Consider the following 54,419-nt stretch of genomic DNA (forward strand, 5'->3'; position numbering starts at 1 on the left):
GCCCGCGTACGCCTCCACCTCGGTGAGGCGGAGCTCGATGGGGCCGTCGTCCGTCATGCGTACGAGGGTGCGGCCCAGCAGATCCGGGGCGACCTCCAGTACGGGGCGGTCGAAGAAGTCCCGCGGCAGCGGCGTACGGTCGGAGCTCTCGATCATGTCGTACGAGCGTACTGGGAACCGCCCGCGGTCCTTGGGCGTATGCGCGTATGTAGGGGTCAGGATCCGAAAAGGAGTGAACATGGGGTTCAAGAAGCTGCTCGCGAGCCTGGGTGCCGGGGGTGCGTCCGTGGAGACGGTGCTCACCGAGGCGAACGTCGTGCCCGGTGGGGTGGTCCAGGGTGAGGTGCGCATCCAGGGCGGTTCGGTGGATCAGCGGATCGAGGGGCTCTCGGTCGGTCTCCAGGCGCGGGTCGAGGTCGAAGGTGGTGACCAGGAGGTCAAGCAGGACATCGAGTTCACCAAGGTGCGGCTCGGTGGGGCTTTCGAGGTGAAGGCCGGGGCGGTGCACGTGGTGCCGTTCGGGCTGGACATCCCGTGGGAGACGCCGGTCACGACCATCGCGGGGCAGCAGCTGCGCGGGATGGACATCGGTGTGTCGACGGAGCTGGAGATCGCGCGGGCCGTGGACTCCAGTGACCTGGACTCGATCAATGTGCATCCGCTGCCGGCTCAGCAGGCGATCCTGGACGCCTTCATCCAGCTGGGCTTCCGTTTCAAGAGCGCGGACATGGAGCGCGGGCACATCCGTGGGACGCGGCAGAAGCTGCCGTTCTACCAGGAGATCGAGTTCCTGCCGCCGCAGCAGTACCGGGGGCTGAACCAGGTGGAGCTGACGTTCGTCGCCGACGAGCGCGAGATGGACGTCGTCCTGGAGATGGACAAGAAGCCGGGGCTGTTCAGTGAGGGCAGCGACTCCTACCGGGCCTTCAAGGTGGGGCTGAACGACTTCCAGGGCACCGACTGGGTCGCCTACCTCAACCAGTGGCTCGCCGATGTCGGTGGTCGCCGCAACTGGCTCTAGGCTCGAGGGAGTCCATCGGAACAACAGCGATACGGAGGTTCTGACGTGACCGTGGCCGAGGAGAAGAGGGCGCCGCTCCCTCACGACTTCCACCCGCAGGTGCCGTCGTTCACGGTGGTGAGCGACGACGTCGCGCCGGGCGCCACCCTGGCGGACGCGCAGGTCTACGCGAAGGGGAACACCTCGCCGCAGCTGCGGTGGGAGGGCTTCCCGGCGGAGACCAAGAGCTTCGCCGTGACGTGCTTCGACCCGGACGCGCCCACCGGGAGCGGATTCTGGCACTGGGTGCTGTTCGACATCCCGGCGTCGGTCACCGAGCTGCCGGCGGGTGCGGGGAGCGGGAAGTTCGAGGGACTGCCCGAGGGGGCGGTGCACGTCCGCAACGACTACGGGTCGAAGGACTTCGGCGGTGCGGCGCCGCCGGCGGGTGAGGACCACCGTTACGTTTTCACCGTCTACGCGGTGGACACCGAGAAGCTCGGGCCGGACGCGGACGCGTCGCCCGCCGTGGTCGGCTTCAACCTCCGGTTCCACACGCTGGCACGTGCTCAGCTGATCGGACATTACGCGGAACCGACGGAAAGCTGATCGTTCGCTTTTTGTTTGCCCGCTCCTGGTCTTGGAGAGATCAGGAGCGGGCATCTTTCGTTGCGCACGGATATTGCGTTGTCCAACCCGGCGCGCCCGGCCAGAGTTGGTCCCGGCCCCAGGCCCGCCATGAGGGCAGGGCCGGCACACGGGAGGTGGCAGGATGCGGGACACGCTGGTTCTCAACGCGAGCTTCGAACCGCTGTCGACGGTGACGTTGAACCGTGCGGTGGTGCTGGTGCTTCAGGACAAGGCCGTTGTCGAGCAGGAGCATCCCCGGCTGCGTATGCGGGCGGCCGCCGTCGAACTCCCGGTGCCTCGGGTGATCAGGCTCTGCAGGTACGTCAGGGTGCCGTTCCGAAGACAGGCCCCGTGGTCGAGGCGGGGTGTGCTGGTACGGGACCAGCACCGGTGCGCGTACTGCGGAGGGCGCGCGACGACCGTGGACCACGTGGTGCCGCGGGCGCAGGGTGGTGGGGACAACTGGCTGAACACGGTGGCGTCCTGCGCGGAGGACAATCACCGCAAAGCGGACCGTACGCCGGAACAGGCGGGGATGCCGCTGCTGCACCAGCCGTTCATACCGTCGCCCGCGGACGCGATGCTGCTGGCGCTCGGGGCGCGGGACCGGTCCGAGCTGCCCGATTGGCTGGCATCGGCGGCTGCGTGAGCCGCTGTGCGGGACTCAATACCGTGACCCGAAGCCCGTCTCGCCGTCAGGCCGAGGCGGGCTTGTGGCGTGTGGGGCGCCGGACGAGGTTGCCGCCACAGTTGGGGCAGACGTGGTTCATCGTCGTCGTGCAGGCCTGGCAGAAGGTGCACTCGTAACTGCAGATGTACGCGGTGCCGGTGGCGCTCAGGGGCGCCTCGCAGCGTTCGCAGATGTCGCGCATTTCCAGTGCCATGAGGTCATCCCCTGGTGGTGAGTTGGATGATCGCGAGGATACCGACGGCGACGATCACGGCGCGCAGCACGGTCGGCGGGAGGCGGCGGCCGACCTTGGCGCCGAGTTGGCCGCCGATGGTCGAGCCGACGGCGATCAGCAGCACGGCCGTCCAGTCGAAGTGGGCGACGAAGAGGAAGAAGACCGCGGCGATGGTGTTGACGACGGCCGCGAGGATGTTCTTGGTCGCGTTGAGGCGCTGCATGGTGTCGTGGAGCAGCATGCCCATGAGGGAGAGGTAGATGATCCCCTGGGCGGCGGTGAAGTAGCCGCCGTAGACGCTGGCGAGGAGCAGGCCGGTGAAGAGGAGCGGGCCGCCGTCGGGGTTGCCGTGGGTGCCTTCGCGGTCGCGGCGGCGCTGGACGGCCTTGGCGATGCGGGGTTGCAGGAGGACCAGGACGAGGGCGAGGGCGACCAGGACCGGGACGATGGTCTCGAAGGCGGTGGAGGGCAGAAGGAGGAGCAGTATGGCTCCGCCGAGTCCTCCGGTGGCGGCGGCGATGCTGAGGCGCAGGATGCGGCGGCGCTGGCCGGTGAGTTCGGCGCGGTAGCCGATGGCACCGCTGATGGCGCCGGGGATCAGGCCGAGGGCGTTGGAGACGGTGGCGGTGACCGGTGGGAGGCCGGTGGCGACCAGGACCGGGAAGGTGATCAGCGTTCCCGATCCGACGATGGTGTTGATCGTGCCGGCGCCGATGCCTGCGGCGAAGACGGCGAGCATCTCCCAGATCGTCACGCGGGGCCCTTCGTACAAGATCGGTGCTGTGGGATCGGTGCCTGCTGCACCGATCATGCACGAAGGGGTGGGCGTGTCAGTCGACCGGGGGCTCTTCGCGGCGCTGTGCCGGGGGGCGTTCCTTGCCGGTGCCGCCGGTGTTGAAGCCGGGGGCGCCGCTGCCGAGGTTGCCGAAGGCGCCGGAGAGGCCCTTGAGGGCGTCGCCGATCTCGCTGGGGACGATCCAGAGCTTGTTGGCGTCGCCTTCGGCGATCTTCGGGAGCATCTGGAGGTACTGGTAGGAGAGGAGCTTCTGGTCGGGGTCGCCGGCGTGGATGGCCTCGAAGACCGTGCGGACCGCCTGTGCTTCGCCTTCGGCGCGGAGGGCGGCGGCCTTGGCCTCACCTTCGGCGCGGAGGATGGCGGACTGCTTCTCACCCTCGGCGGTCAGGATCTGCGATTGGCGGATGCCTTCGGCGGTGAGGATCGCGGCGCGCTTGTCGCGGTCGGCGCGCATCTGCTTCTCCATCGAGTCCTGGATGGAGGTGGGCGGTTCGATGGCCTTGAGTTCGACGCGGTTGACGCGGATGCCCCACTTGCCGGTGGCTTCGTCGAGGACGCCGCGGAGGGCCGCGTTGATCTCCTCCCGGGAGGTGAGGGTCCGCTCCAGGTCCATGCCACCGATGATGTTGCGCAGCGTGGTGACGGTGAGCTGCTCGATCGCCTGGATGTAGCTGGCGACTTCGTAGGTCGCCGCGCGGGCGTCGGTGACCTGGTAGTAGATGACGGTGTCGATGTTCACGACCAGGTTGTCCTGGGTGATCACCGGCTGGGGCGGGAAGGGGACGACCTGTTCACGCAGGTCGATCCGGTTGCGGATCGAGTCGATGAACGGGACGACGATGTTCAGTCCCGCGTTGAGGGTGCGGGTGTAGCGGCCGAAGCGCTCGACGATGGCGGCGCTGGCTTGCGGGATGACCTGGATCGTCTTGATCAGGGCGATGAAGACGAGCACCACCAGGATGACCAGGACGATGATGACTGATGGCATCGTGTGTTCCCCGTGCCCTTCGCTGCCGGTTGTCTGCCGGTTCGTTGCCGGTTGGTTCGATGATCGAGTTTCGCAGACGGCGGGGTCGCGCGTGCGCCGTTCGGCGGGAGTTGACCAGGTTGCCACACCTGGCGAACCGTCACATCACTACGGCCGTGGCCCCGTCGATCTCGACGACGTCGACCTGCCGGCCCGGTTCGAAGACCTGGTCGGCGTCGAGGGTGCGGGCGGACCAGACCTCGCCGGCCAGCTTGATGCGGCCGCCGCTGCCGTCGACGCGTTCCAGTACGACGGCTTGGCGGCCTCTCAAGGCGTCGATGTTGGTGGCGTGTTGCGGCCGTCCGTCGCGGTGGCGGGCCGCGATGGGGCGTACCACCGCGATGAGCGCGACGGAGACGACGGCGAAGACCACCACCTGGCCCACCACGCCGAAACCGAGGCCGGCGGTGACGGCCCCGGCGACCGCTCCGACGGAGAGCATTCCGAATTCCGGCATCGCGGTCAGGACGAGCGGGATGCCGAGTCCCACCGCGCCGATCAGCCACCAGACCCATGCGTCGATGTCCACGGGGCCATGGTAGGACCGGTGGTCGCGTCGCGGACAGGGCGCGGTGGGTGCGGGGGCGGCTTACGCCAGGGGGAGGCCCTGGGCGGTGTAGCGGTCGCCGACGCGCTCGACGACGAGCGGCAGGCCGAAGCAGTGCGAGAGGTTGCGGGAGGTCAGCTCCATCTCCACCGGTCCGGCGGCGAGCACCTTGCCCTGACGGATCATCAGAACGTGGGTGAAGCCGGGCGGGATCTCCTCGACGTGGTGGGTGACCATGATCATGGAGGGGGCGTACGCGTCGCGGGCGAGGCGGCCGAGACGGCGCACCAGGTCCTCGCGGCCGCCGAGGTCGAGGCCGGCGGCCGGCTCGTCGAGGAGCAGCAGCTCGGGGTCGGTCATCATCGCGCGGGCGATCAGGGTGCGCTTGCGCTCGCCCTCGGAAAGGGTTCCGAAGGTGCGGTCGAGGAACTCGGTCATGCCCAGGCGGTCGAGGAAGGCGCGGGCGCGGTCCTCGTCGACGGCGTCGTAGTTCTCGTGCCAGGTGGCGGTCATGCCGTACGCGGCGGTGAGGACGGTCTGCAGGACGGTCTGGCGCTTGGACAGCTTCTCGGCCATGGCGATGCCGGCCATGCCGATGCGCGGGCGGAGGTCGAAGACGTCGACCTTGCCGAGCTGGTCGCCCAGGATGCGGGCGGTGCCAGAGGTCGGGAAGAGGTAGCTGGACGCGACATTGAGGAGGGTGGTCTTGCCGGCGCCGTTGGGGCCGAGGATGGCCCAGCGCTCGCCCTCCTTGACCGACCAGGAGACGTCTTCCACCAGAGCGCGTCCGTCGCGGACCACGGATACGTCCACCAGCTCCAGTACATCGCTCATGAGCGCGTTGTCTCCCCTATGCGGTCGAGTCTCGTCGTCGCTTGCGCCTGTGGGCGAAGCTCCCAGGGGAAAACCTACGCCACTGGTCGCGCGACCCGGTCCTTAGGTCTCCTTTGGTCTCCTTCGGTCCGGTCCCCGGACAGTGCCTAGGGTGGGGGGATGCTTTCGGAACCACGTTCAGGACGGTTGGCCGCATGGGGGAACTCCTTGCTGGCCGGGTTGGTGTCGCCGGATGAGGCCGTGCTCGCGATCGTCGGGGACGACGCCGTGCACCGGGTGGAGGGGCTGCCGGGCGAGGCCGGGCCGGTCGGTCTGACGCTGGCGCTGGGTCGGCTGCGGGCGCTCGGGGTCGCGGGGTGGCGGGTGGCGCTCCCGGCGCCGGGGCACCCACTGGGGTTGAGCGGGCCACCGGAGTTCAACGCGCGGGCGCTGGAGGCCGAGGAGGCGGTCGTCGGGTACGGGGCGGCTTTCGGTCTCGTCCCCGAGGTGTACGAGGCGGGGCCGGGGCCCGGGGACTTGCACGTGGAGGTCGTCTGGCACTGCCTGCCGGTGCGGGAGGCGCCGCCGGCCGATGTGCCGTCGCTCGGGGAGGCGGAGCGGGAGCTGGCTGAGGCCCTGCGTGAGGCGACGGTGGTACTGACGCGGCTGAACGTGGCGGCGTCGGGGCCGGTGGCGGAGGCGGCGCTGGACGCGTACCGGGCCCGGGCGGAGGCCGGGCGCGAGGTGCTGGCTCCGGGGTATCCGCCGCGGGCGGTGCGGGTGCTGGAGCTGGCGCAGCGGGTGGGGCTGCTGATCTCGCTGGCGTATTCGCCCTCGTACGGAACCGGTGGCGCGCACGGCGGTGCGGTGAGCGCGTCGGAGATGGCAGCCCGGTCGGAGGCGCTGCGGCCGGTGGAGCGGGTGGCCAGGCGGGCACAAGTGGCGGCGTTCAACGCGTGGGTGGAGGAGCGGGAGCGCGGGTGAGGCGCGGGGTGAGGTCACCGGAGAGGTGACCGGTGGGACGGATCTGGGCCGGTCGGGGAAGGGCGGTGGCGTTCGGTCGGGGAAGGCCGGGGCGGGCCGGTCGGGGAAGGCCGGGGCGGGTCGGTCTGCCGGCTGGCCGTGGCCGGTGGACCGTCCCGCCCTCGCGCTCCTGGCCCGGCGGGCGAGGGGCCGGTGCACGGGGCTGCGGATACCCCTGCGGCCGGATGGACGGCCGGGCATGGGACGGCCCCCAGGTGGGGCTGGGGGCCGGGTCGGTCGTTCGGCCGTCAGTGGTTGACGGCGGTGTTGCCGAAGGCCGGGTTCAAGAGGCCGATCACATTGACGCTGTTGCCCGAGACGTTCACCGGGACGTGCACCGGGGCCTGAACCAGGTTGCCGGAGCCGACGCCCGGAGAGTGGACGGCGGCGCCGTCCGCGTGCGCACCACCGGTGGCGGACGCGGCGCCCGCGGCGGCGGCCACGAGCCCGCCGGCGACCATGGTGACAGCAGCGGCCTTCTTCAGGTTCTTCACTTCGAACATCCTCCGTTGACTATCGCTGCGGCGATCACCGCAGCACGCCATGGAGAACGGCCACGCCGCACCGAGGTTGCGCCGAGTGGGTGACATACACACGACGGTATGAATCTCAGACCGGTGCCGCGCCTCTGGTTGACCGGTGCGGCCGGCCGCCGGTCAGCCGGTCAGGCAGTCAGCCGGTCAGGCCGTGGCGGACCGCCCAGAGCGCGGCCTGGGTACGGTCGGCGAGGTCCAGCTTCATCAGGATGTTGGAGACGTGCGTCTTGACGGTCTTCTCGGAGAGGACCAGCGCCCGGGCGATCTCGCGGTTGGAGCGGCCGTCCGCGATCAGGGCGAGGACCTCCCGCTCGCGATCGGTGAGGGTGCCGCCCCGGCCCGTGCCGCCGTTGGTGTCCTCCTGGGAGAGGAGGGCCACGGCCACTTCCGGCTGGAGCAGGACATGACCCGCGTGGACGGAGCGGATGGCACCGGCCAGCGCGTCCGGGTCGACGTCCTTGTACACGTAACCCGACGCGCCCGCCCGCAGTGCGGGGATCACCGTGCGCTGCTCGGTGAAGCTGGTGACGATCAGCACCTTGGCCGGGTTGCCCAGCTCGCGGAGCTTGCGCAGGGCCTCGATGCCGTCCATGCCGGGCATCTTGACGTCCATGAGGACGACGTCGGGGCGGAGCTCCTCGGCGCGCTCCACGCCCTCGGCGCCGTCGCCCGCCTCCCCCACGACCTCGATGTCGTCCTGGACCTCCAGGAACGTGCGCAGTCCGCGGCGGACCACCTGGTGGTCGTCGACCAGCAGGACGCGGATCCCGGTCTTCGGATTGGGCACGGCCTCAGCCACCGGGGACCTCCATCTCGATCGTGGTGCCCTTGCCGGGCGCCGAATGGACGGTGAGCTTCCCGCCGACGCCGCTCGACCGGTCGCGCATCGAGACCAGGCCGAGGTGGCGGCCCGCCCTGCGGACGGAGCGGGGTTCGAAGCCCTTGCCGTTGTCGGTGACGCTGAGCAGCGCGCCCTGGCCGCGCCGTACGAGGGACACGGCCACCCGGTCGGCCTCGGAGTGGCGCAGGGCGTTGTGCAGGGCCTCCTGGGCGACCCGGAGCACCGCTTCCTCCTGGGCGGCGGGCAGCGCCCGTACCCCGGAGCTGTCGAACGTCACGCGCGCCGCGTGGGCGCGGTCCAGGACCTGTATCTGCGTACGGAGGGTATGGACCAGGCCGTCCTCGTCCAGTGCGGCCGGGCGCAGCTCGACGACCGCGGCGCGCAGCTCGTCCGCGGCCTCGGCGGCGAGCACGGCGATCTGCTGGAGCTCGCCCTTGGCGCGCGCCGGGTCGCGGTCGACGAGGGTGGCGGCGGCCTGCGCGGTGAGCCGCAGGGAGAAGAGCTTCTGGCTGACCGCGTCGTGCAGCTCGTGGGCCAGCCGTGAGCGCTCCTCGGCGATGGTGAGCTCGCGGCTGCGCTCGTACAGCCGGGCGTTGGTGAGGGCTATCGCGGCGTGCTGGGCGAGGATGCCGAGCAGTTCCTCGTCGTCCTCGGTGAAGCCGCAGCCGTCGGCGGGGGCGGGGCCCTGCGGGCACCGCTTGTTGGCGAGGAACAGGGCGCCGATCGTCTCATCGCCGTCCCGGATGGGCAGGCCCAGGAAGTCGGACATGTCGGGGTGGGCGGAGGGCCAGCCCTCGAAGCGGGGGTCCTTGCGGACGTCGGCGAGGCGCTCGGCCTTCGCCTCGTGGAGCATCGACGCGAGGATGCCGTGCTGGCGCGGCAGCGGGCCGATGGCCTTCCACTGCTCGTCGCTGACGCCGTCCACGACGAACTGGGCGAACCCGCCGTGGTCGTCGGGCACGCCCAGCGCCGCGTACTCGGCGTCGAGCAGCTCGCGGGCGGAGGCGACGATCGTCTTGAGGACGTCGCGGACCTCCAGGTGCCTGCTCATCGCCAGCAGGGCGGTGCTGACGGCGGCGAGGCCGGAGCGGGGCGGTCGATCGGTCATGCGTTCACGTTACCGGCGGGGGGTGACAGTCCGTATCGGACCGGGGACGGCGGCCGATTAGGGCGGAAGGCCTAGGTCGAAGTCCCTTGCGGATCCGGCCGGGGGCCGAGGCGGGCGCCTGGGGGGCCGTTCCAGGCTGAGGACATCGCTTCTCTTTCCGGCTCTTACGTTCTCAGGGGATGGGTGTCATGTCTGTCGCGATCATCACGGGTGCTTCCAAGGGGCTGGGGCGGGCGCTGGCCGCCGCGCTCGCCCGTCAGGGCTGGGATCTGGTACTGGACGCCAGGACCGCCTCCGTACTGGAGGAGAGCGCTCGCGAGGCGCGGGCGCACGGGACGCGGGTGGTGGCGCTGCCCGGGGACGTGACCGACGGGTGGCACCGGGCGGCGCTGGTGGCGGCGGCGCGGGAGCTGGGCGGGCTCGACCTGCTGGTGAGCAATGCGAGCGCGCTGGGCGCCGAGCCGCTCGTGCGGTTGGACGCGCTGTCGTTGGAGGGGCTGCGGGTGGCGCTGGAGACCAACGTGGTGGCCGCCCTCGGACTCGTACAGGAGGCTCTTCCCCTGCTGCGGGCGAGTGGGGCCGGGGCGGTGATCGCGGTCAGTTCGGACGCGGCGGTGGAGGCGTACGGGACGTGGGGTGGGTACGGGGCGTCGAAGGCGGCGCTGGACCAGCTGGCGGCGGTGCTGGCGGTCGAGGAGCCGGGGTTGCGGGTGTGGGCGGTCGACCCGGGTGACATGCGGACGGATCTGTACCGGGCCGCCGTCCCCGTGGACGACGACTCGGACCGGCCCGCCCCGGAATCGGTGGTGCCGGGCTTCCTGCGGCTGCTGGCGGAGCGGCCGGCGAGCGGGCGGTACGCGGCACCCGCGCTGCTGGGGGTGGACGCGTGAGCGTGCTGGGGGCACTGCGGGTGCCGGAGGAGCTGTCCGCGCGGGTGCCGGCCGAGCAGCGGGGAACGGGGCGGGACGACGTTCGGCTCATGGTGTCGCGCGGGCTCGCCGTGTCGCACCACGCGTTCCGGGAGCTGCCGGGGGTGCTGCGGGCCGGGGACGTGCTGGTGGTGAACACGTCACCGACGCTGGCCGCCGCGGTGGCCGGGCGCCTCGGCGGGGACGCGGTCGTCGTGCACTTCTCGACCCGGGGGGACGACGGGCGGTGGTCGGTGGAGCTCCGGGATCCGGACGGGCGGGGCAGTACTCGGCCGCGGCCGGGTGGGCCGGCGGGCGGGACGGTGCGGCTTCCCGGTGGGGCGCATCTGGTGCTGGAGGAGCCGGTGGGGATGGCGGCGGGATCGTCTGCTCCGGCACGCCTGTGGTGGGCTTCCGTCTCGGTGGGTGTGCCGGGGCTGCTGGCCGGGTACGGGCGTCCCATCCGGTACCGCTACACGGAACGGGACCAGCCGCTGTCCGCGTACCAGACCGTCTTCGCGCGGCCGTCCCCGGACGGCGCGGGCTCGGCGGAGATGCCGAGTGCGGCGCGGCCCTTCACGGCGGGGATGGTGGCGGCGCTGGTGAGCCGGGGCGTGCAGTTCGCGCCGGTGACGCTGCACACGGGTGTGGCGTCGGCGGAGGCGCACGAGCCGCCGTACCCGGAGCGGTTCGAGGTGCCGCCGGCCACGGCGTGGCTGGTCGGGGCCGCGCGGGCGGGCGGCGGGCGGATCGTGGCGGTGGGGACGACGGCGGTGCGGGCGCTGGAGTCGGCGGCCGGTGACGACGGTGTCGTACGTCCGGCTTCCGGCTGGACGGATCTGGTGGTCACGCCGCGGCGCGGGGTGCGCGCCGTGGACGGGCTGCTGACCGGGCTGCACGAGCCGGAGGCTTCGCACCTGCTGATGCTGGAGGCGGTCGCGGGGAGGGAGGCGCTGGGCCGTGCGTACGCCGAGGCGCTGAGGCGGTTGTACCTCTGGCACGAGTTCGGCGACGTCCACCTCATCCTCCCGGAGGAGGGCCCTCACTGAGCGCATTGCTCGTGCAACAGATGGTGAGACTGTTGCGTGCCCGATGTGAGCCCGCACATAGGACCCACGTCACTTACGAAGCCGGCTAGTGGTGCCCATAAGTACGAGATGAGTGCTGGTGACGCGGGTGCGTGGCTGGTACCGAGGCGCTCTTCGGCACCCGCTGATCCACTACCCGGCTTCGTACGTCACACCTTTGCCCCAGGATTTTGCTGCCGCTAAGAATTGCATCCGTCGCCCGCCGAGCAGGCGAAGCGCCGCCCTGGCCTTGCGACGTCCCGCGATTCGAAGAGGTACGACTGCATGTCCGCGTCCAGCACCCGCCCCGGCTTCAGCCGTCTCAAGAAGAACCACAAGCTTTCCCTCGCCGGCGTTGCCACGCTGAGCGCCGCCGCGCTCGCGTTCTCCGTCGTTCCGGGCAACGACGCCGCCGCCGAGACGGAGCCGCAGGCTGTCGCCGCCGCCCCTGCTGCCGCTCCGGTCGCCGCGCTCACGAACACGCTCAGCAGCGCGCAGAACAAGCCGCTGCACCTCGGCATCACCGAGCAGCAGACCACCATCGAGCTGAAGGCCAAGGCCGACGCCGCCGCCGCGAAGGCGAAGGCCCAGGCCGCCGCCGCCGCGAAGGCCAAGGCGCAGGCCGCCGCTGCCGCCAAGGCGAAGGCCGAGGCCGCCGCGAAGAAGCGTGCCGCCGCCAAGGCCGCCGCGAGCCGCGCCGCCGCCCGCACGCCGGTGTTCGCCAACAACCTCGACGGCTGGATCCGCGAGGCGCTCCACATCATGAAGAAGCACAACATCCCGGGTTCCTACGAGGGCATCCACCGCAACATCATGCGGGAGTCCAGCGGTAACCCCCGGGCCATCAACAACTGGGACATCAACGCCATCAACGGTGTCCCGTCGAAGGGCCTGCTCCAGGTCATCTACCCGACCTTCAAGGCCTACCACGTGCCGGGCACCAAGTTCGACCAGTACGACCCGGTCGCCAACATCGTCGCCGCCTGCAACTACGCGGCCGACCGTTACGGCTCCATGGACAACGTGAACAGCGCCTACTGAGCCGGTTCACCTACGCCGAAGGGCGGCACCCCGTGCGGGTGCCGCCCTTCGGCGCGTGCTCCGGCCGCGTACTACTTGCGCATCACCTCGGGCTCGTGGCGGCGCAGCAGGCGCGCCACGATCACGCCGCAGATGGCGCCGAGCGCCAGGAGCGCGCCCATGTCCACCATCCACTGCCCCAGCTCGTGGTCCCACAGCGGGTCCGTTTCGGTGGGGTCGTCCTGGTTGGGGAACAGGACGTTGAGCTGCGCGGTGGTGCCGGCGGCGGCGACGGCCCAGCGGGACGGCATCAGGTACGAGAACTCGTTGACGCCGACCTGGCCGTGCAGGGTGAACAGGCAGCCGGTGAAGACCACCTGGATGATCGCGAACATCACCAGCAGCGGCATGGTCTTCTCGGCGGTCTTCACCAGCGAGGAGATGATCAGGCCGAACATCATGGAAGTGAAGCCGAGCGCCATGATCGGCAGGCTCAGTTCCAGCCGTACCAGGGAGGAGCCGAAGAGCAGGCCCTCGTCCGGCACGTCACGCATGCCGAAGCCGATGCCGCCGATGATCGCGCCCTGGATGATCGTGATCACACCGAGCACGATCACCTTCGACATGAGGTACGCCGAACGTGACAGGCCCGTGGCACGTTCCCGTTCGTAGATGACCCGTTCCTTGATCAGTTCTCGTACGGAGTTGGCGGCACCGGCGAAGCAGGCGCCCACCGCGAGAATCAGCAGGATCGTCGCCGCGCTGCCGTTCGGGCCGCGCGGGCTCGGCCTGAGCCCGTAGTCCGAGCTGATCAGCGTGGAGACCACGCCCAGGACGGCCGGGAGGATCACCATCAGGGCGAGGAAGCCCCGGTCGGAGGCGATGACGGAGACGTACCGGCGGATCAGGGTCCACAGCTGGGCGCCCCAGCTCTGCGGCTTGGGCGGACGCATCGACTGGGCCGACGGCATCTCCACGGACTGCGGGGCGACGGCGTCGATGTCCGCGGCGTACATCTGGTAGTGCTGCGAGCCCTTCCAGCGGCCCGCCCAGTCGTAGTCGCGGTAGTTCTCGAACGCCGAGAAGACGTCCGCCCAGGTCTCGTAACCGAAGAAGTTGAGCGCCTCCTCCGGCGGGCCGAAGTACGCCACGGAACCGCCGGGCGCCATGACCAGCAGCTTGTCGCAGAGCGCGAGCTCGGCGACGGAGTGCGTGACGACGAGGACCGTACGGCCGTCGTCGGCCAGGCCGCGCAGCAGCTGCATGACGTCGCGGTCCATGCCCGGGTCGAGGCCGGAGGTCGGCTCGTCCAGGAAGATCAGCGAGGGCTTGGTCAGCAGCTCCAGGGCCACCGAGACGCGCTTGCGCTGGCCGCCGGAGAGGGCGGTGATCTTCTTCGTCTTGTGGATGTCGAGCTTCAGCTCGCGCAGGACCTCGTCGATCCGCGCCTCGCGCTCCTGCTCGGTGGTGTCCGCGGGGAAACGGAGCTTCGCGGCGTACTTGAGCGCGGTGCGGACGGTCAGCTCCTTGTGCAGGATGTCGTCCTGCGGGACCAGACCGATGCGCTGGCGGAGCTCGGCGAACTGCTTGTACAGGTTCCGGTTGTCGTAGAGGACGTCGCCCTGGTTGGCCGGCCGGTAGCCGGTGAGTGCCTTGAGCAGGGTCGACTTGCCGGAGCCGGACGGGCCGATGACCGCGATGAGCGACTTCTCCGGAACACCGAAGGAGACGTCCTTCAGGATCTGCTTGCCGCCATCGACCGTGACGGTGAGGTGGCGGGCCGAGAAGGAGACCTCACCGGTGTCGACGAACTCCTCGAGCCGGTCGCCGACGAGCCGGAACGTCGAGTGACCGACGCCCACGATGTCGTTCGGGCCGATGAGCGCGGAGCCGGACTTGGCGAGCGGCTGGCCATTGACGTACGTGCCGTTGTGCGAGCCGAGGTCGCGGATCTCGAAGCGGCCGTCGGGCGTGGCGTGGAACTCGGCGTGGTGGCGCGAGACCTGGAGGTCGGAGACGACCAGTTCGTTCTCGAGCGCACGACCGATGCGCATCACGCGGCCCAGCGCCAGCTGGTGGAAGGTCGTCGGGCTGCGCTCGGCGTGGACCGGCGCGGCCATCGGGGCGCTGCCACCCTGGCCCGGGACCTTCTGCGCGAGCTGCTCGGCGGGGCCGGGGTGGCCGGCGGGGCCGGGCTGCTGGTGCGGGACGTGCGGCTGGGCCGGGGCCTGGGCCTGGGCCTGGTGGGGCGGCGCCTGGTGGGGCTGGTGCGGTTGCTGCTGGGGCGCGTGCTGAGGCTGCTGCTGAGGCCAGCCCGGGGGCTGGTGCGGCTGCGGCTGCTGCTGCGGCACGGCCGGGGCCTGCTGCTGCCAGGCCTGCGGGGCCTGCGCCTGGGCCTGCGCCTGGGGAGCCGGGGCGGCGGCCTGGGCGCTGTACGCGCCCGCGCCGGCCGCGGCGTCGGTCAGGCTCAGCCTGGGGCCGTCGGTCGCGTTGCCGAGGTGCACGGCGGAGCCGGGGCCGATCTCCATCTGGTGGATCCGCTGGCCCTGCACGTATGTGCCGTTGGTGGAGCCATGGTCCTCGATGGCCCAACTGCGGCCGTTCCAGCCGACCGTGGCATGCCGCCACGAGACCCTGGCGTCGTCGATCACCAGGTCACCCTGCGGATCGCGTCCGATGGTGTACGACCTGGACGGATCGAGAGTCCAGGTTCTTCCGTTCAATTCCAGTACGAGTTCCGGCACTCCATGCCCCACTACTTGTCCCCCGAGTTCCCCCCGTCGCAGGGAGTCTAGGGATGGCGAACATCGGGTGGAACTATTTCAGGCCCGGCGCCGGAATCGAAAGTCGGGCGGTGTGAAGACAGCGCGCAGGCGCTGCTGCACCCTGCCCCCATGTGTCGTTGACTCAGGAGAAATACCCCCGGAGAGCCATAAGCGCCCCGAGTGCGTACGGATCATGCACTTACCGAGCAACTCGGTACGGATCGAGGGACCTTTGAGGGTCCTGGTGTACGAGGACGGAAGCGGCGGGGGTGTCCGGTGGCTGGATGTGATCCTGGCCTCGATCGCCGCCGTGAGCTGGGCACTGGTGGGCATGGCGGGCATCGCGGCGCTCGGACTGCACTCGCCGGGGGCGGATACGGCGGGTACGGGGCGGCTTCGCTCGGCCGATGACGGGCGATGCCGTTGTCGTACACCTTCCTGCGGTCGTTGCGGGTGGCGGCAGGGCAGGCGTATGTGTTCGGGGGGGGCGAACTCGCGGCGTGCATCGGCGTGTTGGTGGCGCTTTTCGTGGCGGCGGTCGGGTCGGTGACGTGGGCGAGTCACGACGCCGTCACGATTGACGGGGAGGCGGGACTCGGAGTTGTCGGGGACCTGGTGGACGCGAGGGCGTGGATCGGGCTCCGTGTGGACGTGGCGGGCGCGGTGGCGGGCGTGGTCCGCGGCGGGCTGCTGATGCCGAGCGCGGGCGTGCTGACCGCGGTGCGTACGGCTCGGGGCGGGCTCGCGCGTCGGTCCTGGTGCTCGGCGGGGCCGGGTGCGGGGTCCGGGTGCGGGGTCCGGGTGCGGGCGGCTACGGCGGAGGTGCGGTGTTGCGGGGTGATGGGGGCATGGGGTTGCCGCTGGGCACGGTGTGAGGCGCGGCGGCGGGTGGAGCCGGGGGGCGCCCCCGGCCCGTACATGCCGCCGGAGCCGGACACGAACCCGTACCTACGGCTGCCTGGGCCCCGGCACCCGGGCCGGAGCCGGGGCAGCGGGGGCATCGGGGGCAACCGGGCAGCGGAGGCCGCACCGGGCGCGGCCGGACCCAGTGCCGCTCAGGTGGCGGACGGCTGTCCGGCACTCGGGACGGGGCACGCCCGACCACGTGGGGGCCGATACGGTGGGGGGACCATGAGCGCATCGCAGACCTCTGACGTTCCCACCCTTCTCGTCAAGATCTTCGGGAAGGACCGCCCCGGAATCACCGCCGGGCTGTTCGACACCCTGGCCGCCTTCTCCGTCGACGTGGTCGACATCGAACAGGTCGTGACCCGTGGTCGCATCGTCCTGTGCGCGCTCGTCACGGAGCCGACCGTGAGCAGCGAGGGGGAACTGCGGGCCACCGTGCACAGCTGGGCCGAGTCCCTGAAGCTGCAGGCCGAGATCATTTCCGGTACCGGTGACAACCGGCCGCGCGGGTCCGGGCGATCGCACGTCACCGTGCTCGGGCACCCGCTGACGGCCGAGAACACAGCCGCCATAGCGGCCACGATCACCGCGACCGGCGGCAATATCGACCGTATCTTCCGGCTGGCGAAGTACCCCGTGACGGCCGTGGAATTCGCGGTGTCGGGCACCGAGACGGCGCCTCTGCGCACCGCGCTGGCCACGCAGGCCCATGAGGTCGGCGTGGACGTGGCCGTCGTCTCCGCCGGCCTGCACCGCAGGGCGCAGCGGCTGGTCGTCATGGACGTGGACTCGACGCTCATCCAGGACGAGGTGATCGAACTCTTCGCGGCGCACGCGGGCTGTGAGGAGCAGGTCGCCGAGGTGACGGCGCGGGCGATGCGCGGTGAGCTGGACTTCGAGCAGTCGCTGCACGCGCGGGTGGCGCTGCTCGCGGGGCTGGACGAGTCGGTCGTGGACAAGGTGCGTGCCGAGGTCAGGCTGACGTCGGGCGCGCGGACGCTGATCCGTACGCTGAAGCGGCTCGGCTACCAGGTCGGTGTGGTGTCGGGCGGGTTCACCCAGGTCACGGACGACCTGAAGGTCCGGCTGGGGCTGGACTTCGCCTCGGCCAACACGCTGGAGATCGTGGACGGCAAGCTGACCGGGCGAGTGACCGGCGAGATCGTCGACCGGGCCGGGAAGGCGCGGTTGCTGCGCCGGTTCGCCGCCGAGGCGGGCGTACCGCTCGCCCAGACGGTGGCGATCGGTGACGGCGCCAACGATCTGGACATGCTGAACACGGCCGGTCTGGGTGTGGCCTTCAACGCCAAGCCGGTGGTGCGCAAGGCGGCCCACACCGCTGTCAATGTGCCGTTCCTGGACACGGTGCTGTACCTGCTGGGCATCACCCGCGAAGAGGTCGAGGCGGCGGACGCCGACCAGGTCTGAGCGGGGAACCCACGCCGGAGGACGCCCGGACGCCGCTTCGGTGTCCGGGCCTTCGCCTACGGTGTACGGGGTGGGCGCCTAGTCGTGGGGCGCCCAGTAGCTCAGCAGCTTGCCCACGCCGTGCTCCACGGACTTCCAGGATCCGCTGAAACCGACGACGGCGAAGGCCGAGGTCGGGAAGCCGCCCCGGTTCATGCGGGCCAGGGTGTCCCCGTCGGCCTCGCCGGCGAGGGCGTCGGCGACGGCGTGCATGCCCGGGTTGTGCCCGATGACGAGTACGTCGTTCACGTCCTCGGGGGTTTCATTGAGCAGCGCGATGATCTCCCCGGGCGAGGCTTCGTAGAGCCGCTCCTCGTACACGGTCTTGGGTCGCTGGGGCAGCTCCTGCACCGCCAGCTTCCATGTCTCGCGGGTCCTGGCCGCGGTCGAGCACAGGGCCAGATCGAAGGTGATTCCGGTCTCGGCGAGTCGGCGGCCGGCCACCGGGGCGTCCTTGCGGCCTCGCTCTGCGAGCGGCCGCTCGTGGTCGGACACCTGGGGCCAGTCGGCCTTCGCATGCCGGAGTAGCACGATCCTGCGGGGTGTATCGACGCTCATGCTCCCCAGCTTCGCATGAAACACGCCGTGGAGCGGTGGGTGTTGACCAGCTCGCCCGCCTACCGCGCGAGTGTGTGCTGGATCTGCTCGAGGATCCGGCCGACCGCCGGGTCGCCTCCCGCCGCGTGTGCCTCACCGCCTCCGGTTATCAGCCCGAAGAGGAAGGCGAAGGCGAGCACGGGCAGGGCCACGGCCCACCACGGCAGCCGGGCGCCGGCGGCGGAGCCGACCGTGCCGAGCGTCGTGGTGACGGTCGTGGTAGCGGTCCTGGTGCCCGTCGTGGTGACGGTGGTGGCGTGCGTCCGGTGCTGGTGCGTACGGGCCGACATGGCCGCCTCCATGGGTCCGTGATGCCAGGTCGAGGTCGATGTACCGAAGTGACCTCCACGCTACGGATCACGGACCGTCGGGCCCATCCGGCAATCCACCCACTTGACCCTGACCCTGGCCCCCTAAGGGATGGTGGGGGAAGCCCCACCCCCGGGCCAGGACGCCGGGCCCAGGACGCCGGGCCCAGGACGCCGGGCCCAGGACGCCGGGCCCAGGACGCCGGGTCAGGGACGCCGGGTCACGGCGAAGCGATGGTGGCGATTATTCCGATGACCACGCCGATCGCGAGCATCGTGCCCAGCACGATGAGGAGCTTCTTCTGGCCGTTCTGGGGATTCGGGTCGAGCACAGGCTGCATGGGCCAAGTCTCGCACCTCAGGCTTCGTCCTCGATCGTCCGGTCCCGCCCCGCGATGATTCCGACGACCATCTGCGGCACCATCAGCCCCATCATCAGCGCGAGGGGTGTGCCCCAGCCGCCGCTGTGCTCGTAGAGGGCGCCGACCAGTGTCGGGCCCGGGATGGAGATGAGGTAACCGACGCTCTGGGCGAAGGCCGAGAGCCGTACGACACCGCCCCCGGTCCGCGACCGCATGCCGATCATGGTCAGGGCGAGAGGAAAGGCGCAGTTGGAGACGCCGAGCAGGAGTGCCCAGGCCCACGCCCCGGCCGCCGGGGCGAAGTGGAGACCGGCGTACCCGCTCAGTCCGCACAGGCCGAGGGCGACGACGATCGGGCCCTGGGTCTTCATACGGGCGGCTAGCCGGGGGATGACGAAGGCGAGCGGCACACCCATCACCATGGTCACGGCGAGCAGCACTCCGGCCGTGCCGGCGGACACTCCGGCGTCGCGGAAGATCTGCGGCATCCAGCCCATGGTGATGTACGCGCCGGTGGCCTGGAGTCCGAAGAAGCAGCCGAGCGCCCAGGCCGTACGGCTGCGGGTGATCCGGAGCGCGGGGCTGTCCGAGGCGTCACGGGCCTCCCGCGCGTCACGGAGGTCCGGCGCGTCACGGGCCTCCCGCGCGTCACGGAGGTCCCGCGCGTCCGGCCCGTCCGGCCCTTCCGGCCCTTCCGGCCCGTCCGCCGCGACGGTGCCGGTGCGGTCGCCGCCCCGGTCGCGGACCAGCGGAAGCCACGCCACCACGGCGAGCGCGCCGAGGACCGCCCACACGGCCAGGCCGGTGCGCCAGTTCCCGCCGAGCGCGCCGGTCACCGGGACGGTCGCGGCGGCTGCGAGGGAGGTGCCGAGGGCGAGGGCCATGGAGTACAGGCCGGTCATGGTCCCGACGCGGTCCGGGAAGTACCGCTTGACGATCACCGGCATCAGGACGTTGCTGACGGCGATGCCCATCAGGGCGAGGGCGCTGGCGGCCAGGAAGGCGACCGTGCCGCCGGTGAAGGGACGGATGACGAGACCCGCCGTAATGGCCGCCATGCCGGCGAAGACGACGGCCCCGGGGCCGAAGCGGCGGGCGAGCCGGGGCGCGGTGATGCCGAAGACCGCGAAGCAGAGCGGCGGTACGGAGGTGAGGACGCCGGCGACGCCGCCGCTCATGTGCAGCCCGGTCCGCACCTCCTCCAGGAGGGCGCCGAGGCTGGTGATGGCGGGGCGGAGGTTGAGCGCGGCGAGGACGAGCCCGACGATCAGGAGCCGGGTGAGCCAGGCCGTCCGCCGGTGCGGGACGGCTCCGGCGGGGGTGGGCGCGGGGGTGAGGGCCGGTATCTGCGTCTTGGTCTGGGTCTGCGGCTCGTCGGACATGGACCCATCATAGAATCATGGGATGATTGACTGTCCAATCCTCTGACGAGGTCTCCACCACCAGGAGCCAAGGAGCACCATGGCGCTCAGCTCTCCCCGCCGATCCGCGCTCTCCGACCAGGTGATCGCCGAGCTGCGGAACCAGATCACCTCGGGCGAGTGGCCGGTCGGATCCCGGATCCCCACGGAGCCGGAGCTGGTCGAGCAGCTGGGCGTCGCACGCAACACGGTCCGTGAGGCGGTCCGGGCGCTCGCCCACAACGGCCTGCTGGACATCCGCCAGGGGTCGGGCACGTATGTCATCGCCACCAGCGAGCTGGCCGGGGTGATGCACCGCCGGTTCGCGGCGGCCGATCCGCGGCACATCGCCGAGCTGCGCTCCACGCTGGAGTCGTCGGCCGCCCGGCTGGCCGCCCAGCGGCGTACGGAACGGGACATGCAGCAGCTGGACGCCCTGCTCGCGCGGCGCGAGGAGGCGTGGGAGGCGGGCGACGCCGAGCGGTTCGTCGCGGCGGACGCGACGTTCCACCTGGCCGTGGTGGCCGCCTCGCACAACGACGTGATGTCCGAGCTCTACGCCGACCTGGGCCATCTGCTGCGGGACTGGCTGCGTGACGACGTGGGCCAGGACCTGCGGCCGGAGAACCACATGGACCACGCGCGGCTGGTGGAGGCGATCAGGGCCGGGGACGCCGATGCGGCGGCCGCGGAGGCGGCCGGGTACCCCTTCGTGTGCCTCAGCGGTGACCGGGCGCCGGCCGGTGACTGATCCAGGCGTCTCCGACCTCTTTCCAGCAGCGCTGGGTCAGCTCGGCATAGGCCGTGGGGCCGACGTCGACGGGCGCGCTGTCGGAGTCGATGTCCCACCACCGGACGCACTCGACGTGCAGCTGGACCCGGTCCGTGCCGGGGTACGGGTTGTGGCAGTACGCGGTGACGCGGGAACCCTCGACCGACGTACGGCACGAGGCGACGTACACGTCCCTCTCGGCGGCATGGGCCTGGGCGCTGAGCGCGAGCCCCGACAGCAGGGCCGCGGCGGCGGCCAGGGATCCGGCCCGGCGGCGCTTCGCATGACGCTTGGCCTGGCGCTTCGTCACCACAGCCACACCTCCTCCCCGAACTCCCCGAGCAACGGACGCACATTTCCGTTCTGCACCAGTCTGCCGCGATATCGGTGACTCTTCGACTTGGGAGCGCTGCGCACCGTACATGAGTGCGACACGCGAGAAGGCCGCGCACCACTCCCCCGGAGCGGTGCGCGGCCTTCGGCGCCGGTATTGAGGCTCAGGCCCCCATGATGTGCACGCCGCCGTCGACGTGGACGATCTCGCCGGTCGTCTTCGGGAAGAAGTCCGACAGCAGCGCGACGATGCCGCGGCCGGCCGGCTCCGGGTCCGACATGTCCCACTGGAGCGGGGAGCGCTCGTCCCACACCTTCGCCAGGTCGGTGAAGCCCGGGATGGACTTGGCGGCCATCGAGCCGAGCGGGCCGGCCGAGATGAGGTTGCAGCGGATGTTCTGCTTGCCCAGGTCACGCGCCAGGTAGCGGCTGGTGGCCTCCAGCGCGGCCTTGGCCGGGCCCATCCAGTCGTACTGCGGCCACGCGAACTGCGCGTCGAAGGTCAGACCGACGACCGAGCCGCCGTTCTGCATCAGCGGCATGCAGGCCATGGTCAGGGACTTCAGCGAGAACGCCGAGACGTGCATCGCGGTGGCCACCGACTCGAACGGCGTGTTGAGGAAGTTGCCGCCGAGCGCGTCCTGCGGGGCGAAGCCGATGGAGTGGACGACGCCGTCGAGGCCGCCGAGCTCCTCGCGCACCAGGTCGGCGAGGCGGGCCAGGTGCTCGTCGTTGGTGACGTCGAGCTCGATGACCTTGGCGGGCTTGGGGAGCTTCCTGGCGATGCGCTCGGTCAGCGTGGGCCGCGGGAAGGCGGTCAGGATGACCTCGGCGCCCTGCTCCTGGGCCACCTTGGCGGCGTGGAAGGCGATGGAGGACTCCATCAGCACACCCGTGATGAGGATGCGCTTGCCGTCGAGAATTCCGCTCATGTGATCAGTGACCCATGCCCAATCCGCCGTCAACGGGGATGACGGCTCCAGTGATGTACGAGGCGTCGTCGGACGCGAGGAACCGGACCGCGGCGGCGATCTCGTCGGGCTGCGCGTAGCGGCCGAGCGGCACCTGGGCGACGATGCCCGCCCGCTGCTCCTCGGTCAGCACCTTGGTCATGTCGGTGTCGACGAAACCGGGTGCGACGACATTGAACGTGATGTTGCGCGAGCCGAGCTCGCGGGCGAGGGAGCGGGCGAAGCCGACCAGTCCGGCCTTGGAGGCGGCGTAGTTGGCCTGACCCGCCGAACCCAGCAGGCCGACCACCGAGGAGATCAGGACGACCCTGCCCTTCTTGGCGCGCAGCATGCCGCGGTTGGCGCGCTTGACGACCCGGAAGGTGCCGGTGAGGTTGGTGTCGAGGACGGACGTGAAGTCCTCCTCGGACATCCGCATCAGCAACTGGTCCTTGGTGACACCGGCGTTGGCCACCAGCACCTCCACCGGACCGTGCTTCTCCTCGATCTCCTTGTAGGCCTGCTCCACCTGCTCGGCGTCGGTGATGTCGCACCGGACGGCCAGGAAGCCCTCCGGGGGCTCGCCGGAGCGATACGTGATCGCGACCTTGTCGCCGGCGTCGGCGAAGGCGCGGGCGATGGCGAGGCCGATGCCCCGGTTACCTCCGGTGACGAGAACCGAGCGGCTCAACGGATCACCCTTTCCTTAGCGGTCTGGTACCTCGGAAACCTATCGGTCCGGCCCGCTCCACGGAGAATCGACCCCTGACAGTGGCGTACGGGTGTCACTGTCGGGTCCCTACAGAAAGCCCCGCCGAAAGCACTGGGCACAGGGCCGGGCGGCGCGACATGATCAGGGCGACCGGTCTCACACGACAGGAGACATTCGTGCCTCATTCCATCGACGAAGCCTTCACGGCGCTGCCGCTGCGGGCGCTCGCCGACGCGGCGCTCGCGCGGGCCAGGGCGCTCGGCGCCGAGCACGCCGACTTCCGTTTCGAGCGCGTCCGCAGCGCCTCGTGGCGGCTGCGGGACGCCAAGCCCGCCGGATCGTCGGACACCACCGACCTCGGGTACGCGGTGCGGGTGGTGCACGGCGGGGCGTGGGGGTTCGCCTCCGGCGTGGACCTGACCATGGACGCGGCCGCCAAGGTGGCGTCCCAGGCCGTGGCCATGGCGAAGCTGTCGGCGCAGGTCATCGCGGCGGCGGGGTCGGACGAGCGCGTGGAGCTGGCGGACGAGCCGGTGCACGCGGACCGGACGTGGGTCTCGTCGTACGAGATCGACCCCTTCACCGTGCCGGACGCCGAGAAGAGCGGGCTGCTGGCGGACTGGAGCGCGCGGCTGCTGCGTGCGGACGGGGTGGCGCACGTGGACGCCTCCCTGCTGACCGTCCACGAGAACAAGTTCTACGCGGACACCGCCGGGACGGTCACCACCCAGCAGCGCGTACGGCTGCATCCGCAGCTGACGGCGGTCGCGGTGGACGGGACGACCGGTGAGTTCGACTCGATGCGGACGATCGCGCCGCCCGTCGGGCGCGGCTGGGAGTACCTGACCGGCACCGGCTGGGACTGGGACGCCGAGCTGGAGCGGATCCCGGAGCTGCTCGCCGAGAAGATGCGGGCGCCGAGCGTGGAGCCGGGGAGGTACGACCTGGTCGTCGACCCGTCGAACCTGTGGCTGACGATCCACGAGTCGATCGGGCACGCCACCGAGCTGGACCGGGCGCTGGGGTACGAGGCGGCGTACGCCGGAACGTCGTTCGCCACCTTCGACCAGCTGGGGAAGCTGGCGTACGGGTCGTCGATCATGAACGTGACGGGTGACCGGACCGCCGAGCACGGGCTGGCGACCATCGGGTACGACGACGAGGGCGTCGAGGCCCAGAGCTGGGACCTGGTGAAGGACGGCACGCTGGTCGGCTACCAGCTGGACCGGCGGATCGCCAAGCTGACGGGCCTCGGCCGGTCCAACGGCTGCGCGTACGCCGACTCGCCGGGGCACGTGCCGGTGCAGCGCATGGCGAACGTGTCCCTGCAGCCGGATCCGGGCGGGCTGTCGACGGAGGACCTGATCGGCGGCGTCGAGCGCGGGATCTACGTGGTCGGCGACCGCTCGTGGTCGATCGACATGCAGCGGTACAACTTCCAGTTCACCGGGCAGCGGTTCTTCCGGATCGAGAACGGGCGGCTGGCCGGCCAGCTCCGCGATGTGGCGTACCAGGCGACGACGACGGACTTCTGGGGCTCCATGGAGAAGGTCGGCGGCCCCCAGACGTATGTCCTGGGCGGCGCCTTCAACTGCGGCAAGGCCCAGCCGGGCCAGGTCGCGGCGGTCTCGCACGGCTGCCCCTCGGCCCTGTTCCGGGGCGTGAACATCCTTAACACCGCGCAGGAGGGTGGCCGATGAGCCCCGTAGCGAAGCCGTACGAGATCGTCGAGCGGGCCCTGGAGCTGTCGCGCGCCGACGGGTGTGTCGTGATCGCGGACGAGCACTCGTCCGCCAATCTGCGCTGGGCGGGCAACGCCCTGACCACCAACGGCGTCACGCGCGGCCGGACGGTCACCGTCATGGCCACCGTCGACGGGGCGAAGGGCACCGCCTCCGGCGTGGTGTCCCGCTCCGCGGTCACCGCCGAGGAACTGGAGCCGCTCGTCCGGGCGGCCGAGGCCGCCGCGCGGGGGGCCGGGCCGGCCGAGGACGCCCAGCCGCTGGTGTCCGGCGCGGAGGCGTCGCCCGACTTCACGGACGCGCCCGCCGAGACCTCGTCGGCGGTGTTCGGGGACTTCGCGCCCGCGCTGGGTGAGGCGTTCGCGCGGGCCCGCGCGGGGGGCCGCGAGTTGTACGGGTTCGCGAACCACGAGCTGACGTCGACGTACCTCGGTACGTCGACGGGGTTGCGGCTGCGGCACGACCAGCCGTCCGGGACGCTGGAGCTCAACGCCAAGTCGCCGGACCGGAGGCGGTCGGCGTGGACGGGGCACTCGACGCGGGACTTCAAGGACGTGGACCCGATCGCGCTGGACGCGGAGCTGGCGCAGCGCCTCGGCTGGGCCGAGCGCCGTGTCGAGCTGCCCGCCGGGCGGTACGAGACGCTGCTGCCGCCCACCGCCGTCGCGGACCTGCTGATCTACCAACTGTGGTCGTCGGCCGCCCGGGACGCGGCGGAGGGCCGGACCGTCTTCTCCAAGCCGGGCGGCGGCACCCGGATCGGCGAGACGCTCTCCCCCCTGCCCCTGACCCTGCGCAGCGATCCGCACGAGCCGGGTCTGGAGTCGGCGCCGTTCCTGATCGCGCACGCGTCGGGCGACGACTCGTCGGTGTTCGACAACGGGCTGCCGCTGGCGCCGACCGACTGGGTACGGGAGGGCCGGCTGGAGCACCTCGTCACCACGCGGCACAGCGCCGCGCTCACCCGGTTGCCCGTCACTCCGGGGATCGGCAACCTGGTCCTGGACGGCGGTGGCGAGCGGTCCCTGGAGGAGATGGTCGCCGCCACGGAGCGCGGCCTGCTGCTCACCTGCCTCTGGTACATCCGTGAGGTCGACCCGGCGACGCTGCTGCTGACCGGGCTGACCAGGGACGGTGTGTACCTGGTGGAGAACGGCGAGGTCGTCGGCGAGGTGAACAACTTCCGGTTCAACGAGTCGCCGGTGGACCTGCTGTCGCGGGCCACGGAGGCGGGCCGGACGGAGCGGACGCTGCCGCGCGAGTGGAGCGACTGGTTCACCCGGGCCGCGATGCCGCCGCTGCGGGTGCCGGACTTCAACATGAGTTCGGTCAGCCAGGGCGTGTGACCCCCATAGACTGGCGTTCACATCGCTGTTCGCATCGCCGCACCGTTGCACAGCGGATCAATGGAATCGTTCAAGGAGACACGACACCGTGACGGACATCGTCGACGAGCTGAAGTGGCGCGGGCTGTTCGCCCAGTCCACCGACGAGGACGCTCTGCGCAAGGCTCTCGCGGACGGTCCGGTCACGTTCTATTGCGGCTTCGACCCCACCGCGGCCAGCCTGCACGTCGGGCACCTGGTGCAGGTGCTCACCGTCCGCCGGCTCCAGCAGGCCGGGCACCGGCCGCTGGCGCTGGTGGGCGGGGCGACGGGGCAGATCGGTGACCCGCGCCCGACCGCGGAGCGGACTCTGAACGATCCGGAGACCGTCGCGCAGTGGGTGACGCGGCTGCGCTCGCAGATCGAGCCGTTCCTGTCCTTCGAGGGCGAGAACGCCGCGATCATGGTGAACAACCTGGACTGGACCGCGGGCCTGACCGCGATCGAGTTCCTGCGGGACATCGGCAAGCACTTCCGGGTCAACAAGATGCTCACCAAGGACTCGGTCGCCCGGCGGCTGGAGTCGCAGGAGGGCATCAGCTACACCGAGTTCAGCTACCAGCTGCTCCAGGGCATGGACTTCCTGGAGCTGTACCGGCGCTACGGCTGTGTGCTCCAGCAGGGCGGCAGCGACCAGTGGGGCAACCTCACGGCGGGCCTGGACCTGATCCACAAGCTGGAGCCGCACGCCAATGTGCACGCGCTGGCCACCCCGCTGATGACCAAGTCGGACGGCACCAAGTTCGGCAAGACCGAGGGCGGGGCCGTCTGGCTGGACCCGGAGATGACCACGCCGTACGCGTTCTACCAGTTCTGGCTGAACGTGGACGACCGGGACATCTCCACGTACATGCGCATCCTCAGCTTCAAGAGCCGTGAGGAGCTGGAGGAGCTGGAGAAGGTCACCGAGGAGCGTCCGCAGGCCCGTACGGCCCAGCGCGCGCTCGCGGAGGAGCTGACGACGCTGGTGCACGGCGCCGAGCAGTGCGCCGCGGTGATCGCCGCCTCGAAGGCGCTGTTCGGGCAGGGCGAGCTGGCGGAGCTGGACGAGGCGACGCTGGCCGCGGCGCTCGCGGAGCTGCCGCACGCCCGGGTCACCGAGCCGGGCCCGGTGGCGGACCTCTTCGCCGAGGTCGGCCTGGCACCGAGCAAGTCGGCGGCCCGCCGCACGATCAAGGAGGGCGGCGCGTACGTGAACAACGCCAAGGTGACCGCCGAGGACGCCGTGGTGTCCGCCGACGAGCTGCTGCACGGCCGCTGGCTGGTGCTGCGGCGCGGCAAGAAGAACCTGGCGGCGATCGAGGTCGCCGCGGGCTGACGCGCCGCGTCGTCCGTCACGGCGGCGCCCCGGGTGTGCGAAGCATCCGGGGCGCCGCCGCGCGTCAGGCCCGTTGCTTGTTGCCCCGCATCGACATGTAGAGCATGTCGCCGAGGCCGACGATGACGACCGCGGCCGCGACTTGCAGGGCGTGCCTGCCCCAGTCGATTCCCGGAGTCGCCTCGATGCCGAAAGCCCTGGCGAGGGCGTTACCGGCGATGCCGCCGATGATGCCGAAGATGGTGGCCAGCCACAGGGGGCTGTGCTGCTTGCCCGGCAGGATCGCCTTGGCGATCAGGCCAAGTACGAATCCGACGATAATCGCCCACAACCAGCCCATGGCTGCCTCCTCGGTACGGATTGACGTGAGCAGTCCCGACAAGTCTCGGCCCGTCCGGCGGACGGCGCATGTCGGACACCTCCGTACGAGTGAGGCCCCGCCGCGTCCGGCCTGGTGAGGGGGCCGGTCTCGTACGCGGCGGAGGGCGGGCGTACGGTGGAGGCAAGCCGGTCCGGGGAGCGTCCGGCGTGGATGCCGGGTGGTGGAACGTGATGCGGAAGCGTGGGAGCGACGAGGTCTTCCGGATCACCGGCGCCCGTCAGGGGCTGGCGGACGATGTGCGTGCGCGGCAGCGGCGCTATGTCATCTCGATGTCCGTGCGGACCGTCGCGGTGATCGCGGCCGCGTCCCTGTGGAACGTCCAGCGGCACGTGGCGATCGTGGCGCTGGTCCTGGGAGCCGTGCTGCCGTACGTCGCCGTGGTGATCGCCAACGCGGGCCGCGAGACGGCGCCTCCGCAGCCGCAGTCCTTCGTACCGACTCCGGTGGCCGGGCGCCCCATGCTGACGCGGGGGCCTTCGGGGCATCCGGGAGGGAAACCGACGGAGGAAACCGGGTCGCAGGCGCACGCGGAACCGGCGCCGGAGGATCGCCGGGACCACCAAAAACCCCAGCAGGAACGCCAGTACGAGCAGAACTGAGCCGCCACCGGTCTGCAAAGCTCAAGAAAAGCTCAGATCAATCATGTGGTTTCAGTGCACTCGACCCCGGTCCCCGTGACATACTTCGTAGGCGCTCCGCATCCCCCGTCGGAGCGACGGACCGACGCCGGGCAGCTCCCCCCGTGGCTGCCCGGCGTCGCCTTTGTTCGGGCTTTTGTTTGGACGTGTTGTGAGCGACGAGACCACCCCGATCTGTTCCGCCAAGGGCTGCCGCACCGCGGCGGTGTGGGTGCTGGCCTGGAACAACCCGAAGCTGCACACGCCGGAGCGCCGCAAGACCTGGCTGGCCTGTGAGGAGCACCGGGAGTACCTGTCCCAGTTCCTGGGTGTGCGGGGCTTCTTGAAGGACGTGGTCACGCTGGCCGAGTGGGAGTCCCTCTCGGATCACTGACGGGCCGCTCAGCCGCCGATCGCCGACATCGGCCGCTCGGGCTGCAGGAAGCTCGGGTCGTCCAGACCGGAGCCGGCCTTCTTCCCCCACATCGCGAGCCGCCATATGCGGGCGATCTCCTCGTCCGGCGCGTCCGAGCGCAGTGCCGCTCGCAGGTCGGTCTCCTCCTGGGCGAACAGGCACGTGCGCACCTGGCCGTCGGCGGTGAGCCTGGTCCGGTCGCACGCCCGGCAGAAGGGCCGGGTGACGGAGGCGATGACACCCACCCGGTGCGGTCCGCCGTCGACGATCCAGCGCTCGGCGGGCGCCGAGCCGCGTGCCTCGTCGGGCTCGGGGTCGAGGGTGAAGCGGGTCCGCAGCGACTCCAGGATGTCACCGGCGGTGATCATGCCGTCGCGCTTCCAGCCGTGCTGGGCGTCGAGCGGCATCTGCTCGATGAAGCGGAGCTCGTAGTCGTTCTCCACGGCCCAGGCGAGGAGGTCGGGGGCCTCGTCGTCGTTGAGCCCCGGCATGAGGACCGAGTTGACCTTGACCGGTGTGAGCCCGGCGTCCCGGGCCGCCTGGAGGCCTTCCAGGACGTCCTTGTGGCGGTCGCGGCGGGTCAGGGTCTTGAAGACGTCGGGGCGCAGGGTGTCGAGGGAGACATTGACCCGGTCGAGACCGGCGGCCTTGAGGGCGGTCGCGGTGCGCTTGAGGCCTATGCCATTGGTGGTCAGCGACATCCTGGGACGGGGCTCCAGGGCGGCGCAGCGCTCGACGATGCCGACCAGGCCGGGTCGCAGCAGCGGCTCCCCGCCGGTGAAGCGGACCTCGGTGATGCCGAGGTCGGTGACGGCGATGCGGATCAGCCGGACGATTTCGTCATCGGTGAGCAGGTCGGGCTTGGCGAGCCACTGCAGGCCCTCTTCGGGCATGCAGTACGTGCACCGGAGATTGCAGCGGTCGGTGAGCGAGACGCGCAGGTCAGTGGCCACGCGGCCGAATGTGTCGATGAGCACTGTGGGCGCCTCCCCCGGTTACCAGGTTCCGTATACCAAGGAGCCTACGTGACCCCACTGACAACAACACGGGCCATTGTCCACAGGAGCGGCACGGCCGCGTCGTAGGGATCTACGACGATCCCGACGGCGCGGCCGCGTGCGGTCGCACAGGGTGTGCGCGTCAGTGCGCTCCGACACCGGTGAGGGACTTGACCTCCAGTTCCGCGTACTTGCCCTTGTCCGGCTCCTCCTTCGACAGCAGGGAGCCGAGCCAGCCGAGCAGGAAGCCCAGCGGGATGGAGATCAGGCCCGGGTTCTCCAGCGGGAACCAGGCGAAGTCGGCGTCCGGGAACATCGAGCTGGGCTTGCCGGAGACGACCGGCGAGAACAGCACGAGCGCCACGGAGGCGGTCAGGCCGCCGTAGATGGACCACAGGGCGCCCTGGGTGGTGAACCTCTTCCAGAACAGGCTGTAGAGGATCGTCGGCAGGTTCGCGGACGCGGCGACCGCGAAGGCCAGGGCGACCAGGCCTGCGACGTTCAGGTCGCGGGCCAGCGCGCCGAGGGCGATGGAGACGATGCCGATGAGGACGGTCGCCCAGCGGGCGGCGCGGACCTCCTCCTTCTCCGTGGCCTGTCCCCGGCGGATCACATTGGCGTAGATGTCGTGCGCGAAGGACGACGACGAGGCGAGGGTGAGTCCGGCGACGACGGCGAGGATGGTGGCGAATGCGACCGCGGAGATCACGGCGAGCAGGATCGCGCCGCCCGCGGAGTCACCGCCACCGCCGATCTCCAGAGCGGCCAGTGGGGCGGCCGTGTTGCCCGCCTTGTTGGAGGCGATGATGTCGCCGGGCTTGAGCAGGGCGGCGGCGCCGAAGCCGAGCACGATGGTCATCAGGTAGAAGGCGCCGATGATGCCGATGGCCCAGTTGACCGACTTACGGGCGGCCTTGGCCGTCGGCACCGTGTAGAAGCGGATCAGGATGTGCGGCAGGCCCGCGGTGCCGAGCACCAGCGCGATGCCGAGTGAGATGAAGTCCAGCTTCGAGATGCCGGTGGCGCCGTACTTGAGGCCCGGTTCGAGGAAGGCCGCGCCCTTGCCGCTGTTGGCGGCGGCGGTGCCGAGCAGGTCGGAGAGGTTGAAGCCGAACTTCAGCAGGATCAGGAAGGTGATGAGCAGGGTGCCCGCGATGAGCAGGACGGCCTTGACCATCTGCACCCAGGTGGTGCCCTTCATACCGCCGATGGTCACGTACACGATCATCAGTACGCCGACGAGGGCGACGATCGCGATCTTGCCGCCGTCCGAGGTGATGCCGAGCAGCAGCGAGACGAGGACGCCCGCGCCGGCCATCTGGGCGAGCAGGTAGAAGATCGAGACGACGATGGTCGAGGTGCCGGCGGCGGTGCGGACGGGACGCTGGCGCATCCGGTACGCGAGGACGTCGCCCATCGTGTACCGGCCGGAGTTGCGCAGTGGCTCGGCGACCAGCAGCAGGGCGACCAGCCAGGCGACCAGGAAGCCGATGGAGTAGAGGAACCCGTCGTATCCGAAGAGGGCGATGGCGCCCGCGATGCCGAGGAACGACGCGGCGGACATGTAGTCGCCGGAGATGGCGAGGCCGTTCTGGAAGCCGGTGAACTGACGGCCGCCCGCGTAGAAGTCGGAGGCGTTTCTGGTCTGGCGGCCGGCCCAGACGGTGATGCAGAGGGTCGCGACGACGAAGGCGGCGAAAAGGGTGATGATCAGCGGCCGGTGCTCCGAGGCGTCGGACGCGGCGGCCAGCAGAACGGTGGGGCTGCTCATGCGTCGGCCTCCATACGGGTCTCCATACCGGACTTGATGGCTTCCGCCTTGGGGTCGAGCTTCCCTGCGGCGTGCCGGGAGTAGAACCAGGCGATGAGGAAAGTGGTGACGAACTGGCCGAGGCCGAGGACCAGCGCCACGTTGATGTTGCCGAACACCTTGGTGCCCATGAAGCCGCCCGCGTAGTTGGACAGCAGGACGTACAGCAGGTACCAGGCGATGAAGGCGATGGTCAGGGGGAAGGCGAAGGAGCGGTACGTGCGGCGCAGTTCGCCGAACTCCGCACTCTCCTGCACCTCGACGAACGCTTCTGTCGTGGGCTGGGCGGGACTGGTGTCCGTACCGCCCTCGGGCGGCGGTGCATCGGTAACCACGGAAACTCCTCGCGACACGGGTGCGCTGGGCATGGACAAGGACCTCACGATGGGGGGCGGCACTCGCTGGTGCTCTCCCCTGTCAACGGCACGGAAGCCGTGGCGACGCGGTTCACCTGCGGCGTCTTTCTTTCGCCAAGTCATTGATGGGCCGGGATGATCGGCGATAGCTTCGCTCGTCATGTACCCGCCCACACGCACCCGGTGTGCGGGCGGACGTCACGGATGATGTGGAGAACCCATGGCTCATCTGGGAACCGGACGCGGGCGCCTACTCGCGCTGCCCGCCGGTCTGGCCCTCACGGCCTCGCTCGGTCTGCTTCCGGCGGCCGGGGCCTCGGCCGCCCCGCTGGACGAGGCCCCGGCCGCCGGCACCGTCGCCGCCGCCACGACGACGAACGGCCCGAAGCTGTCGTACGTCGTGAATGTGACGGGTGGTCACTCCACCGTCAAAGCGGTGAAGAAGGCGATATCCGAGGCGGGCGGCACGGTGGTGATCGCCTATGACCAGATAGGTGTCATCGTCGTCCACTCGCAGAACCCGGACTTCGCCAAGACGATCCGCGAGGTGCGGGGGGTGAAGTCGGCGGGGGCCACGAGGACCGCGCCGCTCGCCGTCCAGCGGACCACCGACATCGCGGCCGAGCAGCCCCTGTCGGCCAAGGAGGCCCGGACGGCCGCCGATCGGGCGACCGACGGCCAGGACCCGTTCGAGCCGCTCCAGTGGGACCTGCCGGCCATCAAGGCGGACAAGGCCCACGAGAAGTCCCTCGGCAGCAAGAAGGTCACCGTCGCGGTGCTGGACACGGGTGTGGACGACACCCACCCGGACCTTGCCCCGAACTTCGACCGCGCGGCCTCCGCGAACTGTGTGACCGGCGCGCCGGACACCGCCGAGGGGTCCTGGCGGCCGGGTCCGACCGAGAGCGACCACGGCACGCACGTGGCCGGCACGATCGCCGCCGCGAAGAACGGCGTCGGCGTCACCGGTGTCGCCCCCGGTGTGAAGGTCTCCGGGATCAAGGTGTCCAACCCCGACGGGTTCTTCTACACCGAGTCCGTCGTCTGCGGCTTCGTCTGGGCCGCCGAGCACGGCGTCGAGGTGACGAACAACAGCTACTACGTCGACCCGTGGATGTACACCTGCAAGAACGACCTCGACCAGGGCGCCCTGGTGGAGGCGCTGCAGCGCGCCACGCGGTACGCGGAGCGCAAGGGCGCGGTCAATGTCGCCGCGGCGGGCAACTCCCGTACGGACCTGGCGTCGGACGAGGTGACCGACAAGACCAGCCCGAACGACACCACGCCGGTCGAGCGGGTCGTCGACCCGAGCGAGTGCCCGGACGTTCCGACCATGCTGGACGGTGTGGTGACGGTGTCCGCGACGGGCGCCAAGGGCCTGAAGGCCTCGTACTCGAACTACGGGCACGGTGTCGTGGACATCGCCGCCCCGGGTGGTGACTCGACGGCGTACCAGCCGCCGGAGGCACCGGCCACCAGCGGGCTGATCCTGTCGACGCTGCCGGGCGGCAAGTACGGCTACAAGGGCGGTACGTCGATGGCGTCGCCGCACGTGGCGGGTGTGGCCGCGCTGATCAAGTCGACGCGCCCGCACGCCTCGCCCGCCGAGGTCAAGGCGCTGCTGTACAAGCAGGCCGACGACATGGCGTGCACCAACCCGTACGACATCAACGGCGACGGCACGGTCGACGCGGTGTGCGAGGGCGGCAAGCGCGACAACGGCTTCTACGGCACGGGCATGACGGACGCGCTGGACGCGGTGCGGCGGTAACGGTTCCGGGGCCCCGGGCGTGGTGTGCGTACGCGTCCGGGGCTCTTCCCTGTCCTGGCACTCAGTGCCATAGTGCGGGTATGGACACTGCCTTCGGTGCCGGTACGTCCCAGGCTTGGCTGGCACTCGGTGCCGATCCAGCTCTTTTGGAGCGGGTCACCCACACCGGCCCCGCCGACGGCCTGCCCGCCCGGCTGCCCGTGATGGAGATGGCCCGCGCGACCGTCGCGGTCTGCTCCCTCGCGGCGGCCGAGCTGACCGCCGTACGTACCGGGCGGCCGGTGCCGCGGGTGCGGGTCGACGACGGGGCGGTGGCCACGGCGTTCCTCAGCGACCGGCTGGTCAGGGTGGACGGCAAGGCGTGGACCGCGTTCGCGCCGCTGTCCCGGTTCTGGCGGGCGGCCGACGGGTGGGTGCGTACACACGCGAACTACCCGCACCACCGGGCCCGGCTGCTCGCCGCGCTCGGCCTGCCGGACGACTCCGGGGCGGACGCCGTCGCCGAGGCGATCGCCGGGCGCGGCGCCCTGGACGTGGAGGACACCGTGTACGCGGCGGGCGGCCTCGCCGTCGCGGCGCGCAGCACGGCGGAGTGGGCCGCGCACGAGCAGGGCGCCCTGGTGGCGGGGCAGCCACTACTGACCCTGGAGCGGATCGGGGAGGCGGGGGCAGGACCGGGGTCCACGCGCGCGTGGAGTCGGATGTCCGGTACGAGTACGGCGCTGCTGCCATGCGCCGGATTGCGGGTGCTGGACCTGACGCGGGTGCTGGCCGGACCGGTCGCCACGCGGACGCTCGCGCTGCTGGGCGCCGACGTCCTGCGGATCGACGCGCCGCACCTGCCGGAGAGCCAGGAGGCCCACAACGACACCGGCATGGGCAAGCGGTCGACGGCCTTGGACCTCGGGCGCGGTGCGGACCACCGCGTGTTCGAGGAGCTGCTCGCGGGCGCCGACGTGGTGGTGACCGGCTACCGGCCGGGCGCGCTGGACCGCTTCGGGCTCTCCCCCGAGGCGCTGGCCGAGCGCCGCCCCGGCCTGGTCGTCGCCCAGCTTTCGGCGTGGGGCCGGTACGGGCCGTGGCACGAGCGGCGCGGCTTCGACAGCCTGGTCCAGGTGGCGACGGGCATCGCCGCGCTGGAGGGCTCCGGCGGCGGACCGGGCGCGCTGCCCGCCCAGGCCCTGGACCACGGCACGGGATACCTGCTGGCCGCCGCCGTGCTGCGGGCGCTGACCGAGCAGCACGGCCGGGACGGCGGCGGGACCCGGCTCGCCCGTGCGGCCCTCACCCAGACCGCGCACTGGCTGGTGCACGGCCTCGCCAAGGGGCCCGAGCGGCATGGCGGGTACGACCCGGAACCCTGGATGACCGCCACGGACAGCTCCATGGGCCGGCTGCGGCACGCGCTGCCCCCGGTGGCGTACGAGGGAGGACCGGCGAACTGGGCGCGCCCGCCGGGCCTGTGGGGCACGGACGCCGCGGAGTGGGTCACGGCTTGATGAGGACCTTGAGGGCGGTGCGCTCGTCCATCGCCTTGTAGCCGTCCGGTACGCCGTCGAGACCGACCGTCAGGTCGAAGACCGGCGACGGGTCGATGGTGCCGTCGAGGACGTCGGGGAGCAGTTCCGGCAGGTACGCGCGGACGGGCGCGACGCCGCCGCGCAGGGCGATGTTCCGGTCGAACATCTCGCCCAGGTCGAGCCCCGTACCGCTGCCGTGCGGTACGCCCACGTAGCCGATGGAACCGCCGTCACGGACGATCCCGACGGCGGTTCGCATGGACTGCTCGGTACCGACGGCCTCGATGACGGCGTGGGCACCCTGCCCGCCGGTCAGTTCCCGTACGGCGGCGACGGCGGCGTCCCCGCGCTCGGCGACGACGTCGGTGGCGCCGAAGGTGCGGGCGATGTCCGTACGCGCCTGGTGGCGGCCGAGCGCGATGATCCGCTCGGCGCCCAGCCTCCTGGCGGCCAGCACCCCGCACAGACCGACCGCTCCGTCGCCGACGACCGCCACGGTGGTGCCCTTGCCCACACCGGCGCCGATCGCGGCGTGGTGTCCGGTGCCCATCACGTCGGACAGCGCCAGCAGCGCGGTCAGCAGCCGGTCGTCTGACGCGGCGGCGGCCGGCAGCTTGACGAGGGTGCCGTCCGCGAAGGGCACGCGGACCGCCTCGCCCTGCCCGCCGTCGGAACCGACCGAGCCCCAGAAGCCGCCGCGGGCACAGGAGGTGGTCAGACCCTCGGCGCAGTACTCGCACGTGCCGTCGGACCAGACGAACGGCGCCACGACGAGGTCACCGGGCGTGAAGCCGACCACGTCCGCGCCCGCCTCCTCCACGACACCCAGGAACTCGTGTCCGATGCGCTGACCGGGCACCCGGGCCGCCTCGCCGCGGTAGGCCCACAGGTCACTGCCGCAGACACAGGCGCGCAGGACGCGCAGCACCACGTCGGTGGGCTGCTCGACGACGGGGTCGGGCACATCCTCCACGCGGATGTCGAAGGGGGCGTGGATGGTGGTGGCGCGCATGACGGGCGGGTCCTCGCTCTCAGCCGGTGTCTTCCGGACGGCCTCCCCACCGTACGCCCCGGTACTGACACCTGGACCGCGAGTGGTGGGGGGCCGGGTCAGAGGCCTCGACTCCCCCAGGCGGTGCGACGCAGTGTCTGCGACCGGGCGGCAGATGGGACTTGTCGTCGGCCGTCCCGCCGGCGAGTGCCGGACCTCGTCGGTGGGCCGATGGACCGTCTCGCATCGTGGTGAGACGGACGCACGGGTGATCCTCACACCCCCGCCGCGCCCAGCAGCGACCCGGCCCCGTACGTCACGGCCATCGCCAGCGCTCCCCCGCCCACCACGCGCAGGATCGCCGGGCGGGCCGGGGCCGCGCCGAGGCGGGCGCTGGACCAGCCGGTGAGGGTGAGGGCCGCGAGGACGGAGAGGACCGTGACGTAGAGGCGGGCGGGTGCCGGAGGGAGGACGATGGCGAGGAGGGGAAGCAGGGCGCCGATGGTGAAGGCGAGGAAGCTGGCGGCCGCCGCGTGCCAGGGGTTGGTCAGTTCGTCGGGGTCGATACCCAGCTCCACGCGCGCGTGGGCGCGCAGCGCGTCGCGTTCCGTGAGCTGTTCGGCGGCCTCATGGGCGACGTCGCGGGTCAGCCCGCGGGCTTCGAGGAGGTCGGTGAGTTCGACGAGTTCCGCTTCGGGTTGTTCGCGCAGCTCCCGCTTCTCCTCGGCCAGGGCGGCCTTCTCGGAGTCGCGCTGGGTGGAGACGGAGACGTACTCGCCGACCGCCATCGACATGGAGCCGGCGAGCAGGCCCGCGAGGCCCGCCGTGAGGAGGGTGGCGCGGTCGTCGGTGGCGCCGGCGACGCCGACGACGAGACCCGCGGTGGAGACGACGCCGTCGTTGGCGCCGAGGACGGCGGCACGCAGCCAGTTGAGGCGTGTGCCGAGCGCGCCGCCGTGCTCCTCTTCGTGGGGTGCGTCAGTCACCTCGGGAGGGTCTCACCGTCGCGCTCACCAGACCCGTACCGACCCGCCGGGTGCGAACGCCGGGCTCGTCGCGTCCGCCGCGCCGACGAAGCAGTTGTCCCGCCACACCTCACTGGGGCACTTGCCCATGGAGGCCGGCAGTCCGGCGCCCAACTTGGATTCGGCCGAGGCGGAAGCCACGACCAGACCTGCGTGGCAGTAGTCCAGCATGTCCAGGATGCCGGGGATCCAGCCGGAGCCCTGTTCGGTGGCGGCGGAAGGCGCCGCCGAAGACCAGGTGCCACAGGGCGCGGTGCGGGAACCAGGTCGTCTCCACCATGAGCACCGCCCGCGCGGCCGGTTCGTCGCCGAACGGCGGGGACACCGAGCCGCCGTGGTGGCTGACGGTTCCTCTCACCCGGCCCGGGGCCCACGAACGGGGCCTTATGGAGCGGATGTTCCTGCCCCCGCGCAGCTGGAGCGCAACCGCGAGCGGGCGCCGGTCCAGTCGCCGGGCGATCCTCCGGGCACGACCCGGCGCCGGCCCGTCCCGTGGACGCGGAACGGCTGTTCGTCACGTCCGTATGAGCCCTGGTGGGGGGCCTGTTGGGGCAGCCATGAGTCGTCCCGCCCCGGCCCCGGACGGTGCGGCCGAGCCGGTCTGGAGCGGGACACGTTCCGGTGGACGGATCCGCACCCGCCCGGCCGCCCGGCGCCCACCACGGCGTCGAGCGGCACGTGCGGGGGCCGTGACGCGCCACGGCAGTGCACGCCCCGGCTCGGCGGAGCGGCCGGCTCCTACTCGCGACGTATCCGCATGAACCGGGCACCGGACGCACGGCGCCCGCCGGGCGAGCTCCTCGCCACGCCGGCCGAGGCGTCAACCGGCCCCTGAACCACCGGTGTACGGGCGCGGGCGTCAACTCGGCGGCCGCGCAGCCCGTGCCCGGCGACGGCATTGTCAGTGGCGGCCTCTATTCTCAGTGACCATGCTCGACGACCGTACGACAGCAGCACCGTGGCCGACCGCCTACCCGAAGCAGGGGTACGCGGTCGTCGACGTGGAGACCACCGGACTCGCCCGCGACGACCGGATAGTGTCCGCTGCCGTCTACCGGCTCGACGCGCAGGGAAATGTGGAGGACCACTGGTACACGCTGGTCAATCCGGAGCGCGATCCCGGCCCGGTGTGGATCCACGGTCTGACGAGTGACGTGCTGGAGGGCGCGCCGCTCTTCCCGGAGATCGCGGCGGAGTTCTCCGCACGGCTCGACGGCCGCGTGCTCGTCGCGCACAACGCCATGTTCGACTGGTCGATGATCGCCCGCGAGTACGCCCGGGCGGAGCGGACGGCTCCGGTGCGCCAGCGCCTGTGCACCATCGCGCTCTCCAAGGAGCTGGGACTGCCGCTGTCCAACTTCAGGCTGGAGAGCCTGGCCACACACTTCGGCGTCGTGCAGCGGCAGGCGCACAACGCGCTGGACGACGCACGCGTGCTGGCCGAGGCGTTCCGCCCGAGCCTGCACACGGCGGCGGAGCGGGGCGTACGGCTGCCGCTGCTGGAGTGCCGCCCGCTCACCGAATGGGCGTCGCCCTCCTCCGGCGGGTCGCCTGCGCCGCGTATCGGGCAGCAGGCGTCGTACCGCGCCAATGGCTGGCGCCCGTCGCGCAAGCGACCGGCGTGCACGTACCCCAACCCCGGGCGGTACGAAGCGGACAAACCGCTCAAGCAGGGCATGAGGGTGGCATTTTCGGGTGACACCAGCATCGATCGCGAGCTGCTGGAGGACCGTGCGGTCGAGGCGGGCCTCCATGTGGCGACCAGCGTCTCCCGGCTGACCAGCCTGCTCGTCACCAACGACCCGGACGCCGCCACCTCCAAGACGGTGAAGGCCAAGTCCTTCGGCACGCCGATCGTCGACGAGGCGGCGTTCACCCAGTTGCTCCGTGACGTGGCCCCGGCAGACGAGTAAGCAGACGGGTGACCGCCTGGCGTTTCGCCGCCCCTTGCGGAGCGCCAGACCGCACCCTGTGGCGCATGGCACGTTGTGAGGTCTGCGGAAACGATTACGGCATGTCTTTCGAGGTGCACGCGCAGGGCGCCGTGCACGTCTTCGACTGCTTCGCCTGCGCCATCCACCGCATGGCGCCCATCTGCGAGCACTGCCGGGTCCAGATCATCGGCCAGGGCGTCGAGGCCGACGGCCAGTGGTTCTGCGGGGCGCACTGCGCCCGCGCGGAGAAGGGCCAGGTGGGCATCGTCGACAAGGTGTGACGCAACCGGACGGGACCCCCCATCGGGGTCCCGAACCGGAACAGGTACGGTCGAAACCGTGTACCGCTTCCTGTTGTCCCGGCAGTGGGTGATCCTCACCCTCATCGCCCTCGTTCTCATCCCCGTGATGGTCGAGCTGGGCTTCTGGCAGTTCCACCGGCACGAGCACCGGGTCGCGCAGAACCAGCTGATCGAGGACAACCTGAAGGCGAAGCCCGTCCCCGTGACGGAGCTCACCTCCCCCGGCCACACCGTCCCCCGCTCCGACTACTGGCGCAGTGTCACCGCCACCGGCACCTTCGACACGGCCCACGAAGTGGTCGTACGCCGCCGGACCAACGCCGACGACAGGATCGGCGTCCTGGTCCTCACCCCCCTCGTCCTCGGCGACGGCCGCACGGTCCTCGTCAACCGGGGCTGGATCCCGGCCGCCGCCGACCAGAAGTCCTTCCCCGAGGTGCCGCCCGCCCCCAAGGGCGAGGTGACCGTCACGGGCCGGCTCAAGGCCGACGAGACGACCGGTGCCAGCGGCATCAAGGACCTCAGCGGACTGCCGGCCCGCCAGGTGATGCTGATCAACAGCGAGCAGCAGGCCAAGAGCCTCGGCCGCGAGGTGCTCGGCGGGTACCTGGAGCAGACCGCGCCGGCGCCGGCCGGGGACACCCCGGAGCTGATCCCCGAGCCCGACCACGACTCCATCGGCGCCCACATGGCGTACGCGGTCCAGTGGTGGCTGTTCGCGGCGGGCGTGCCGGTCGGCTGGGTGGTGCTCGTACGCCGCGAGAAGCGCGACCGCGAGACGGCCGCCGCCGGCGAGACGCAGGCCACTGCCGCGCCCGAGCCGTCCGCTGCTTAGCCGAACGCCGGTGCGGGAAGACGCCAGAGCGTGACGCAACGCATCGAGGACTACGCCCTCATCGGGGATCTGCAGACGGCCGCGCTGGTGGGCAGGGACGGCTCGATCGACTGGCTGTGCCTGCCGCGCTTCGACTCGGCGGCCTGTTTCGCCGCGCTGCTCGGCGACGAGGACAACGGCCACTGGCGGATCGCCCCCAAGGACGGACACGCCTGCACCCGGCGCCGTTACGTCGGTGACTCCCTCGTCCTGGAGTCCCTCTGGGAGACCCGCACCGGCACGGTCAAGGTGCTGGACTTCATGCCGCAGCGCGATGAGGCCCCCGATGTCGTACGCATCGTGGAGGGCGTCACCGGCACGGTCGAGATGGCGGCGGTACTGCGGCTGCGCTTCGACTACGGGTCGGTCGTACCGTGGGTCCGCCGGACGGACGGCCACCGGGTGGCGATCGCGGGCCCCGACTCGATATGGCTGCGCAGCGAGCCGGAGGTCAAGACATGGGGTCAGCAGTACAGCACCTGTTCGTCGTTCACCGTCGGCGCGGGCGAGAAGGTGGCGTTCGTCCTGACCTGGCACCCCTCGCACCGGCCCCGGCCGCCGCTGATCGACCCCTACGAGGCACTGGAGCACACGCTGGAGGACTGGAAGTCCTGGGCGGCACAGTGCACCTACGAAGGGCCCTACCGCGAGGCCGTGCTGCGCTCGCTCATCACCCTCAAGGCGCTTACCTACGCCCCGACGGGCGGGATCGTCGCCGCGCCGACGACCTCGCTGCCCGAGGACATCGGAGGCGTACGGAACTGGGACTACCGCTACTGCTGGCTGCGCGACGCGACGCTCACACTGGGCGCACTGCTGTCGGCCGGGTACCTGGACGAGGCGGCGGCGTGGCGCAACTGGCTGCTGCGGGCGGTGGCTGGTGACCCCGCGGACCTCCAGATCATGTACGGGCTCGCGGGCGAGCGCCGGCTGCCGGAGACGGAGCTGCCGTGGCTGCGCGGGTACGCCGGGTCGGCGCCGGTGCGGACCGGCAACGCGGCCGTGCGGCAGTTGCAGCTGGACGTCTACGGGGAGGTCATCGACGCCCTGTACCTGGCGCGTGAGGCGGGGCTGGCCTTGCAGTCGCACGCGTGGAACCTCCAGCTGAGCCTGCTGGGGTTCCTGGAGTCGACCTGGCGGCAGCCCGACGAAGGGCTGTGGGAGGTGCGCGGGCCGCGCCGCCACTTCGTCCACTCCAAGGTGATGGCGTGGGTCGCCGCCGACCGCGCGGTGCGCACGCTGGAGCGGAATCCGTCGCTGCGCGGCGACGTGGACCGGTGGCGGGCGATGCGCGACGAGGTGCACCGGGAGGTGTGCGAGAAGGGGTACGACCCGGAGCGCAACACCTTCACGCAGTCGTACGGCTCCCGGGAGCTGGACGCCGCGACCCTGCTGATCCCCCGGGTCGGTTTCCTGCCGCCGGACGATCCGCGGGTGGTCGGCACGGTGGACGCGGTGTGGGAGGAGCTGAACCACGACGGGTTCATCCGGCGGTACAGCACCGAGGGCGTGCCGGTCGACGGACTGCCGGGCGACGAAGGGACGTTCCTCGTCTGCTCGTTCTGGATGGCGGACGCGCTGCGCATGACGGGCCGTACGAAGGAGGCGCGGGAGCTGTTCGAGCGGCTGCTGGCGCTGCGCAACGACGTGGGGCTGCTGGCCGAGGAGTACGACGCGTCGGCGCGTCGGCAGCTGGGCAACTTCCCGCAGGCGTTCAGCCACATCGGGCTCGTGGGGTCGGCCCTCGCGCTGGCGCGGGAGGAGACGGCAGGATAGGGCCATGGATCTTGGACTGAAGGACCGTGTGTACGTGGTGACCGGTGCGTCCCGCGGGCTGGGCAACGTCTCCGCGCGTGCCCTGGTGGCGGACGGCGCGAAGGTGGTCGTCTCCTCGCGCGACGAGAAGGCCGTCGCCCGGGCGGCCGAGGAGCTGGGCCCCGGCGCGGTGGGCGTCGCGGCGGACAACGCCGACCCGGCGGCCCCCGACCGTCTGATCGGCGCGGCCCGGTCGCACTTCGGGCGGTTCGACGGCGTTCTCATCAGCGTCGGCGGCCCGGCCCCGGGGTGGGCGGCGGACAACACGGACGAGCAGTGGCAGGCGGCGTTCGACTCGGTCTTCCTGGGCGCGGTACGGATGGCCCGGGCGGCGGCGGCCGCGCTGGTGGAGGGCGGGGTGATCGGTTTCGTCCTGTCCGGTTCGGTGCACGAGCCGATCCCCGGGCTGACCATCTCCAACGGCCTGCGCCCCGGCCTGGCGGGCTTCGCCAAGTCCCTCGCGAACGAGCTGGGGCCGCGCGGGATCAGGGTCGTCGGCCTGCTTCCGAACCGCATCGACACGGACCGCGTCCGTGAACTGGACGCCCTGTCCGGCGACGCGGCCGCCGCCCGCGCGGCCAACGAGTCCCGGATCCCGCTGCGCCGCTACGGCACCCCGGAGGAGTTCGGCAACACCGCGGCGTTCCTCCTGTCCCCGGCGGCCTCGTACCTCACGGGCGTGATGCTCCCCGTCGACGGCGGCGCCCGCCACGGCTTCTGACCGACACCGGTGCCGCCCGCGGCTCCCGCGGTGTGGCGTGGCGTGGCGTGGTGTCATGTCACCCGGCGTGCCGGGTGTTTGGCGGCGCGGAGGTGGGCCTCCGTGGGGAGCTCGGCGAGGCCCGCCGACTCACGGGCGTGCCGCAGGGCACCCTCCCGGAGGCGTGACAGGGTCTCGTCGGGTGACGCGTGGGGCTCCAGCAGCAGCGACACGCGCGCCGAGGGTGCCGTACGGCGGCCGGTGAGCCGGGCGCGGGCGCGCGAGACCCCGTCGAGCGCCTCCGCCTCCGACTCCACGGCACCCTCCACCGCGCGGCCCCGGAGCACCGCACTCTCCCCGTCCCGGCTGTCGACCAGTACCTCCGCCAGGCGGTGCCGCCGCGGCTGGGCCAGCAGCCACCACAGTGCGAGGAGCACCAGCACCGCCAGTACCGCGACGACGACCGGCCACGCCCACCGCCTCCGTCCCGACTCGCTGAGCAGCACGGCGTCCGGGCCCCGCCAGGGCCACCACGACGGCACGCCCAGGTCCAGGCCGGCCGCGAGCACCGCCCCGCCCGCGCACACCAGCACCAGCCCCACGAGGCCCAGCAGCACCCGGTTGACGGCCCTCAGCATGTCCGCTCACCCCTTCCGCGCCGGGCGCACCACGTGCACCGACAGATGCGGTGGCCGTGCCAGGCCCAGTTCCTCGACCGCGTCCCGCAGCGCGGCGTCCAGGTCGGCGCGTACCTCGCCGAGTTCGCGGAAGTGGGCCACGGCCCGGACGGAGGCCTTGTGGCGCCGCGCCCGTACCCGTGCGGACTGCACTCCCGCCACCGCCATCGCCCGGTCGCGCAGCACGACCTCCACCGCTTCCCGCCGGAGCCCGGCGCGCAGCGGGTCGCCACCGCGCCGCATCGGCAGGACGGCGCGCAGCCCCGGCGTACAGGCCAGGACGAGCAGCCAGATGCCCAGGCCGATCACGACCACGGCCCCGATGAGCACCCACAGGTCGTCGAGCGGCCGGGCTGCCAGGTCGTCGGCGAGGGCGCGCCGCCAGCGCATACCGGGCCGCCCGGCCCGTACCGCGGCGACGTCGTACAGCAGCAGCCCCGCGCCGGCGAGGACGATGAGCGCGAGCAGGGCGGCCGGTACGCGCCGTACGGACCAGAAGCGGTGCGCACCACCTCGCGCCCGCTCCTCCAGCACCGGTACGGGCTCGGCGGGCGTGACCGTGCTCATCTGACCCTCCCTCGGCCCTTGTCGCGCTCCCGGGTGAACCCGGAGTGCAGCCGCTCCACCTCGACCGCCACCTCCCGCACCTCCATGCCCGCCAGCGTCTGCACGCGCCGGATCACCTGGCGGCGTACGGCGCCGCACCGGGCGCCGATGTCGGAGGGGTAGTCGAGTTCCAGGCTGATGTGGACGCGTGCGGTGTCGCGGTGCACGACGACCGTCGCGTGCGGCGGCCGGCCGGCGTCGCCGGCGCCCCGCTCCTCCTCCGGTACCTCGTCGAGTGCTTCCCGCGCCGCGTGCGCGGCGATCTTCGCCACCACACGGTCGGCGATCGTGGTCGCCCCGCGTTCCGCCGCCAGGACCCCCGTCACCGCGTCACCGCCGCCGGTCGTCGCGGTCACGGCCCCGGAAGAAGTCGCCGGGTTCCAGGTCCCCGTCGAGGAACCGTCCCGCCACGAAGCCGACCGCCCCCAGGGCGGCCACCAGCAGAAACGCCCCGAAGCCGCCGAAGTATCCGGCAAAGCCGAGCGCCATTCCGGCCAACAGGCCGACCATCGCCATGCTCATCGCGCGCTCCTCAAACGGCTGGCTACTGGAGCCGGTTCTCCGGCTCGTCTTCCTCTTCTTCCGGCAGCTTCACATCGCTCACGGCGACGTTGACCTCGACGACCTCCAAGCCGGTCATCCGCTCGACCGCGGAGATCACGTTCTCCCGGACCGCCCCGGCGACGTCGCGGATGGAGACGCCGTACTCGACGACGATCTCCAGGTCGAGTGCCGTCTGCACCTCGCCGACCTCGGCCTTCACACCGCGCGTGACGCTGGGTTTGCCGCCGGGGACCCGGTCGCGCACGGCGCCGAAGGTCCGGGAGACGCCGCTGCCCATCGCGTGGACGCCGACCACATCGCGCGCGGCCAGCCCGGCGATCTTCTCGACGACCCCGTCGGCGATCGTGGTGCGGCCACGGGATGCCGGGTCGCCGCCACCGCCGCTCCGCTTGGCCACGGAGGTCTTCCTGGCTTCCTCGGCCGCCGGCTCCTTGACCCGCGCGGCCTTCGCGGCCTGGTCGGCCTGAGCGGCCTGGCCGGCCTGGCCGGTCTGCGACGCGTCCGTCATCACCGTTATCCCTTCGGGAGTTTTTGCTCTCCTTTGCTCACATTAAGGGTGGTTTCCTGATCTCGCGCCAGGAATGGGGCAGGCTGGAGGAATGACGACGGCTGACGGATGGGTGGCGACGGTACGGAGCAGGGTCGGTCTCGGCCGGCTTCTTCCCCTGGGCGGTCCGGCGGACGGGGCCTGGATCGCGGAGCGCGCCGCGGACGCGGTGCTGCGCCGGGCGGCCCGGCAGGTGCCGGGGGTGGACCCCGGCCGGCTGCGGATCGCCCTGGCGGACGCCGGATCCGCGCCCGCGTTTCCGGCCCCGCCGGGCTCGGTGCCGCCCGGCCCGCTGCGGATCGAGGCGGACTTCGCCGCCGGGTACGGCGTACCGCTGCCGGATCTCGCCGAACGGCTGCGTAGCGCGCTGTCGGCGGCGGCGGAGCGGCGGCTCGGGCTGACCGTCCGGGAGGTGGACCTCCGGGTGACGGCACTCCTGGACGCCCCGCCGGATTCGCCGGCCGCCGCTCCCCCATCCGAGGAGGAGCGCCCGTCACCGGTGGATCCCGCGGCTGCCGCGGCGGCCGCCGTCCCGGGCGTGGCCCGGCTGACGACGGTCCTGGGGCCTTCGGTCCACCGGGCGGCCGATCACGTCCGCATCGAACTGGCGACGGCCCCGGACCACCGTGCCCTGGATGTGGCACTGGCGGTACGCGGGGCCGTCGGCGGTGAGCTGCCGGTGACCGTGGTGGTCACCGACGTCGTCGTCGAGGGGCCGGGCTAGTCGGCGAGACCGGCCAGGTCGCGCAGGCGGCGCGCCTGGGCCGCGCGCTCGGCCGTCCGCTGCTCTTCGTACGAACGCTCCCCGGCACCCCGGAGCAGCGCCTTGGTCTCGACGACCGCGTCGCGCGGCGCCGCCAGCAGGGCGGCCGACAGGTCCCGCACCGCACCGTCGAGGTCGCCCGCGGGCACGACGAGGTTGGCCAGCCCGATGCGTTCGGCCTCGTCGGCGTGGACGAACCGGCCCGTGGCACAGATCTCCAGCGCCCGGGCGTAGCCGACCGCCGCGACGAGGGGATGCGTGCCGGTCAGGTCCGGGACGAGGCCCAGGCTGGTCTCGCGCATCGCGAACTGCACGTCCTGCGCCACGACCCGCAGGTCGCATGCCAGGGCGAGCTGGAAGCCTGCTCCGATCGCGTGCCCCTGCACGGCCGCGATCGACACGATGTCGTTACGGCGCCACCAGGTGAACGCCTCCTGGTACTCGGTGATGACGGCGTCGAGCTCGGTGTCGGAGCCGCGTGCCAGATCGAGGAACGACGGCTCGCCGTCGAAACCCTCCGGCGTGAACGCCTGCCGGTCGAGCCCGGCGGAGAAGGACGTGCCCTCACCGCGCAGCACCACGACCCGCACGCTGCCCGGCAGCGACCGACCGGCCTCCGTCAACGCCCGCCACAGAGCGGGGGACTGGGCGTTGCGCTTGGCCGGGTTGGTCAAAGTCACCGTGGCAACGGCGTCCTCGACGGTGAGCCGTACGCCGTCCTTGTCGAGCACTTCGAGGACTGGGTCGAGCGAGGTCATGGGCGCCTCCGGGTCCGGTGCAGCAGTGCAGCCATTAAGTGACTGCACAGTAACCACCCGGCCGACACTGCGATCGACCGGGTGGCCCTGCCGTAACCGGTGGGGCCGGACGAGCCGCGCTCGGCTGTCAGTCGCAGGGGCCGTCAGGCCGAAGCGGCCTTCTTGCCTCGCGTCGCTCCGCCGCGTCCACGCAGCGTGACTCCGGATTCGCTCAGCATCCGGTGGACGAATCCGTAGGATCGGCCCGTCTCCTCGGCCAATGCCCGGATGCTCGCACCGGAGTCGTACTTCTTCTTCAGGTCTGCCGCGAGCTTGTCGCGCGCGGCGCCGGTCACCCGGCTGCCCTTCTTCAGAGTCTCGGCCACCCGTGCCTCCTCATGGGAAGTGCGCTCTGGTCTTCTCATGATCACCCCTCGGGCGCTTCCTGGCCAGCCATTCGACAAGGTCCGTGCGGCAAGGTTTCGCCGCCCCGGGGCCGCTTTCCGGCCCGCGGTCCGGTGCCAGGAGGCTGAATTTCGAGGAAACGCCAGGTCAGGGCGGCGCGAGAGGAAGAAAAGCGGCGTGTGGCCGGGTCGCGAAATCAACCCGGCGCCACGCCGCAGTATGAGACGTACTCACTCAGATGACGGATCACACGTAGGCCGAATGATCCATACGGAGACGATCGGGCCGGGGTTACGCCAGGGCCACCAGGTCCTTGTAGTCCGCGCCCCACAGGTCCTCGACCCCGTCCGGCAGCAGGATGATCCGCTCCGGCTGGAGGGCGTCGACGGCGCCCTCGTCGTGCGTGACGAGGACGACGGCGCCCTTGTAGGTGCGCAGGGCGCCGAGGATCTCCTCGCGGCTGGCCGGGTCGAGGTTGTTGGTCGGCTCGTCGAGCAGCAGGACGTTGGCCGAGGAGACGACCAGGGTGGCCAGCGCCAGCCTGGTCTTCTCACCACCGGAGAGGACACCTGCCGGCTTGTCGACGTCGTCGCCGGAGAACAGGAAGGAGCCGAGCGTCTTGCGCACCTCGACGAGGTCGAGGTCCGGCGCGGCCGACCGCATGTTCTCCAGGACGGTGCGGTCCGGGTCGAGGGTCTCGTGCTCCTGGGCGTAGTAGCCCAGCTTGAGGCCGTGGCCGGGGACGACCTGGCCGGTGTCCGGCTTCTCGACCCCGGCCAGCAGCCGCAGCAGCGTCGTCTTGCCCGCGCCGTTGAGGCCGAGGATGACGACCCGCGACCCCTTGTCGATGGCGAGGTCCACGTCGGTGAAGATCTCCAGGGACCCGTAGGACTTGGAGAGCCCCTCCGCGGTGAGCGGGGTCTTGCCGCAGGGCGCGGGCTCGGGGAAGCGGAGCTTGGCGACCTTGTCGGAGGCGCGGACCTCTTCGAGGCCGGACAGCAGCCGCTCGGCGCGGCGGGCCATGTTCTGCGCGGCGACGGTCTTGGTGGCCTTGGCGCGCATCTTGTCGGCCTGCGAGTTGAGGGCGGCGGCCTTCTTCTCGGCGTTTTGGCGCTCGCGCTTGCGGCGCTTCTCGTCCGCCTCGCGCTGCTGCTGGTAGAGCTTCCAGCCCATGTTGTAGACGTCGATCGTCGACCGGTTGGCGTCCAGGTAGAAGACCTTGTTCACGACGGTCTCGACGAGGTCGACGTCGTGGGAGATGACGATGAAGCCGCCGCGGTACGTCTTCAGGTAGTCGCGCAGCCAGACGATCGAGTCCGCGTCGAGGTGGTTGGTCGGCTCGTCGAGGAGCAGGGTGTCGGCGTCCGAGAACAGGATGCGGGCGAGCTCGACGCGGCGGCGCTGACCACCGGAGAGCGTGTGCAGCGGCTGGCCGAGGACCCGGTCGGGCAGGCCGAGGGCGGCGGCGATGGTGGCGGCCTCGGCCTCGGCGGCGTACCCGCCCTTGGTGAGGAACTCCGTCTCCTGGCGCTCGTACTGGCGCAGTGCCTTCTCCCGGGTGGCGCCCGTGCCGTTCGCGATGCGCTCCTCGTTCTGCCGCATCTTGCGGAGCAGGAGGTCGAGGCCGCGGGCGGAGAGGACGCGGTCGCGGGCCAGGACGTCGAGGTCACCGGTGCGGGGGTCCTGCGGGAGGTAGCCGACCTCGCCGGAGCGGGAGATCGTGCCGCCGGCGGGGACGCCCTCGCCGGCGAGGCACTTGGTCAGGGTGGTCTTGCCGGCGCCGTTGCGGCCGACCAGGCCGATGCGGTCGCCCCTGGCGATGCGGAAGGAAGCGGACTCGATGAGAACGCGGGCGCCGGCGCGCAGCTCGATGCCGGAAGCGGTGATCACGGACAGACTCCAGGGCGGTGGGGAAGACGGCGGAAGGACATCGGGTGCGGTGGCTTCGACGCCGGTCTAATGCACGGGGAGAATGGCCATACGGGCCAGTCTAACGGGCGGGTGCAACTGCTTTTCGGCCACGATGGAGCGCCGGGAGACGCGCGGTGGTCGGTGGCCCGTGCGGGTCGGGAGCGTGCGCGGGCGCTTTCCGGGAGTGTGCAACACCTTCCGGTGAGCGCGGGGCGCCCGGGGCGGCGTTGTCAGTGGCGGGTGCCAGACTGAGGAACAGCTGAGATCCGGATCACAGTCGCAAGGTCGAACGTCGCAAGGTCGAAGGCCGCAAGGCCGAAAGGTCGAAGTCGAGCGCCGAATCGGAGAGTGATCAGCATGGCGAACGTACCGAGCATCTATCCGACGATCCTGTACGACGACGCGAAGGCGGCCATCAGAACGCTGAAGGAAGCCTTCGGTTTCACCGAGGTGAGTGTGTACGAGGGCGAGGACGGCTACGTCGTCCACTCCGAGCTGGCCCATGGGAACGGCATGGTGATGCTGGGCACCAAGGGCGGGGACGGGGTCTTCGCCAAGGCGATGGCGGGCGCGGGCCCGGTGGGGGTGTACGTGGTGGTGGAGGACGTGGACGCGCACCATGCCCGGGCCGTGGAGCACGGGGTGGAGATCCTGATGCCGCCCACGGACCAGGAGTACGGCTCGCGGGACTACATGGCGCGGGACGCCGAGGGCAACGTCTGGAGCTTCGGGACGTACGCCCCCGGCGCCGCGGGGTAGCGCCGGGTCACGCCCCGCCGGTGTGGACCTGGAAGGCCGCGCGGCGCACCGCTTTGGCGAGGGCGGGGTCGGGGTGTGCCGCCGCCAGGGCGACCAGGACCTGGACGGTGCGGGGATGGCCCACCGCCCGGACCTCGTCGAGCAGGGCGGGGACCGTGCCCTGGACGGCGGACTCGAGGTGGCGGACCAGGAGGGCGCTCTCGCCGTGGTCGGCGACGGCAGCCGCGGTGTCCACCCAGAGCCAGGTGGCCTCCTCGCGGGTCAGGACGTCGGGGGCGTCGTCGGGGTCGGCGCCCTCGTACTCGGCGAGCCAGAGCAGGGCGTAGGGGCGCAGGCAGACCTCTTCGGCGGCGGCCCGGACCTCGGCCTCGGCGGGGGCGCCGACGACCCGGAGCGCCTCGAAGGCGAGGCCGCGCAGCAGGGCGTCCTCGCCCCGGGCGACGGTGAGCAGCTCGGTGACGGCGCTGCCGACGGGGCGGGCGGCGAGCCAGGCGCGGTACTCGACCCGGGCGGGGCCCGGGGTGAGGCGGGCGCAGCCGCGCAGCATGTCCTCGGCCGACTGCTCGATGTGCCCGGCGGGGCTCTGGGCGGCCACGCAGATCTGCTCCAGCTTGACCCACACCGCCCAGTTCCCCAGGGGGGTGAGGGTGGCCTGGCCGTCGCCGAGGGTCAGTGCGCCGACGGCGGCGAGGCCCTCCAGGGCCCAGTCGAGCAGGCGGGCGAGGGAATCGGGGCCGGGGAGGGGCGGCGGCTGCCGCGGGCCGCCCTGGACCTCGCAGCGCTCGTCGCGGAGTTCGGCGACGCGCTGCCGGAGCAGGTCGAGCAGGGCCGGGACGGCCACGGGCCCGGCGGAGAGCTGGAGGAGGGAGAGCACCTGGGGGACGGCTTCCACGACCTCGGCGACGGCCGCGGGGGCGACGTCGTGGGGCGCCGGGTGCACGAGCGACCAGGCGTCGAAGAGAGCGACCCAGCCGCGCAGTACGGCGGAGTCGTCCCGGTCCCAGGCGCGCAGCCGCCAGCCGGGGCGGGCGGTGTCGCCGTGGAGTTCGACGAGTCCGGCGAGCCGGGCGCGGTCCCAGCCGGCGCGCACCTGAGCGGGGGTCATGTTGAGGGCGGCTGCGGCCCGTTCCGTGGCGGAGGTGGCGTCCTGGTCGTGGTCGCGGTCCCGCTCGACGGCGGCCCAGCGGGCGATGCGCACGGCGTCGGCGAGCACCGTCCTCGCCTGTCGGGCCAGCTCGGCGGGCGGCGGTGTCCCCTCCGGCGGCCGCGGCACCGGCCGGGTACGCCGGGTCGTCACGGCCCGTCGGGCCGTGGTCAGGGGCCGCGGACGGACGAGTCGGAGTCTGGAATTGCGCGCCAGTTGCTCATCAGGCTTTCGAGACGTCACGGGGGCAGTCTTCCCGCTGACGCCCCGAAAGCCCAAACGGAATCCGATTCGCCGGGTTCGTGCCGGGGGCGGGGGCCGTCGGGGAGCGCTGCGCGGAGCGCGCGTGGAGGGTCAGACGAGGGAGGTGAGGAAGCGGCGCATGGCTTCTTCGTAGCGGTGCGGGTCGGCGTTCCACATGGCGGCGTGGGGGGCGTCGCGGACGGTGTGGAGGGTGACCAGGTCGGCGCGGCGGGAGGCGAGGTCGCGGGATGTCCGCCAGGGGGCGAGGTGGTCGTCGGGGCCGTGGAAGACGAGCGTCGGGACGCGTAGTCCCTGCGGGTCGGCCGCTTCGGCGAGCCGGTCGCCGTGCACCCCGGTGCTGCCCTGGGCGGCGCGGACGGCGAGCGGGAGCAGCGGGGCGGGGATGCGGCGGGCGGTGGCCAGGGCGCGCACGGTGGCCTCCCAGTCCAGGACCGGGGAGTCGAGGACGAGGCCGCTGATCCGGTCGCGGAGGCCGCAGTTGGCGGCGGCGTGCAGCGCCATGGCGGCTCCGGTGGACCAGCCGTGGAGGATGACGCGTTCGGCGCCGTGCCGCACGGCGTGGCGGATCGCGGCGTCCAGGTCGCGCCACTCGGAGTCGCCGAGGTGGCCGAGTCCGCCGACGGGGCGGGGCGCTCCGGGGTCGCCGCGGTAGGCGAGGTCGAGCACCGGGAGACGCATCCGGTGGAGGAACCCCATGAGGTTCATGGGGTGCTCGCGGGTGGTGCCGATGCCATGGACGGCGATGACCCAGGTCGAGCGGGCGGCGGGCACGAACCAGGCCGGCAGGGCGCCGAGTTCGCCGGGCACCTCCACGTTCTGGTACTCCAGGCCGAGCGCGGTGGCGGGGGTGCCGGTGTGGAGCTGGGGCGTGAACCCGACGCGGCTGCCGACCTCCAGTCGGCCCTCGGTGACCCGTTCGAGGCGGCGTACGACGGTGTCGGCGGTGTGCGGCACGTCGTCCAGGACGGGGCCGACGACGGCGTGGACGTCGGGCCCGGCCAGGCCGTAGGTGCCGGGCCGCCGGGAGGTGAGGCAGCGGGTCAGGGTGATCTGCCCGGCGGCCGTGGCGTGCACGGTGAGCCGGGGCTCGCCGGGCAGGGGCCGGCCGGGCGGCACCTTGAGCGCGGCGCTGCTGGCGTACCGGCCGGCCGCGACCGCGGCCGCGCCGGCACCGATCAGAGTGGTGACGGCCGCTGCCGTCGCTGTAGCCGGGCGCACCGTTCCAGTGTCGGCACCCGAGGGGGCGGATGCCAGTGGGCGGCGTCCTGCGGCGTGGCGGCCGGCGCGGTCAGCGGGTCTGGCCGTAGCCGCGGAACTTCTCCGCCACCTCGTGCAGTTCGGCGGCGGACAGCAGGCTGGGGGTGTGACCGGGGACGGAGCAGGCGGTGAGCCACACGTGGCACATCCACTCCAGTTGGGCCGTGCGGTCGTAGGCCTGGTCCAGGGAGGCGCCGTAGGTGACCGTTCCGTGGTTGCGCAGCAGGCAGCCCGTACGGCCGTCGAGGGCGCGCAGCATGTGCTCGGCCAGTTCCTCCGTCCCGTACAGGGCGTACGGGGCGACGCGGACGGGGCCGCCGAGCGCAGCGGCCATGTAGTGGATCAGCGGGAGTTCGGTGACGAGGGTCGAGACGGCGGTGGCGTGCACGGCGTGGGTGTGCACGACGGCGCGGGCGTCGGTGTGGCGGTAGATCTCCAGGTGCATGGGCAGTTCGCTGGTGGGGGCGAGCCGGCCGCGCACCTGGGTGCCGTCGAGGTCGACGGCGACGGTGTCCGCGGGGGTGAGCCGGTCGTAGGGCACGCCGCTGGGGGTGACGAGCACCAGGTCGCCCACCCGCGCGGAAACGTTTCCTGAGGTCCCGACGACCAGCCCGTCCGTCACTGTCCTGCGGGCGGTGCCGACCAGTGCGTCCCATGCCCGCTCGATCGCGTCCTGTGTCATGCACCCGATCCTTTCAGCCGCTCCTCGCAGTGTCCCGGCGACCCTTGGGGCGGTGGGTCGCCCCTCCGGGGCCGGGGGTCCGGCCTGCCCGGCGACCTCGGGGTGGTGGGCCGCCCCTCCGGGACCGGAGCCCGGCAGGCTCCGGTGGGGCCAGGAGCGGCGGCCGCTTCGGGTTTCCGCCCCTACGGAGCGGCGGGGGCGGAGAAAGCGGCGACAGGAAGGGGGGTGACAAGAATCTCTTCTGCGGGGCGACCAGCCGACTGGAGGACCTTCACGAAAGGACAGGAAGAGACGGTAAGAGGGCCGAAACCGCCCAGATCCCGGGCCCGGGCCCATCGGCTTGCACCGGAGAGGGCGGAAGCGGAACGGGGGCAGCCCGGTTTGGGTCACCATGACGCCCGACCCAGTTCACCTTCCGTTCACTCAGGTTGCTTACGTTCGCCGAGCCACTGACGTCGAACGATTGCCTGGGTAAATGGAACACATCACGCTGCTGCTCGCCATTGTGGTCGTGACAGCTCTAGTGTTCGATTTCACGAACGGTTTCCATGACACCGCCAACGCGATGGCGACCACCATCTCGACCGGCGCGATGAAGCCCAAGACGGCGGTGGCCATGTCCGCCGTGCTCAACCTGGTCGGTGCCTTCCTGTCCGTCGAGGTCGCCAAGACGATCTCCAGCGGGCTCGTCAACGAAGAGGGCATCCAACCCGAAGTGATCTTCGCGGCGCTCGTCGGCGCGATCCTGTGGAACCTGCTGACCTGGCTGGTCGGTCTGCCGTCCAGCTCCTCCCACGCCCTGATGGGCGGCCTGATCGGCGCCACCATCGCCTCGGTCGGCATCAGCGGCGTCAACGGCGGCGTCGTCGTCACCAAGGTCCTGATCCCGGCCATCGCCGCGCCGCTGGTCGCCGGCCTCGCCGCGATGCTCGCCGCCCGCCTGACCTACAAGGCCGGCGCGAACATCGACGAGAAGACCGGCCGCAAGGGCTACCGCGCCGGTCAGATCACCTCCGCCGGTCTGGTCTCCCTGGCTCACGGCACCAACGACGCGCAGAAGACCATGGGCATCATCACCCTGGCCCTGGTCGCCGCCGGTGCCCTCGCCCCCGGCTCCAACCCGCCGGTCTGGGTGATCGTCTCCGCCGGTGTCGCCATCGCGCTCGGCACCTACCTCGGTGGCTGGCGCATCATCCGCACCATGGGCAAGGGCCTCACCGACCTCCAGCCGCAGCAGGGCTTCGCCGCCCAGACCAGCGCGGCGGCCGTCATCCTGGCCTCCTCCAACCTGGGCTTCTCGCTCTCGACGACGCACTCCTGCTCCGGCGCCGTGATGGGCGCGGGCCTCGGCC

At 71.6% G+C, this 54,419-nt stretch carries 58 protein-coding genes and 1 pseudogene (1 of these 59 running past the window's edge); 24 read left to right on the top strand and 35 right to left on the bottom strand.

The window, feature by feature from the left end; translation table 11 throughout:
• On the bottom strand, window positions 1-156 hold a 156-nt coding region (locus ABT360_RS14425; RefSeq protein ID WP_351815050.1), incomplete at its 3' end, for a DNA-3-methyladenine glycosylase.
• 82 nt (window positions 157-238) lie between these two features.
• Here ABT360_RS14425 and ABT360_RS14430 point away from each other — a divergent pair.
• The 3 genes from ABT360_RS14430 to ABT360_RS14440 all read left to right on the top strand — a co-directional run bounded on the left by ABT360_RS14430 (window position 239) and on the right by ABT360_RS14440 (window position 2,279).
• Complete coding sequence (locus ABT360_RS14430) at window positions 239-1,021, top strand: sporulation protein (protein WP_351814918.1); 783 nt, start codon at window positions 239-241, stop codon at window positions 1,019-1,021.
• Window positions 1,022-1,072: 51 nt separating this feature from the next.
• Window positions 1,073-1,609 (top strand): YbhB/YbcL family Raf kinase inhibitor-like protein, encoded by a 537-nt coding sequence (locus ABT360_RS14435; RefSeq protein ID WP_351815053.1) that lies wholly within the window; start codon window positions 1,073-1,075, stop codon window positions 1,607-1,609.
• 163 nt (window positions 1,610-1,772) lie between these two features.
• A complete protein-coding gene (locus tag ABT360_RS14440; protein ID WP_351814920.1) occupies window positions 1,773-2,279 on the top strand; it encodes an HNH endonuclease in 507 nt (168 codons plus the stop codon).
• Window positions 2,280-2,325: 46 nt separating this feature from the next.
• Here ABT360_RS14440 and ABT360_RS14445 read toward each other — a convergent pair whose 3' ends face one another.
• From ABT360_RS14445 to ABT360_RS14465, 5 genes are all read right to left on the bottom strand, one after another.
• Window positions 2,326-2,514 carry a DUF1272 domain-containing protein gene (locus ABT360_RS14445; protein ID WP_351814922.1) on the bottom strand — a complete coding sequence of 63 codons (189 nt, stop codon included), beginning with the start codon at window positions 2,512-2,514 and terminating at the stop codon, window positions 2,326-2,328.
• A gap of 4 nt (window positions 2,515-2,518) precedes the next feature.
• Entirely contained in the window at window positions 2,519-3,289 is a 771-nt protein-coding gene (locus tag ABT360_RS14450; RefSeq protein ID WP_351814923.1) for a sulfite exporter TauE/SafE family protein, read from the bottom strand.
• A gap of 76 nt (window positions 3,290-3,365) precedes the next feature.
• Window positions 3,366-4,319, bottom strand: coding sequence for an SPFH domain-containing protein (locus ABT360_RS14455; protein ID WP_064072637.1), 954 nt, complete (start codon window positions 4,317-4,319; stop codon window positions 3,366-3,368).
• Between the two features lie 139 nt (window positions 4,320-4,458).
• Window positions 4,459-4,887 carry an NfeD family protein gene (locus ABT360_RS14460; protein WP_351814925.1) on the bottom strand — a complete coding sequence of 143 codons (429 nt, stop codon included), beginning with the start codon at window positions 4,885-4,887 and terminating at the stop codon, window positions 4,459-4,461.
• Between the two features lie 60 nt (window positions 4,888-4,947).
• A complete protein-coding gene (locus tag ABT360_RS14465; protein ID WP_351814926.1) occupies window positions 4,948-5,739 on the bottom strand; it encodes an ABC transporter ATP-binding protein in 792 nt (263 codons plus the stop codon).
• 159 nt (window positions 5,740-5,898) lie between these two features.
• On the opposite strand from ABT360_RS14465, the gene ABT360_RS14470 reads away from it, so the two are divergent.
• Window positions 5,899-6,702: a hypothetical protein gene (locus ABT360_RS14470; protein ID WP_351814928.1), complete on the top strand. Its 804-nt coding sequence runs from the start codon at window positions 5,899-5,901 to the stop codon at window positions 6,700-6,702.
• 287 nt (window positions 6,703-6,989) lie between these two features.
• On the opposite strand, the gene ABT360_RS14475 is transcribed toward ABT360_RS14470, so the two are convergent.
• The 3 genes from ABT360_RS14475 to ABT360_RS14485 form a co-directional block, all read right to left on the bottom strand.
• Complete coding sequence (locus ABT360_RS14475) at window positions 6,990-7,235, bottom strand: chaplin (protein WP_351815056.1); 246 nt, start codon at window positions 7,233-7,235, stop codon at window positions 6,990-6,992.
• 178 nt (window positions 7,236-7,413) lie between these two features.
• Window positions 7,414-8,076: a response regulator gene (locus ABT360_RS14480; RefSeq protein ID WP_444852240.1), complete on the bottom strand. Its 663-nt coding sequence runs from the start codon at window positions 8,074-8,076 to the stop codon at window positions 7,414-7,416.
• Complete coding sequence (locus ABT360_RS14485) at window positions 8,069-9,226, bottom strand: GAF domain-containing sensor histidine kinase (protein ID WP_351814930.1); 1,158 nt, start codon at window positions 9,224-9,226, stop codon at window positions 8,069-8,071. Before ABT360_RS14485 ends, ABT360_RS14480 begins: the two co-directional genes overlap by 8 nt.
• A 188-nt stretch (window positions 9,227-9,414) precedes the next feature.
• Between ABT360_RS14485 and ABT360_RS14490 the strand changes: the two genes are divergently transcribed.
• The 3 genes from ABT360_RS14490 (at window position 9,415) to ABT360_RS14500 (ending at window position 12,242) form a co-directional block, all read left to right on the top strand.
• A complete protein-coding gene (locus tag ABT360_RS14490; RefSeq protein WP_351814932.1) occupies window positions 9,415-10,116 on the top strand; it encodes an SDR family NAD(P)-dependent oxidoreductase in 702 nt (233 codons plus the stop codon).
• Entirely contained in the window at window positions 10,113-11,183 is a 1,071-nt protein-coding gene (locus ABT360_RS14495; RefSeq protein ID WP_351814934.1) for an S-adenosylmethionine:tRNA ribosyltransferase-isomerase, read from the top strand. The genes ABT360_RS14490 and ABT360_RS14495 overlap by 4 nt, the downstream gene beginning before the upstream one ends.
• Before the next feature lie 303 nt (window positions 11,184-11,486).
• Window positions 11,487-12,242 carry a transglycosylase SLT domain-containing protein gene (locus ABT360_RS14500; RefSeq protein ID WP_351814936.1) on the top strand — a complete coding sequence of 252 codons (756 nt, stop codon included), beginning with the start codon at window positions 11,487-11,489 and terminating at the stop codon, window positions 12,240-12,242.
• A gap of 71 nt (window positions 12,243-12,313) precedes the next feature.
• Here the strand turns inward: ABT360_RS14500 and ABT360_RS14505 are convergent, their stop codons facing one another.
• On the bottom strand, window positions 12,314-14,965 hold the full coding sequence (locus ABT360_RS14505) for an FHA domain-containing protein (protein WP_351814938.1): 2,652 nt from the start codon (window positions 14,963-14,965) through the stop codon (window positions 12,314-12,316).
• A 1,152-nt stretch (window positions 14,966-16,117) separates the two neighbouring features.
• Here ABT360_RS14505 and serB point away from each other — a divergent pair.
• Window positions 16,118-17,323, top strand: coding sequence for a phosphoserine phosphatase SerB (gene serB / locus ABT360_RS14510; protein ID WP_351814940.1), 1,206 nt, complete (start codon window positions 16,118-16,120; stop codon window positions 17,321-17,323).
• Window positions 17,324-17,401: 78 nt separating this feature from the next.
• Here the strand turns inward: serB and ABT360_RS14515 are convergent, their stop codons facing one another.
• The 4 genes from ABT360_RS14515 to ABT360_RS14530 form a co-directional block, all read right to left on the bottom strand.
• Window positions 17,402-17,920, bottom strand: a complete 519-nt coding sequence (locus tag ABT360_RS14515) for a SixA phosphatase family protein (protein ID WP_351814942.1) — start codon at window positions 17,918-17,920, stop codon at window positions 17,402-17,404.
• A gap of 59 nt (window positions 17,921-17,979) precedes the next feature.
• The gene (locus tag ABT360_RS14520) at window positions 17,980-18,249 is read right to left on the bottom strand and encodes a hypothetical protein (protein ID WP_351815063.1); all 270 of its coding nucleotides are present in this window, start codon (window positions 18,247-18,249) and stop codon (window positions 17,980-17,982) included.
• Between the two features lie 239 nt (window positions 18,250-18,488).
• On the bottom strand, window positions 18,489-18,608 hold the full coding sequence (locus tag ABT360_RS14525; RefSeq protein ID WP_107415491.1) for an SGM_5486 family transporter-associated protein: 120 nt from the start codon (window positions 18,606-18,608) through the stop codon (window positions 18,489-18,491).
• 17 nt (window positions 18,609-18,625) lie between these two features.
• Window positions 18,626-20,011: a CynX/NimT family MFS transporter gene (locus ABT360_RS14530; protein ID WP_351814944.1), complete on the bottom strand. Its 1,386-nt coding sequence runs from the start codon at window positions 20,009-20,011 to the stop codon at window positions 18,626-18,628.
• 79 nt (window positions 20,012-20,090) lie between these two features.
• Here ABT360_RS14530 and ABT360_RS14535 point away from each other — a divergent pair, with 79 nt between their 5' ends.
• Window positions 20,091-20,780: a FadR/GntR family transcriptional regulator gene (locus ABT360_RS14535; protein ID WP_351814946.1), complete on the top strand. Its 690-nt coding sequence runs from the start codon at window positions 20,091-20,093 to the stop codon at window positions 20,778-20,780.
• On the opposite strand, the gene ABT360_RS14540 is transcribed toward ABT360_RS14535, so the two are convergent.
• The 3 genes from ABT360_RS14540 to fabG form a co-directional block, all read right to left on the bottom strand.
• Window positions 20,749-21,111: a hypothetical protein gene (locus ABT360_RS14540; protein WP_351814948.1), complete on the bottom strand. Its 363-nt coding sequence runs from the start codon at window positions 21,109-21,111 to the stop codon at window positions 20,749-20,751. The two genes, ABT360_RS14535 and ABT360_RS14540, sit on opposite strands and share 32 nt — an antisense overlap.
• Window positions 21,112-21,298: 187 nt before the next feature.
• Window positions 21,299-22,066 (bottom strand): enoyl-ACP reductase FabI, encoded by a 768-nt coding sequence (gene fabI, locus ABT360_RS14545; protein ID WP_351814949.1) that lies wholly within the window; start codon window positions 22,064-22,066, stop codon window positions 21,299-21,301.
• A 4-nt stretch (window positions 22,067-22,070) separates the two neighbouring features.
• A complete protein-coding gene (gene fabG, locus ABT360_RS14550; RefSeq protein ID WP_351814951.1) occupies window positions 22,071-22,775 on the bottom strand; it encodes a 3-oxoacyl-[acyl-carrier-protein] reductase in 705 nt (234 codons plus the stop codon).
• 158 nt (window positions 22,776-22,933) lie between these two features.
• On the opposite strand from fabG, the gene ABT360_RS14555 reads away from it, so the two are divergent.
• The 3 genes from ABT360_RS14555 to tyrS all read left to right on the top strand — a co-directional run bounded on the left by ABT360_RS14555 (window position 22,934) and on the right by tyrS (window position 27,241).
• Window positions 22,934-24,496: a TldD/PmbA family protein gene (locus ABT360_RS14555; protein WP_444852241.1), complete on the top strand. Its 1,563-nt coding sequence runs from the start codon at window positions 22,934-22,936 to the stop codon at window positions 24,494-24,496.
• On the top strand, window positions 24,493-25,884 hold the full coding sequence (locus tag ABT360_RS14560; protein WP_351814955.1) for a TldD/PmbA family protein: 1,392 nt from the start codon (window positions 24,493-24,495) through the stop codon (window positions 25,882-25,884). Before ABT360_RS14555 ends, ABT360_RS14560 begins: the two co-directional genes overlap by 4 nt.
• Before the next feature lie 88 nt (window positions 25,885-25,972).
• Complete coding sequence (gene tyrS / locus ABT360_RS14565; RefSeq protein ID WP_351814957.1) at window positions 25,973-27,241, top strand: tyrosine--tRNA ligase; 1,269 nt, start codon at window positions 25,973-25,975, stop codon at window positions 27,239-27,241.
• Window positions 27,242-27,305: 64 nt separating this feature from the next.
• Here the strand turns inward: tyrS and ABT360_RS14570 are convergent, their stop codons facing one another.
• The gene (locus tag ABT360_RS14570; protein WP_351814959.1) at window positions 27,306-27,581 is read right to left on the bottom strand and encodes a GlsB/YeaQ/YmgE family stress response membrane protein; all 276 of its coding nucleotides are present in this window, start codon (window positions 27,579-27,581) and stop codon (window positions 27,306-27,308) included.
• A gap of 212 nt (window positions 27,582-27,793) precedes the next feature.
• Here ABT360_RS14570 and ABT360_RS14575 point away from each other — a divergent pair, with 212 nt between their 5' ends.
• Window positions 27,794-28,222, top strand: a complete 429-nt coding sequence (locus ABT360_RS14575; RefSeq protein ID WP_351814961.1) for a DUF3099 domain-containing protein — start codon at window positions 27,794-27,796, stop codon at window positions 28,220-28,222.
• 190 nt (window positions 28,223-28,412) lie between these two features.
• Complete coding sequence (locus ABT360_RS14580) at window positions 28,413-28,634, top strand: hypothetical protein (protein ID WP_351814963.1); 222 nt, start codon at window positions 28,413-28,415, stop codon at window positions 28,632-28,634.
• 8 nt (window positions 28,635-28,642) lie between these two features.
• On the opposite strand, the gene moaA is transcribed toward ABT360_RS14580, so the two are convergent.
• The 3 genes from moaA to ABT360_RS14595 all read right to left on the bottom strand — a co-directional run bounded on the left by moaA (window position 28,643) and on the right by ABT360_RS14595 (window position 31,798).
• On the bottom strand, window positions 28,643-29,632 hold the full coding sequence (gene moaA / locus ABT360_RS14585) for a GTP 3',8-cyclase MoaA (RefSeq protein WP_351814965.1): 990 nt from the start codon (window positions 29,630-29,632) through the stop codon (window positions 28,643-28,645).
• 163 nt (window positions 29,633-29,795) lie between these two features.
• On the bottom strand, window positions 29,796-31,424 hold the full coding sequence (locus ABT360_RS14590; RefSeq protein ID WP_351814966.1) for a solute symporter family protein: 1,629 nt from the start codon (window positions 31,422-31,424) through the stop codon (window positions 29,796-29,798).
• A complete protein-coding gene (locus tag ABT360_RS14595) occupies window positions 31,421-31,798 on the bottom strand; it encodes a DUF485 domain-containing protein (RefSeq protein ID WP_351814968.1) in 378 nt (125 codons plus the stop codon). The genes ABT360_RS14590 and ABT360_RS14595 overlap by 4 nt, the downstream gene beginning before the upstream one ends.
• A gap of 241 nt (window positions 31,799-32,039) precedes the next feature.
• Here ABT360_RS14595 and ABT360_RS14600 point away from each other — a divergent pair, with 241 nt between their 5' ends.
• Together ABT360_RS14600 and ABT360_RS14605 are read left to right on the top strand one after the other, a co-directional pair.
• Window positions 32,040-33,590: a S8 family peptidase gene (locus tag ABT360_RS14600; protein WP_351814970.1), complete on the top strand. Its 1,551-nt coding sequence runs from the start codon at window positions 32,040-32,042 to the stop codon at window positions 33,588-33,590.
• A gap of 80 nt (window positions 33,591-33,670) precedes the next feature.
• Entirely contained in the window at window positions 33,671-35,089 is a 1,419-nt protein-coding gene (locus tag ABT360_RS14605; RefSeq protein WP_351814972.1) for a CoA transferase, read from the top strand.
• Here the strand turns inward: ABT360_RS14605 and ABT360_RS14610 are convergent.
• The 3 genes and pseudogenes from ABT360_RS14610 to ABT360_RS14620 form a co-directional block, all read right to left on the bottom strand.
• Window positions 35,079-36,122 carry a zinc-dependent alcohol dehydrogenase family protein gene (locus ABT360_RS14610; protein ID WP_351814974.1) on the bottom strand — a complete coding sequence of 348 codons (1,044 nt, stop codon included), beginning with the start codon at window positions 36,120-36,122 and terminating at the stop codon, window positions 35,079-35,081. The two genes, ABT360_RS14605 and ABT360_RS14610, sit on opposite strands and share 11 nt — an antisense overlap.
• Window positions 36,123-36,376: 254 nt before the next feature.
• Complete coding sequence (locus tag ABT360_RS14615; protein WP_351814975.1) at window positions 36,377-37,087, bottom strand: VIT1/CCC1 transporter family protein; 711 nt, start codon at window positions 37,085-37,087, stop codon at window positions 36,377-36,379.
• A gap of 75 nt (window positions 37,088-37,162) precedes the next feature.
• A pseudogene (locus ABT360_RS14620) lies at window positions 37,163-37,472 on the bottom strand (amidohydrolase family protein); the annotation flags it as partial.
• A gap of 577 nt (window positions 37,473-38,049) precedes the next feature.
• On the opposite strand from ABT360_RS14620, the gene ABT360_RS14625 reads away from it, so the two are divergent.
• The 5 genes from ABT360_RS14625 (at window position 38,050) to ABT360_RS14645 (ending at window position 42,772) form a co-directional block, all read left to right on the top strand.
• Window positions 38,050-39,039, top strand: a complete 990-nt coding sequence (locus ABT360_RS14625) for a DEDDh family exonuclease (RefSeq protein ID WP_351814977.1) — start codon at window positions 38,050-38,052, stop codon at window positions 39,037-39,039.
• A gap of 65 nt (window positions 39,040-39,104) precedes the next feature.
• On the top strand, window positions 39,105-39,341 hold the full coding sequence (locus tag ABT360_RS14630; protein ID WP_064071372.1) for a hypothetical protein: 237 nt from the start codon (window positions 39,105-39,107) through the stop codon (window positions 39,339-39,341).
• 58 nt (window positions 39,342-39,399) lie between these two features.
• Entirely contained in the window at window positions 39,400-40,197 is a 798-nt protein-coding gene (locus ABT360_RS14635; RefSeq protein WP_351814979.1) for an SURF1 family cytochrome oxidase biogenesis protein, read from the top strand.
• Window positions 40,198-40,227: 30 nt separating this feature from the next.
• On the top strand, window positions 40,228-42,012 hold the full coding sequence (locus tag ABT360_RS14640; protein ID WP_351814981.1) for a glycoside hydrolase family 15 protein: 1,785 nt from the start codon (window positions 40,228-40,230) through the stop codon (window positions 42,010-42,012).
• A gap of 4 nt (window positions 42,013-42,016) precedes the next feature.
• On the top strand, window positions 42,017-42,772 hold the full coding sequence (locus tag ABT360_RS14645; protein WP_351814983.1) for an SDR family oxidoreductase: 756 nt from the start codon (window positions 42,017-42,019) through the stop codon (window positions 42,770-42,772).
• 53 nt (window positions 42,773-42,825) lie between these two features.
• Here ABT360_RS14645 and amaP read toward each other — a convergent pair whose 3' ends face one another.
• The 5 genes from amaP to ABT360_RS14670 are packed head-to-tail and all read right to left on the bottom strand — an operon-like array spanning window position 42,826 to window position 45,106.
• Window positions 42,826-43,389, bottom strand: coding sequence for an alkaline shock response membrane anchor protein AmaP (gene amaP / locus ABT360_RS14650; protein WP_351814985.1), 564 nt, complete (start codon window positions 43,387-43,389; stop codon window positions 42,826-42,828).
• A gap of 6 nt (window positions 43,390-43,395) precedes the next feature.
• On the bottom strand, window positions 43,396-43,995 hold the full coding sequence (locus ABT360_RS14655; protein WP_351814987.1) for a DUF6286 domain-containing protein: 600 nt from the start codon (window positions 43,993-43,995) through the stop codon (window positions 43,396-43,398).
• Window positions 43,992-44,390: an Asp23/Gls24 family envelope stress response protein gene (locus ABT360_RS14660; protein WP_351814989.1), complete on the bottom strand. Its 399-nt coding sequence runs from the start codon at window positions 44,388-44,390 to the stop codon at window positions 43,992-43,994. The genes ABT360_RS14655 and ABT360_RS14660 overlap by 4 nt, the downstream gene beginning before the upstream one ends.
• Window positions 44,365-44,556, bottom strand: coding sequence for a hypothetical protein (locus ABT360_RS14665; protein ID WP_351814991.1), 192 nt, complete (start codon window positions 44,554-44,556; stop codon window positions 44,365-44,367). The genes ABT360_RS14660 and ABT360_RS14665 overlap by 26 nt, the downstream gene beginning before the upstream one ends.
• Window positions 44,557-44,578: 22 nt before the next feature.
• Entirely contained in the window at window positions 44,579-45,106 is a 528-nt protein-coding gene (locus ABT360_RS14670; RefSeq protein WP_351814993.1) for an Asp23/Gls24 family envelope stress response protein, read from the bottom strand.
• A gap of 91 nt (window positions 45,107-45,197) precedes the next feature.
• On the opposite strand from ABT360_RS14670, the gene ABT360_RS14675 reads away from it, so the two are divergent.
• Window positions 45,198-45,869, top strand: a complete 672-nt coding sequence (locus ABT360_RS14675) for a hypothetical protein (RefSeq protein ID WP_351814995.1) — start codon at window positions 45,198-45,200, stop codon at window positions 45,867-45,869.
• Here ABT360_RS14675 and ABT360_RS14680 read toward each other — a convergent pair.
• The 3 genes from ABT360_RS14680 to ABT360_RS14690 all read right to left on the bottom strand — a co-directional run bounded on the left by ABT360_RS14680 (window position 45,866) and on the right by ABT360_RS14690 (window position 48,940).
• Entirely contained in the window at window positions 45,866-46,666 is an 801-nt protein-coding gene (locus tag ABT360_RS14680) for an enoyl-CoA hydratase/isomerase family protein (RefSeq protein ID WP_351814997.1), read from the bottom strand. The two genes, ABT360_RS14675 and ABT360_RS14680, sit on opposite strands and share 4 nt — an antisense overlap.
• A gap of 143 nt (window positions 46,667-46,809) precedes the next feature.
• Entirely contained in the window at window positions 46,810-47,031 is a 222-nt protein-coding gene (locus tag ABT360_RS14685) for a helix-turn-helix domain-containing protein (protein WP_006123601.1), read from the bottom strand.
• A 310-nt stretch (window positions 47,032-47,341) separates the two neighbouring features.
• Window positions 47,342-48,940, bottom strand: coding sequence for an ABC-F family ATP-binding cassette domain-containing protein (locus ABT360_RS14690; RefSeq protein ID WP_351814998.1), 1,599 nt, complete (start codon window positions 48,938-48,940; stop codon window positions 47,342-47,344).
• A gap of 378 nt (window positions 48,941-49,318) precedes the next feature.
• Here ABT360_RS14690 and ABT360_RS14695 point away from each other — a divergent pair, with 378 nt between their 5' ends.
• Window positions 49,319-49,720: a VOC family protein gene (locus ABT360_RS14695; RefSeq protein WP_351815000.1), complete on the top strand. Its 402-nt coding sequence runs from the start codon at window positions 49,319-49,321 to the stop codon at window positions 49,718-49,720.
• Window positions 49,721-49,727: 7 nt separating this feature from the next.
• Here the strand turns inward: ABT360_RS14695 and ABT360_RS14700 are convergent, their stop codons facing one another.
• The 3 genes from ABT360_RS14700 to ABT360_RS14710 all read right to left on the bottom strand — a co-directional run bounded on the left by ABT360_RS14700 (window position 49,728) and on the right by ABT360_RS14710 (window position 53,067).
• On the bottom strand, window positions 49,728-51,017 hold the full coding sequence (locus ABT360_RS14700; protein WP_351815002.1) for a hypothetical protein: 1,290 nt from the start codon (window positions 51,015-51,017) through the stop codon (window positions 49,728-49,730).
• 201 nt (window positions 51,018-51,218) lie between these two features.
• Window positions 51,219-52,346, bottom strand: coding sequence for an alpha/beta hydrolase (locus ABT360_RS14705; protein WP_351815004.1), 1,128 nt, complete (start codon window positions 52,344-52,346; stop codon window positions 51,219-51,221).
• A gap of 70 nt (window positions 52,347-52,416) precedes the next feature.
• A complete protein-coding gene (locus ABT360_RS14710) occupies window positions 52,417-53,067 on the bottom strand; it encodes a class II aldolase/adducin family protein (RefSeq protein ID WP_351815006.1) in 651 nt (216 codons plus the stop codon).
• A gap of 475 nt (window positions 53,068-53,542) precedes the next feature.
• Between ABT360_RS14710 and ABT360_RS14715 the strand changes: the two genes are divergently transcribed.
• Window positions 53,543-54,419, top strand: the 5' portion of a protein-coding gene (locus ABT360_RS14715) for an inorganic phosphate transporter (RefSeq protein WP_351815007.1). The gene runs 377 nt beyond the window's last position; 877 of the gene's 1,254 nt are visible here — the first part of the coding sequence; the start codon lies at window positions 53,543-53,545; its stop codon lies off the right edge, out of view.

Origin of the sequence: Streptomyces sp. NPDC000229, assembly GCF_040300825.1 — a bacterium.
Lineage (GTDB): Bacteria > Actinomycetota > Actinomycetes > Streptomycetales > Streptomycetaceae > Streptomyces.

What these genes read in the sequence shown, in the direction of transcription:
- ABT360_RS14465 (WP_351814926.1), bottom strand. Translation starts at nt 5,739, where the DNA reads ATGAGCGATGTACTGGAGCTGGTGGACGTATCCGTGGTCCGCGACGGA.
- ABT360_RS14590 (WP_351814966.1), bottom strand. Translation starts at nt 31,424, where the DNA reads ATGAGCAGCCCCACCGTTCTGCTGGCCGCCGCGTCCGACGCCTCGGAG.
- ABT360_RS14600 (WP_351814970.1), top strand. Translation starts at nt 32,040, where the DNA reads ATGGCTCATCTGGGAACCGGACGCGGGCGCCTACTCGCGCTGCCCGCC.
- ABT360_RS14655 (WP_351814987.1), bottom strand. Translation starts at nt 43,995, where the DNA reads ATGAGCACGGTCACGCCCGCCGAGCCCGTACCGGTGCTGGAGGAGCGG.
- serB (WP_351814940.1), top strand. Translation starts at nt 16,118, where the DNA reads ATGAGCGCATCGCAGACCTCTGACGTTCCCACCCTTCTCGTCAAGATC.
- ABT360_RS14695 (WP_351815000.1), top strand. Translation starts at nt 49,319, where the DNA reads ATGGCGAACGTACCGAGCATCTATCCGACGATCCTGTACGACGACGCG.
- ABT360_RS14670 (WP_351814993.1), bottom strand. Translation starts at nt 45,106, where the DNA reads ATGACGGACGCGTCGCAGACCGGCCAGGCCGGCCAGGCCGCTCAGGCC.
- ABT360_RS14455 (WP_064072637.1), bottom strand. Translation starts at nt 4,319, where the DNA reads ATGCCATCAGTCATCATCGTCCTGGTCATCCTGGTGGTGCTCGTCTTC.
- ABT360_RS14500 (WP_351814936.1), top strand. Translation starts at nt 11,487, where the DNA reads ATGTCCGCGTCCAGCACCCGCCCCGGCTTCAGCCGTCTCAAGAAGAAC.
- ABT360_RS14535 (WP_351814946.1), top strand. Translation starts at nt 20,091, where the DNA reads ATGGCGCTCAGCTCTCCCCGCCGATCCGCGCTCTCCGACCAGGTGATC.
- ABT360_RS14575 (WP_351814961.1), top strand. Translation starts at nt 27,794, where the DNA reads ATGCGGAAGCGTGGGAGCGACGAGGTCTTCCGGATCACCGGCGCCCGT.
- ABT360_RS14530 (WP_351814944.1), bottom strand. Translation starts at nt 20,011, where the DNA reads ATGTCCGACGAGCCGCAGACCCAGACCAAGACGCAGATACCGGCCCTC.
- ABT360_RS14445 (WP_351814922.1), bottom strand. Translation starts at nt 2,514, where the DNA reads ATGGCACTGGAAATGCGCGACATCTGCGAACGCTGCGAGGCGCCCCTG.
- ABT360_RS14555 (WP_444852241.1), top strand. Translation starts at nt 22,934, where the DNA reads ATGATCAGGGCGACCGGTCTCACACGACAGGAGACATTCGTGCCTCAT.
- ABT360_RS14560 (WP_351814955.1), top strand. Translation starts at nt 24,493, where the DNA reads ATGAGCCCCGTAGCGAAGCCGTACGAGATCGTCGAGCGGGCCCTGGAG.
- ABT360_RS14520 (WP_351815063.1), bottom strand. Translation starts at nt 18,249, where the DNA reads ATGTCGGCCCGTACGCACCAGCACCGGACGCACGCCACCACCGTCACC.
- ABT360_RS14665 (WP_351814991.1), bottom strand. Translation starts at nt 44,556, where the DNA reads ATGAGCATGGCGATGGTCGGCCTGTTGGCCGGAATGGCGCTCGGCTTT.
- ABT360_RS14515 (WP_351814942.1), bottom strand. Translation starts at nt 17,920, where the DNA reads ATGAGCGTCGATACACCCCGCAGGATCGTGCTACTCCGGCATGCGAAG.
- ABT360_RS14710 (WP_351815006.1), bottom strand. Translation starts at nt 53,067, where the DNA reads ATGACACAGGACGCGATCGAGCGGGCATGGGACGCACTGGTCGGCACC.
- ABT360_RS14570 (WP_351814959.1), bottom strand. Translation starts at nt 27,581, where the DNA reads ATGGGCTGGTTGTGGGCGATTATCGTCGGATTCGTACTTGGCCTGATC.
- ABT360_RS14675 (WP_351814995.1), top strand. Translation starts at nt 45,198, where the DNA reads ATGACGACGGCTGACGGATGGGTGGCGACGGTACGGAGCAGGGTCGGT.
- ABT360_RS14470 (WP_351814928.1), top strand. Translation starts at nt 5,899, where the DNA reads ATGCTTTCGGAACCACGTTCAGGACGGTTGGCCGCATGGGGGAACTCC.
- amaP (WP_351814985.1), bottom strand. Translation starts at nt 43,389, where the DNA reads ATGCTGAGGGCCGTCAACCGGGTGCTGCTGGGCCTCGTGGGGCTGGTG.
- ABT360_RS14610 (WP_351814974.1), bottom strand. Translation starts at nt 36,122, where the DNA reads ATGCGCGCCACCACCATCCACGCCCCCTTCGACATCCGCGTGGAGGAT.
- ABT360_RS14680 (WP_351814997.1), bottom strand. Translation starts at nt 46,666, where the DNA reads ATGACCTCGCTCGACCCAGTCCTCGAAGTGCTCGACAAGGACGGCGTA.
- ABT360_RS14525 (WP_107415491.1), bottom strand. Translation starts at nt 18,608, where the DNA reads ATGCAGCCTGTGCTCGACCCGAATCCCCAGAACGGCCAGAAGAAGCTC.
- ABT360_RS14605 (WP_351814972.1), top strand. Translation starts at nt 33,671, where the DNA reads ATGGACACTGCCTTCGGTGCCGGTACGTCCCAGGCTTGGCTGGCACTC.
- ABT360_RS14630 (WP_064071372.1), top strand. Translation starts at nt 39,105, where the DNA reads ATGGCACGTTGTGAGGTCTGCGGAAACGATTACGGCATGTCTTTCGAG.
- ABT360_RS14440 (WP_351814920.1), top strand. Translation starts at nt 1,773, where the DNA reads ATGCGGGACACGCTGGTTCTCAACGCGAGCTTCGAACCGCTGTCGACG.
- ABT360_RS14645 (WP_351814983.1), top strand. Translation starts at nt 42,017, where the DNA reads ATGGATCTTGGACTGAAGGACCGTGTGTACGTGGTGACCGGTGCGTCC.
- ABT360_RS14430 (WP_351814918.1), top strand. Translation starts at nt 239, where the DNA reads ATGGGGTTCAAGAAGCTGCTCGCGAGCCTGGGTGCCGGGGGTGCGTCC.
- fabI (WP_351814949.1), bottom strand. Translation starts at nt 22,066, where the DNA reads ATGAGCGGAATTCTCGACGGCAAGCGCATCCTCATCACGGGTGTGCTG.
- ABT360_RS14490 (WP_351814932.1), top strand. Translation starts at nt 9,415, where the DNA reads ATGTCTGTCGCGATCATCACGGGTGCTTCCAAGGGGCTGGGGCGGGCG.
- ABT360_RS14485 (WP_351814930.1), bottom strand. Translation starts at nt 9,226, where the DNA reads ATGACCGATCGACCGCCCCGCTCCGGCCTCGCCGCCGTCAGCACCGCC.